General features: G+C 38.1%; 46 protein-coding genes, 4 tRNA genes, 2 rRNA genes, 3 pseudogenes and 1 other annotated feature (1 of these 56 running past the window's edge). Of the genes and pseudogenes, 25 read left to right on the top strand and 30 right to left on the bottom strand.

Annotation, left to right across the window (positions count from 1 at the left end; genetic code table 11):
• Both DV356_RS07445 and rrf read left to right on the top strand, forming a co-directional pair.
• Window positions 1-107, top strand: a 23S ribosomal RNA gene (locus DV356_RS07445); the annotation flags it as partial.
• Window positions 108-305: 198 nt separating this feature from the next.
• A 5S ribosomal RNA gene (gene rrf / locus DV356_RS07450) occupies window positions 306-421 on the top strand.
• Between the two features lie 957 nt (window positions 422-1,378).
• Here rrf and DV356_RS07455 read toward each other — a convergent pair.
• Window positions 1,379-3,616: a TonB-dependent hemoglobin/transferrin/lactoferrin family receptor gene (locus tag DV356_RS07455; RefSeq protein ID WP_118806753.1), complete on the bottom strand. Its 2,238-nt coding sequence runs from the start codon at window positions 3,614-3,616 to the stop codon at window positions 1,379-1,381.
• Between the two features lie 109 nt (window positions 3,617-3,725).
• Here DV356_RS07455 and DV356_RS07460 point away from each other — a divergent pair.
• A pseudogene (locus DV356_RS07460) lies at window positions 3,726-3,959 on the top strand (helix-turn-helix domain-containing protein); the annotation flags it as partial.
• Window positions 3,960-3,976: 17 nt separating this feature from the next.
• On the opposite strand, the gene DV356_RS07465 reads toward DV356_RS07460, so the two are convergent.
• On the bottom strand, window positions 3,977-4,606 hold the full coding sequence (locus DV356_RS07465; RefSeq protein WP_105887544.1) for a glutathione S-transferase family protein: 630 nt from the start codon (window positions 4,604-4,606) through the stop codon (window positions 3,977-3,979).
• A 334-nt stretch (window positions 4,607-4,940) separates the two neighbouring features.
• Complete coding sequence (serS, locus tag DV356_RS07470; RefSeq protein WP_118806754.1) at window positions 4,941-6,230, bottom strand: serine--tRNA ligase; 1,290 nt, start codon at window positions 6,228-6,230, stop codon at window positions 4,941-4,943.
• A 166-nt stretch (window positions 6,231-6,396) separates the two neighbouring features.
• On the opposite strand from serS, the gene DV356_RS07475 reads away from it, so the two are divergent.
• Window positions 6,397-6,654: a hypothetical protein gene (locus tag DV356_RS07475; protein ID WP_005690926.1), complete on the top strand. Its 258-nt coding sequence runs from the start codon at window positions 6,397-6,399 to the stop codon at window positions 6,652-6,654.
• A 172-nt stretch (window positions 6,655-6,826) separates the two neighbouring features.
• Here the strand turns inward: DV356_RS07475 and DV356_RS07480 are convergent, their stop codons facing one another.
• From DV356_RS07480 to DV356_RS07490, 3 genes are all read right to left on the bottom strand, one after another.
• Window positions 6,827-7,306: a threonine/serine exporter family protein gene (locus DV356_RS07480; protein ID WP_118806755.1), complete on the bottom strand. Its 480-nt coding sequence runs from the start codon at window positions 7,304-7,306 to the stop codon at window positions 6,827-6,829.
• A 1-nt stretch (window position 7,307) separates the two neighbouring features.
• Complete coding sequence (locus tag DV356_RS07485; RefSeq protein WP_005667922.1) at window positions 7,308-8,078, bottom strand: threonine/serine exporter family protein; 771 nt, start codon at window positions 8,076-8,078, stop codon at window positions 7,308-7,310.
• A 128-nt stretch (window positions 8,079-8,206) separates the two neighbouring features.
• Window positions 8,207-9,469: an HlyC/CorC family transporter gene (locus DV356_RS07490; RefSeq protein ID WP_005654254.1), complete on the bottom strand. Its 1,263-nt coding sequence runs from the start codon at window positions 9,467-9,469 to the stop codon at window positions 8,207-8,209.
• Between the two features lie 280 nt (window positions 9,470-9,749).
• Here DV356_RS07490 and ffh point away from each other — a divergent pair, with 280 nt between their 5' ends.
• Window positions 9,750-11,138 (top strand): signal recognition particle protein, encoded by a 1,389-nt coding sequence (gene ffh, locus DV356_RS07495; RefSeq protein WP_005667917.1) that lies wholly within the window; start codon window positions 9,750-9,752, stop codon window positions 11,136-11,138.
• Between the two features lie 224 nt (window positions 11,139-11,362).
• Here the strand turns inward: ffh and DV356_RS07500 are convergent, their stop codons facing one another.
• The 5 genes from DV356_RS07500 to DV356_RS07520 all read right to left on the bottom strand — a co-directional run bounded on the left by DV356_RS07500 (window position 11,363) and on the right by DV356_RS07520 (window position 20,856).
• Window positions 11,363-14,383: a type I restriction endonuclease subunit R gene (locus tag DV356_RS07500; protein WP_118806756.1), complete on the bottom strand. Its 3,021-nt coding sequence runs from the start codon at window positions 14,381-14,383 to the stop codon at window positions 11,363-11,365.
• Window positions 14,384-14,483: 100 nt separating this feature from the next.
• A complete protein-coding gene (locus tag DV356_RS07505; RefSeq protein ID WP_005649659.1) occupies window positions 14,484-15,785 on the bottom strand; it encodes a restriction endonuclease subunit S in 1,302 nt (433 codons plus the stop codon).
• A 171-nt stretch (window positions 15,786-15,956) separates the two neighbouring features.
• Entirely contained in the window at window positions 15,957-17,420 is a 1,464-nt protein-coding gene (locus tag DV356_RS07510) for an ATP-binding protein (protein WP_005649661.1), read from the bottom strand.
• A 128-nt stretch (window positions 17,421-17,548) separates the two neighbouring features.
• Entirely contained in the window at window positions 17,549-19,921 is a 2,373-nt protein-coding gene (locus tag DV356_RS07515) for a type I restriction-modification system subunit M (RefSeq protein ID WP_118806757.1), read from the bottom strand.
• Between the two features lie 179 nt (window positions 19,922-20,100).
• On the bottom strand, window positions 20,101-20,856 hold the full coding sequence (locus DV356_RS07520) for a Nif3-like dinuclear metal center hexameric protein (RefSeq protein WP_005649665.1): 756 nt from the start codon (window positions 20,854-20,856) through the stop codon (window positions 20,101-20,103).
• 311 nt (window positions 20,857-21,167) lie between these two features.
• On the opposite strand from DV356_RS07520, the gene htpG reads away from it, so the two are divergent.
• From htpG to DV356_RS07540, 4 genes are all read left to right on the top strand, one after another.
• Window positions 21,168-23,048 carry a molecular chaperone HtpG gene (gene htpG / locus DV356_RS07525; protein WP_192882169.1) on the top strand — a complete coding sequence of 627 codons (1,881 nt, stop codon included), beginning with the start codon at window positions 21,168-21,170 and terminating at the stop codon, window positions 23,046-23,048.
• A 78-nt stretch (window positions 23,049-23,126) separates the two neighbouring features.
• Window positions 23,127-23,471, top strand: a complete 345-nt coding sequence (locus tag DV356_RS07530) for an ArsC family reductase (protein ID WP_118806759.1) — start codon at window positions 23,127-23,129, stop codon at window positions 23,469-23,471.
• 27 nt (window positions 23,472-23,498) lie between these two features.
• A complete protein-coding gene (gene dapE / locus DV356_RS07535) occupies window positions 23,499-24,632 on the top strand; it encodes a succinyl-diaminopimelate desuccinylase (RefSeq protein WP_118806760.1) in 1,134 nt (377 codons plus the stop codon).
• 1 nt (window position 24,633) lies between these two features.
• A complete protein-coding gene (locus tag DV356_RS07540) occupies window positions 24,634-25,314 on the top strand; it encodes a M15 family metallopeptidase (RefSeq protein WP_118806761.1) in 681 nt (226 codons plus the stop codon).
• Between the two features lie 34 nt (window positions 25,315-25,348).
• Here the strand turns inward: DV356_RS07540 and fbpC are convergent, their stop codons facing one another.
• The 4 genes and pseudogenes from fbpC to DV356_RS07560 all read right to left on the bottom strand — a co-directional run.
• On the bottom strand, window positions 25,349-26,419 hold the full coding sequence (gene fbpC, locus DV356_RS07545; protein WP_192882170.1) for a heme ABC transporter ATP-binding protein FbpC: 1,071 nt from the start codon (window positions 26,417-26,419) through the stop codon (window positions 25,349-25,351).
• A complete protein-coding gene (locus DV356_RS07550; protein WP_192882171.1) occupies window positions 26,406-27,926 on the bottom strand; it encodes an ABC transporter permease in 1,521 nt (506 codons plus the stop codon). Before DV356_RS07550 ends, fbpC begins: the two co-directional genes overlap by 14 nt.
• A 117-nt stretch (window positions 27,927-28,043) precedes the next feature.
• Window positions 28,044-29,042, bottom strand: a complete 999-nt coding sequence (locus DV356_RS07555) for an iron ABC transporter substrate-binding protein (RefSeq protein ID WP_011961812.1) — start codon at window positions 29,040-29,042, stop codon at window positions 28,044-28,046.
• Window positions 29,043-29,193: 151 nt separating this feature from the next.
• A pseudogene (locus tag DV356_RS07560) lies at window positions 29,194-29,538 on the bottom strand (hypothetical protein); the annotation flags it as partial.
• Window positions 29,539-29,675: 137 nt separating this feature from the next.
• Here DV356_RS07560 and DV356_RS07565 point away from each other — a divergent pair.
• From DV356_RS07565 to DV356_RS07590, 5 genes are all read left to right on the top strand, one after another.
• Window positions 29,676-30,431 (top strand): class I SAM-dependent methyltransferase, encoded by a 756-nt coding sequence (locus DV356_RS07565; RefSeq protein WP_118806763.1) that lies wholly within the window; start codon window positions 29,676-29,678, stop codon window positions 30,429-30,431.
• Between the two features lie 295 nt (window positions 30,432-30,726).
• Window positions 30,727-31,101 carry a GntT/GntP/DsdX family permease gene (locus tag DV356_RS10020; protein ID WP_422567863.1) on the top strand — a complete coding sequence of 125 codons (375 nt, stop codon included), beginning with the start codon at window positions 30,727-30,729 and terminating at the stop codon, window positions 31,099-31,101.
• A gap of 201 nt (window positions 31,102-31,302) precedes the next feature.
• Entirely contained in the window at window positions 31,303-32,409 is a 1,107-nt protein-coding gene (locus DV356_RS07580; protein ID WP_005667897.1) for a PucR family transcriptional regulator, read from the top strand.
• A 121-nt stretch (window positions 32,410-32,530) separates the two neighbouring features.
• The gene (locus DV356_RS07585) at window positions 32,531-33,790 is read left to right on the top strand and encodes a GntP family permease (RefSeq protein ID WP_038439582.1); all 1,260 of its coding nucleotides are present in this window, start codon (window positions 32,531-32,533) and stop codon (window positions 33,788-33,790) included.
• 8 nt (window positions 33,791-33,798) lie between these two features.
• On the top strand, window positions 33,799-34,935 hold the full coding sequence (locus DV356_RS07590; RefSeq protein WP_112119570.1) for a glycerate kinase: 1,137 nt from the start codon (window positions 33,799-33,801) through the stop codon (window positions 34,933-34,935).
• 39 nt (window positions 34,936-34,974) lie between these two features.
• On the opposite strand, the gene DV356_RS07595 is transcribed toward DV356_RS07590, so the two are convergent.
• On the bottom strand, window positions 34,975-35,688 hold the full coding sequence (locus DV356_RS07595; protein WP_112119569.1) for a YggS family pyridoxal phosphate-dependent enzyme: 714 nt from the start codon (window positions 35,686-35,688) through the stop codon (window positions 34,975-34,977).
• A gap of 172 nt (window positions 35,689-35,860) precedes the next feature.
• Window positions 35,861-35,979, top strand: a sequence feature (Thr leader region).
• A gap of 33 nt (window positions 35,980-36,012) precedes the next feature.
• On the opposite strand from DV356_RS07595, the gene thrA reads away from it, so the two are divergent.
• From thrA to thrC, 3 genes are read left to right on the top strand one after another with little or no spacing between them, the layout of a single operon-like run.
• Window positions 36,013-38,460: a bifunctional aspartate kinase/homoserine dehydrogenase I gene (gene thrA / locus DV356_RS07600; protein WP_071162700.1), complete on the top strand. Its 2,448-nt coding sequence runs from the start codon at window positions 36,013-36,015 to the stop codon at window positions 38,458-38,460.
• 12 nt (window positions 38,461-38,472) lie between these two features.
• Complete coding sequence (gene thrB / locus DV356_RS07605; RefSeq protein ID WP_005654296.1) at window positions 38,473-39,417, top strand: homoserine kinase; 945 nt, start codon at window positions 38,473-38,475, stop codon at window positions 39,415-39,417.
• Window positions 39,418-39,459: 42 nt separating this feature from the next.
• A complete protein-coding gene (thrC, locus tag DV356_RS07610; RefSeq protein ID WP_118806764.1) occupies window positions 39,460-40,737 on the top strand; it encodes a threonine synthase in 1,278 nt (425 codons plus the stop codon).
• Between the two features lie 207 nt (window positions 40,738-40,944).
• Here the strand turns inward: thrC and DV356_RS07615 are convergent.
• The 4 genes from DV356_RS07615 to DV356_RS07630 all read right to left on the bottom strand — a co-directional run bounded on the left by DV356_RS07615 (window position 40,945) and on the right by DV356_RS07630 (window position 41,340).
• Window positions 40,945-41,020: transfer RNA gene (locus tag DV356_RS07615), tRNA-Lys, on the bottom strand.
• Window positions 41,021-41,070: 50 nt separating this feature from the next.
• Window positions 41,071-41,157 (bottom strand) — tRNA-Leu (locus DV356_RS07620).
• 27 nt (window positions 41,158-41,184) lie between these two features.
• Window positions 41,185-41,258, bottom strand: a tRNA-Cys gene (locus DV356_RS07625).
• A gap of 6 nt (window positions 41,259-41,264) precedes the next feature.
• Window positions 41,265-41,340 (bottom strand) — tRNA-Gly (locus tag DV356_RS07630).
• A 246-nt stretch (window positions 41,341-41,586) separates the two neighbouring features.
• On the opposite strand from DV356_RS07630, the gene DV356_RS07635 reads away from it, so the two are divergent.
• The 3 genes from DV356_RS07635 to trxA all read left to right on the top strand — a co-directional run bounded on the left by DV356_RS07635 (window position 41,587) and on the right by trxA (window position 44,147).
• A complete protein-coding gene (locus DV356_RS07635; protein WP_041174724.1) occupies window positions 41,587-42,696 on the top strand; it encodes a methionine biosynthesis PLP-dependent protein in 1,110 nt (369 codons plus the stop codon).
• Window positions 42,697-42,708: 12 nt separating this feature from the next.
• Window positions 42,709-43,704: a 2-hydroxyacid dehydrogenase gene (locus DV356_RS07640; protein ID WP_005663181.1), complete on the top strand. Its 996-nt coding sequence runs from the start codon at window positions 42,709-42,711 to the stop codon at window positions 43,702-43,704.
• A gap of 119 nt (window positions 43,705-43,823) precedes the next feature.
• Window positions 43,824-44,147, top strand: coding sequence for a thioredoxin (trxA, locus tag DV356_RS07645; RefSeq protein ID WP_005690977.1), 324 nt, complete (start codon window positions 43,824-43,826; stop codon window positions 44,145-44,147).
• 49 nt (window positions 44,148-44,196) lie between these two features.
• On the opposite strand, the gene DV356_RS07650 is transcribed toward trxA, so the two are convergent.
• The 4 genes and pseudogenes from DV356_RS07650 to DV356_RS07665 form a co-directional block, all read right to left on the bottom strand.
• Window positions 44,197-44,451: a hypothetical protein gene (locus DV356_RS07650; RefSeq protein ID WP_005693836.1), complete on the bottom strand. Its 255-nt coding sequence runs from the start codon at window positions 44,449-44,451 to the stop codon at window positions 44,197-44,199.
• Window positions 44,427-44,720, bottom strand: a pseudogene (locus tag DV356_RS07655) (acyl-CoA dehydrogenase family protein); the annotation flags it as partial. The pseudogene DV356_RS07655 and the gene DV356_RS07650, both read right to left, overlap by 25 nt.
• A 229-nt stretch (window positions 44,721-44,949) precedes the next feature.
• Entirely contained in the window at window positions 44,950-45,738 is a 789-nt protein-coding gene (locus DV356_RS07660; protein ID WP_038439590.1) for a TatD family hydrolase, read from the bottom strand.
• 54 nt (window positions 45,739-45,792) lie between these two features.
• Complete coding sequence (locus tag DV356_RS07665; RefSeq protein ID WP_005690982.1) at window positions 45,793-46,302, bottom strand: peptidylprolyl isomerase; 510 nt, start codon at window positions 46,300-46,302, stop codon at window positions 45,793-45,795.
• Between the two features lie 102 nt (window positions 46,303-46,404).
• On the opposite strand from DV356_RS07665, the gene cysS reads away from it, so the two are divergent.
• On the top strand, window positions 46,405-47,784 hold the full coding sequence (gene cysS, locus DV356_RS07670) for a cysteine--tRNA ligase (RefSeq protein ID WP_105894307.1): 1,380 nt from the start codon (window positions 46,405-46,407) through the stop codon (window positions 47,782-47,784).
• Window positions 47,785-47,944: 160 nt separating this feature from the next.
• Here the strand turns inward: cysS and tesB are convergent, their stop codons facing one another.
• From tesB to nrdD, 5 genes are all read right to left on the bottom strand, one after another.
• Entirely contained in the window at window positions 47,945-48,805 is an 861-nt protein-coding gene (gene tesB, locus DV356_RS07675) for an acyl-CoA thioesterase II (RefSeq protein ID WP_014326554.1), read from the bottom strand.
• A 129-nt stretch (window positions 48,806-48,934) separates the two neighbouring features.
• Window positions 48,935-50,059, bottom strand: a complete 1,125-nt coding sequence (locus DV356_RS07680) for a M20/M25/M40 family metallo-hydrolase (protein ID WP_005663200.1) — start codon at window positions 50,057-50,059, stop codon at window positions 48,935-48,937.
• Between the two features lie 13 nt (window positions 50,060-50,072).
• Window positions 50,073-50,543: a YjiG family protein gene (locus tag DV356_RS07685; protein ID WP_005663201.1), complete on the bottom strand. Its 471-nt coding sequence runs from the start codon at window positions 50,541-50,543 to the stop codon at window positions 50,073-50,075.
• A gap of 1 nt (window position 50,544) precedes the next feature.
• Window positions 50,545-51,177, bottom strand: coding sequence for a nucleoside recognition domain-containing protein (locus DV356_RS07690; RefSeq protein WP_005649745.1), 633 nt, complete (start codon window positions 51,175-51,177; stop codon window positions 50,545-50,547).
• Between the two features lie 150 nt (window positions 51,178-51,327).
• Window positions 51,328-53,451 carry an anaerobic ribonucleoside-triphosphate reductase gene (gene nrdD / locus DV356_RS07695; protein ID WP_005667966.1) on the bottom strand — a complete coding sequence of 708 codons (2,124 nt, stop codon included), beginning with the start codon at window positions 53,449-53,451 and terminating at the stop codon, window positions 51,328-51,330.
• A 280-nt stretch (window positions 53,452-53,731) separates the two neighbouring features.
• On the opposite strand from nrdD, the gene DV356_RS07700 reads away from it, so the two are divergent.
• On the top strand, window positions 53,732-54,172 hold the full coding sequence (locus DV356_RS07700) for an HI0074 family nucleotidyltransferase substrate-binding subunit (RefSeq protein ID WP_118806765.1): 441 nt from the start codon (window positions 53,732-53,734) through the stop codon (window positions 54,170-54,172).
• The gene (locus DV356_RS07705) at window positions 54,165-54,509 is read left to right on the top strand and encodes a nucleotidyltransferase family protein (protein WP_112102796.1); all 345 of its coding nucleotides are present in this window, start codon (window positions 54,165-54,167) and stop codon (window positions 54,507-54,509) included. The genes DV356_RS07700 and DV356_RS07705 overlap by 8 nt, the downstream gene beginning before the upstream one ends.
• Before the next feature lie 12 nt (window positions 54,510-54,521).
• On the opposite strand, the gene grpE is transcribed toward DV356_RS07705, so the two are convergent.
• Window positions 54,522-55,118 carry a nucleotide exchange factor GrpE gene (gene grpE / locus DV356_RS07710; RefSeq protein ID WP_153066463.1) on the bottom strand — a complete coding sequence of 199 codons (597 nt, stop codon included), beginning with the start codon at window positions 55,116-55,118 and terminating at the stop codon, window positions 54,522-54,524.
• Between the two features lie 100 nt (window positions 55,119-55,218).
• Here grpE and DV356_RS07715 point away from each other — a divergent pair, with 100 nt between their 5' ends.
• The gene (locus tag DV356_RS07715) at window positions 55,219-56,109 is read left to right on the top strand and encodes an NAD(+) kinase (protein ID WP_118806802.1); all 891 of its coding nucleotides are present in this window, start codon (window positions 55,219-55,221) and stop codon (window positions 56,107-56,109) included.
• A 112-nt stretch (window positions 56,110-56,221) separates the two neighbouring features.
• Window positions 56,222-57,671: the 5' portion of a DNA repair protein RecN gene (recN, locus tag DV356_RS07720; RefSeq protein ID WP_118806767.1), read on the top strand. Its footprint extends 227 nt past the window's final position; the window shows 1,450 of its 1,677 coding nt (coding positions 1-1,450); the start codon lies at window positions 56,222-56,224; its stop codon lies off the right edge, out of view.

A 57,671-nucleotide genomic window follows, 5' to 3' on the forward strand; every position in this document is an offset into this window, starting at 1 on the left:
TTTAAGTCAGTAAGGGTTGTTGTAGACTACGACGTAGATAGGTTGGGTGTGTAAGTGATGTGAGTCATTGAGCTAACCAATACTAATTGCCCGAGAGGCTTAACTATACAACGCTCAAGTGTTTTTGAGAAAAGAGCGAAAGAGAAGACTAGACAAACAACTTAAATATAGAAGACTTAATAGAAAAGAAAAATAGAAAGAAAATCGAGTTCAGCTTGTTGCCGATAAGAAGAAGAGAGACGAAAAGCGAAAAAAGTGAAGTCGTAAAAGAGAAGAAACAAAGAGAGAAGTTATCAAAGAATTATCCCGGCGGCGATAGTGCGGTGGACCCACCTGAGACCATACCGAACTCAGAAGTGAAACGCTGTAATGCCGATGGTAGTGTGGGGTTTCCCCATGTGAGAGTAGGGCACCGCCGGGTTATCAAATAAAAAATCTAAATTTAAATTTATCTAAGATAGATAAAATTAAATTAAGTAAAAACAGAATTAAAATTAAACAAATTAGATAAAGAATAAATATAGAACCCCAGTTGAAAAACTGGGTTTTTTGTTTTTTCCTAAAAATCAGAATATTTGAATTCTTTGTAAGGTTGTTGTATTGCTGTAAAAAATTTCTCTAGATTAACCATACTTTAATAGATAAATGTAATTATTCCTAAATCTATAAATATATTCTAATACTTTTAAAGTAATTAATAACCTATATGTATTTTGTTCGTACTCTTTACTATTTAGGACATTGCTATAAATTTATAACAGGATACATTGTAATTATGTTATAAAGGTACATTGCTTTTATATGAAAAGTTATATCGAATTATTGATAACTTGTTACATAATACTGTTACTTTAACTTTATTCTTAACAGTTTATTCTAATGATATTCTTATGGTAGAAAAATTAGTAAGGAGAGAGGGTATCGTTTTGAATAGTAATATTTGTGAAAACTAATGATATTAATCGGAAAGAAAGGAAAACAAGAAGAAATATGCGTTGACTTTGTTGTTAGACTAGACATTAAATTATATTTAAATTTTTAGGTGAGTTTAGTTTCTATTATGAATAGTAATAGGGTAAAGATAAAATATAATTTTAATACTTATCTATAATTTCAGATATTGTATTTATTTTGGATTTATTATTTAAATTTGCTCTTCAAAGAATACTAAAATTAGTATAGGGGATTATACCTATTATCTCTACATTCTTTAATGATGTATTTATCTTAATATATCTCCTATATTAAGATAAATTTTCTGTAAATTTTTTTCAAAAAAGTATATTTATGATTAATCTTGTATAATGGACATTATAGTTAGGTTTTGCCTAATTATAGTTATGATAAAGCCCGATTAGATTCAATCGGGCTATTTATTCTAAAATTTCTGAGATAGGCTAAATTTGATATTCCTACCTGTTCCAGAAGCCAATTCGCCTAGATAAGGGTTGTATGCTCGATTGAATAAATTATCCACTGTAATCTTAACATTCATACCTTTAATTTTTGCAGGGCTCCAAGAAAGGAACAGGTTATGTAGGCTGTATCCTCTTGAAGCTGGCAGTGACCAATATGATGCTTTGGGGTCACCAGATAATGGCGATCGATCTTGTCTTCTTACAAACTCAGCACGCCAACCCACTGTGAGATAATATTTTGGAACATTGAAACCTAAAGTAGCAGTTGCCTTTCTAGGGGGAATTTCAGCAATCCATGTTGAGGTTTTACCCCATGGGTTTCTTGGTGAGGTGTCACGTTTTCCTTTTACATAAGAATATGTTAGCTCACCAAATAAATAAGTGGATTGATAATAAGCTTCTAACTCTGCGCCTTGAATAACATAACCTGGCAAATTACGATAATTTCCAATGATTTTAGGACAAACATTATTCTTATTGGTATCTGCAGCATTGCCTACACAATTAACTCCTCTGGTTTTAAATATTTCATTCTTGCCGCGATTGTAAAAATAAGTAGTTCTAAATTGAAAAGCATCATTTTCCTGAAATAGATGATTGAGAGTAATAATTCCACCCACTCTCGTTTGATTAATCATTTCTTTTTCTAAATTTAAAGAGGTTGCAGGCACAGAAGATTGCTTAAATTGCGTCTCATACTGTTCATCAATAACAGGTGCTCGCCAAGTTTTACTAAAATTCGTAAATAAACTTAAATAATGGTTTACATCATAATTTAAACCTAAATAATAAGACCAACCATTATAATTTTTCTGACTATAATTATGCCCCACAGATATATCATTATATTGTGGTGCTAAATTTTTCTGCCCTATATTATTGATATGGTCATAACGCACTCCTGTGCTAAAAATTATATTCTTCCATTTTATTTGATCTTGTAAATAAAATGCTTGTGTATATTGACGTCCAGAAGGCATATAATAGGGTTGGAAATAGCCATAATTATAGGTTTTATCTTTCATCTTCCCTTTGTGATACATTAAAGTATTTCTTGTGTTTTTTAACCATTGCAAACCAAATAATAGTTCATGCCGAGTGCTTTTAATATTAAAAGTACTCGTGTTATTTATATCAAAAGTAAGATCTGAATAAGTTATCCAGCTTTGATTACCGAGTGTACCCAGAAATACAGGAGGGGCTTTTTCGGGGCGAGTATCATTTTGTGTGGTTTTACTGTAGCTGAACTGAGTAGATAAGTTAATCCATGGGTTATTTTCAGGTAGATAGTTGTATTTTAATGTGTAATTTTCATCTTTTTGATCTCGATAAACCAGCTTACGTTTCCAAGCAATATCAGCACCGAAACGCCTTATCTCATCCGAACTTGGTTTAGGTAGGATATCTCTTTTCGCTGCGAAAGGCTCCCAGCCTTTATGAATACCATAAACACTCGATAATGTGAGTAAATGCTCGGGTGAAATTTGCCAATTTAATTTTATTAATCCGGTTTTTTGATTATTTTTTGAAAAAAGAATTTTGCTATTATCGGGTCTTTTATAATCGCCAGCATTTCTTACAGAACCAAATAATAATAAATCAATATTTTTTTGTTCATTTTGTAAAACTAGTGCAGTACTATAAGTTTTTTGGTTATTATTGCTATTATTTCCATACTTTAAAAAAACACCTATTTTCTGGTTTTCTTGCAAGAAATCCCTAGCATCCTTAGTTTCAAATTTTACTGTTCCAGCAAAACCACCATTACCATATTGAGGAGAATAATTTCCTTTGTCTACTGTTACTCTTCTTAATAATTCAGGCTCAATAAAAATAGAACCCTGTTGGTATTTTTCAAAACTTTTTGTAGCCCCATCTAACTGCACTCTAACATCTTCAGCGTCACCCATTCCATTAATATTTAATGTTTGCCCACCAGGACGAAATCCGCCAGCCATATTCACACCTGGTAAGATATTAATTAAGTTTGCTGCATTATCAGCTTGTTGTTGTTCGATATTTTTCTGTTTTAATACTGAACGACCAGGTAGTTTATTACTATCATCATTAGTGTTCACAATAATAGGTAATAACTCCTCTCTATTAGAATTAGAAGAATTTTGTTTTGCGGTTACATTTAGTTGAATACCTACAAGGGTAACTAATAAAAAGATACGTTTATTAATTAAAATATTCATATATACCCTTAAATCTTAATGATAATTATTTATATTTATTCTAAGTTTAACGATGATAAAAGCAAGATATTTTTACTTATATAAACTAATTGTAAGATGCAGATTTTTTATAGCCAAATACAACACTCTTTTCAAACAACAAGTCATCGAATTTTATATTCAAAATGGTAAAAATTATTCACTCATCAGTAAACATTTTCAACTTGACAGTAGAACATTGCGACATTGGATTAACCAGTTTAATCATAGTAGAATCAATGGGTTAGCTGTGTTGGGTAAGACGCGAAATTACTCACTTAAATTTAAACTTAACGTGATACAAACGGTTAAAAACGGGCAATTTTTGTAGAAACTTCCTGTTTATACTTTTAGTTCTTCAATTTTTCTCACATTTTCGACAGCTTGATCAGTCTCAACACGTTGCATAAAAGCCGAAAGTTGTGTTAAGTGGCTGAAATCTATACCCACTGATCGACACCAATTGAGCATAATGTAAAGATAGGCATCTGCAACGGAAATATCTTCTCCAAAATAAATGTGACTTTCTAAATGCTCATTTGCGACTGCAAGTTGATCTAAAATTTGCTCTACTGCTTGTTGGCGAATAGTGTGTGCAAGTGTTTCGTTATCTTTTGCATAGTTTGGCAAACGGAACAGAGGCACAAATGATTTATGCACATCGGAATTAAAAAATGCTAACCAGCGAGCTGCTTTGGCTTTATCACGTACGGTTTTGCTACCAAATAATTTTGAATTAGGATAAAGTTCATCTAAATAGTGCAAAATCGCTTGGTTTTGCGAAAGAACTAAATCGCCATCAACTAATACAGGTACTGCCCCGCGTGGATTCAATGATAAAAATTCAGGTGATTTAATTAACTCACGAGTGACAGGTTCAAATTCATAATCAGCATTTTCACGTATTTTTACCCACTCTAATGCCACATGTGGAACAAATGAACACGCACCAATTAAACCATATAATTTCATAAAATACTCCTGTTGGTTTATGATCTATTGATAGAATTATACTGTTTTATACGTGGAATATCTAATTTATTAAAATTGCTTCTTACTATTGTTTAATCGCAAAGTGAACTAATATTATAACAATTTAGATACTTTGATATGTTTTTTAGAGTAATGCTCTGGATATTGATGTCAATTGAAAGATAAATTTTCTATGTTATAGATATAATTTTATAATAGGATAAAGTTCCTAATTGGCTTGAATACCAAAAAATTTAAAACAGTTATTGTAAGGATTTGATAATAAAAAAGCGTGGAAATTTTAAAATCCACGCTTTTTTATCTTCTAGAAGGATTATTTTCCGATAACGTCTAATCCGCCCATATATGGACGTAGCACTTCTGGCACGGTAATTGAACCATCGGCATTTTGATAGTTTTCAAGTACAGCCACTAAAGTACGACCAACCGCTAAGCCTGAACCATTTAATGTGTGCACTAAGCGAGTTTTCTTATCGCCTTTTGCTTTACAGCGAGTTTGCATACGGCGAGCTTGGAAATCCCACATATTTGAGCAAGAAGAAATTTCTCGATAAGTATTTTGTGCAGGCACCCACACTTCTAAGTCGTAAGTTTTGCAAGAACCAAAGCCCATATCGCCTGTGCAAAGTAAAACTTTACGGTATGGTAAATTTAATAATTGCAATACTTTTTCCGCATGACCTGTTAATTCTTCAAGTGCTTCCATTGATTTATCTGGATCAACGATTTGTACCATTTCTACTTTATCAAATTGGTGCATACGAATTAAACCACGAGTATCACGACCGTAAGAGCCTGCTTCAGAACGGAAACATGGCGTATGTGCGGTCATTTTTATTGGTAATTCTGCTTCATCAATAATCACGTCTCGCACTAAATTAGTAACAGGCACTTCTGCGGTTGGAATTAATGCGTAAGGTTGTTCGCCTTCTAAGGCTAAAGTATGGAATAAATCTTCCCCGAATTTTGGTAATTGCCCTGTTCCATAAAGTGTGGCGTGATTTACTAAATAAGGCACATAGGTTTCTAAATAGCCGTGTTGTTCAGTATGAAGATCTAACATGAATTGTGCCAATGCGCGGTGCATTTTAGCGATTTGACCTTTCATCACGGCAAAACGCGCACCAGCTAATTTAGCCCCAGCAGCAAAATCTAAGCCATTGGCATCTTCGCCTAAAGCCACATGATCTTTTACTTCAAAATCAAATGTACGTGGTGTGCCCCAACGTAAGATTTCTTTATTTTCGGTGTCATCTTTGCCTAATGGCACTTCGTCTGCAGGTAGATTTGGAATACTTAATGTAATTTGATTGATTTCCGCAAGTACCGCATCTAATTGTGCTTTTGCTTCAGTCAATTGGTTGCCCATATTATCCACTTCAGCCAATAACGGTTCGATATCTTCACCACGTGCTTTCGCAGCACCTATTGCTTTGGAACGAGCATTACGTTCCGCTTGTAAGTTTTCGGTAGTGATTTGTAAGTTTTTGCGCTGATCTTCTAACGCAGTGAGTTTTTCCGTATCAAGAATAAAGTTGCGTTTTACTTTTAATTTTTCTGCGACTTCGGATAAATTATTACGGAGCAAATTTGGATCGATCATAGAATTTCCTTACTTTTTTCGTTGAAATGAAAATAACCTTATTCTAGCGTGCTTTCTTTAAATAAACCAGTTTAAAAGCCAGCGGATAAAAATAAAGAAAAATTGACCGCACTTTGTATTAGAATCCACGCCCCATTTAGTTAGTGGTGATGCTGATGCCGTTGATATGGTAAAAATTGAGCGTAAGGCGACAGATTCTGCGTATCATGAATTTACAAAAATTCTTACTTCATCCGCTCAATTAATGGCTTTTTTAAATCAATCTGATTTTGTGAAAGCGAGAGCTAAAGTTGAAAATGAAACTGTTCAGCAAATTGCCTCACATTTTAAGTTTTCTCAAGAAAATAATCTTAATCAATTAATTCTATCCTCTTTTGATCGTGAAGAAGTGGATCAACTTTTGTGGAATACATTCGTTATGTGAATAATCAAGTGCGCCAAACATTAAATAATGAATTGATTACAAAATGGAAATCTTTATTTGAAAAAAGAAAAATTACGGATTAAAGATGAGCTTTATGAATACCTCAAGAAAAAATCACAAGAATAGTAGAAAGCCGACAAATGTCGGCTTTTTTGTTGCACTGTTTTTAGTGTTACACCACAGGTTTTTGTCGATAAAACAATAAGCCTGGTAAAGCTAATCCAAATACTATTGCGCCTAGGATAAAACTGGTATTAATAAAGGAGCTAATCATTTGTTCAAATAAAGCATCAGAAAAGCCAAAATGATGAATTTGTACCATTGAAATCATTGCTTTATAAGCATGAACACCGGGAATCATGGGGATAATTGCGGCAACGGTGAAGGCTTTGGGATGGGCTAAATAACGATGGGAAAGATGCACGCCCAAAAATCCAATCACGCAAGTGGCAAAGAATGTCGCAAATACAATAGGCATATTAATATGCAGTAATAATGTGCGTGTCATATGCCCAAGTGCGGCTAAAATTGCACAATACTTTAAGGCTTTGGGCGGCACATTAAATACTAAAGCAAAGCCCACAGCTGGAATTGCGGAAAATAACATATCATCGAGTAATTTCAAGATAAATATTGTGATGTCTAATAACATTTTAATGCCCCCAAGTTGTAATATGTAATAGGCTTAAAGCGAATACAATACCAAGACATGCACCAAAAGTGAGAATAGTTGCAATCGTCCAACGGCCTAATCCCATATTCACATAACCTTTTAATATATCCGCCAAAGAATTAATCAGCGGAAACCCTGGCACAAGTAATAACACACTAGATGCTAAGGCAATTTGAGGATCGTTACCTAAGTTATATTTTAAGCTCACGCCAGAAATCAGAGAGGCGACGAAAGAGGTGATGGAAAAGACGATAAGAGGATTATAGTGCCGTTTAGAAAATTCTTGTCGCACAAACATGGCAATGGCGGCTGCCACAAAGGTAATGCCGCAAATTATCCAATCGCCACCAGATAAATGGGCGAATGCTGCACAAGATAAGCCTATCATGAATACCACTAACCATCGGTTATATTTAAGCGGTTTTAATTGATCCAGTTTTCTTTGTGCGATCTCTAACTCATACAAATGATGCTCAACGGCAATCACAATGCGTTGAACATCAGTAACCATTTGCATATTAATGCCTTTATCTGTATTTTTTCGTGCGGTAGTAATGCAATGATTATCTGATAAGGTCGTCAGCACAACTGCATTTGCCGTAAGTGCACATTCTACGCTTTCTACGCCAAGTGCTACGCCTAAACGCTGTGCCATTTGTACCACCACGGTACTTTCTGCCCCATGTTGTAACAAGAGCAGTGCCGTTTGTACGCACACGCGAGTCACCGCCCGTTGATATTCGTGTTCCATATCTTTGTTCTCTATCAAAACATACCTAGAAAGAATTATAAAAATCTTTTCTAAAAAATGCGCAAAAAAAGAACCGCACTTATGATCCAAGTCAAAAGTGCGGTTCAATTTGGCGGAGTTTTTTATGATTAAAGTTTGACGACTTTCGCCTGTTTTATCATATTATCGCCCACTTCAAGAATAGTGATTAGCAAACCATCAATTTCGCAAATAGTGCCTTCATCGGGTATTTCCTCTAAGTGTTCTAAGATTAAACCATTAAAAGTACGAGCATCTTCTGTATCTAATTCCCAGTTAAACATTTTGTTGAGATCGCGTAGATTAGCGGAGCCATCGATAATCATTGAACCATCAGACTGTTGAATTACTTCTTTGTCAATACTTGGGGCGGTGGAAGTGGTAAAATCCCCAACGATTTCCTCCAAAATATCCTCCAACGTCACAAGCCCTTTAATATCGCCGTATTCATCTACAACTAAGCCAATGCGCTCTTTATTTGTACGGAAATTTGCAAGTTGCGTTTTTAATGGCGTGCTTTCAGGAATGAAATACACTTCATCAGCGGCACGAATTAAGGTTTCTTTGGTAAATTCATTTTTTTCAAGGAGCAAGCGGAATGCTTCACGCACGCGCAAAATGCCAAGTACTTGTTCATCAAGGCTACTTTTATAAAGTACAACACGATTGTGTGCGGCGTGATTGAGCTGGCGCATAATAGCTCGCCAATCATCATCAATATTTATACCGCCGATTTCGTTGCGGGGAACCATAATGTCATCAACGGTGACGGTTTCCATATCCAAAATAGACAGCAACATTTGTGGATGTTGTTCATTTGGTGTTGCTTCGCCCGCTTCTGATACAATACTACGCAGTTCTTCACTACTAATTACTTGTTTTTGCATATCAAGTTTTAACCCTACTATTTGCATCAAGGATTTAGTAAAAATATTCATTAACCAAACGAGCGGATAAAAGATTTTAAGCAATGAAGTTAAAATATGACTTGAAAAAAAACTCACTTTTTCTGCGTGCATTGCAGCCACAGTTTTGGGGAATATTTCAGAAAATACGAGCATTACGAAAGTGAGCAAACCCGTTGCAATCGCCACGCCGGCATCGCCATATAAACGCATACCAATTACTGTTGCAATTGCAGATGCGCTGATATTCACAAGGTTATTAAAAATAAGAATAAAACTTAACAAGGTATCTGGCTTTTCTAGCAGTTTTTCCGCTTTTTTCGCGCCTTTATTGCCTTGTTCAGATAGAAAACGAAGACGATATTTATTGAGGGAGAGTAATCCAGTTTCAGAACCAGAAAAATAGGCTGATAACACTAAACAGATAATAAGAATAATAAATAAAGTACTAAGGGGAATGCTATCCAAGGGAAAATCCTTTTGTTCGTTAATCAACAAAAAGTGCGGTCATTTTTCACCGCACTTTTTACCTGTTATTTGATTTTGCTAAATCAAATAGCTGCTCAAATAGCCAAGAGTGGGCAGAATAATACCTGAAATTGGCTAAATAATCATTCTTTTTCCTTATGTCCTATACTTTCTTTATGAAATCGCCTACTCAAAAAGTCATTTTCATTTGAAATGATGAAAAACGCCTAAATTTCGGTATAATCAGCACAATTTTTTAAGAAAAACAGGATTGTTAGCCATGTTTGAGAATTTATCGGATCGCCTTTCCAAAACCTTACGTAATATCACAGGAAAAGGCCGTTTAACGGAAGATAATATTAAAGAAACCTTACGCGAAGTGCGTATGGCATTACTTGAAGCCGATGTTGCCTTGCCTGTGGTGCGTGAATTTATCGCAAAAGTAAAAGAAAGCGCGCTTGGGGAAGAAGTCAATAAAAGTTTAACGCCAGGGCAAGAATTCTTAAAAATCGTTCAGCGTGAGCTTGAAAAAGCCATGGGCGAAGCGAATGAGAGTTTAAATCTCGCAACCCAACCACCAGCAGTTATCTTAATGGCGGGTTTACAAGGGGCGGGTAAAACCACCAGTGTGGGTAAATTGGCAAAATTCTTGCGTGAACGCCATAAAAAGAAAGTGTTAGTGGTGTCTGCTGACGTATATCGCCCTGCTGCGATTAAGCAACTTGAAACCTTGGCTCAATCCGTTGGCGTGGATTTTTTTCCATCGGATGTTAAACAAAACCCCGTTGATATTGCTAAATCGGCGCTTGCTGATGCAAAACTGAAATTCTACGATGTGTTGATTGTGGATACGGCAGGTCGCCTACACGTTGATACAGAAATGATGGACGAAATCAAGCAAGTCCATGCTGCATTAAATCCAATCGAAACTCTTTTCACTGTTGATGCGATGACTGGTCAAGATGCGGCAAATACAGCAAAAGCCTTTAATGAAGCATTGCCTCTTACAGGGGTTATTTTGACGAAAGTGGACGGTGATGCGCGCGGTGGTGCGGCGTTATCGATTCGTCAAATCACAGGTAAACCAATCAAATTCTTGGGTGTGGGCGAGAAAACAGAGGCGCTTGAGCCATTCCATCCTGATCGTGTCGCTTCCCGTATTTTGGGCATGGGCGATGTGCTTTCCCTTATCGAAGATCTTGAACGTTCTGTTGATCGTGAAAAAGCGGAAAAAATGGCGCAAAAATTCAAGAAAGGCGATGATTTTACTTTAGATGATTTCCGCGAACAGCTGATCGAAATGAAAAAAATGGGCGGCATGATGTCTATGCTTGAGAAATTACCGGGTGCAAAAAATTTGCCTGAGCACGTTAAAAATCAAGTAGATGACAAAATGTTTGTCAAAATGGAAGCGATCATTAACTCCATGACCCTAAAAGAACGTGCAAACCCAGATATTATCAAAGGATCTCGCCGTCGTCGTATTGCATTAGGTTCTGGCACTCAAGTGCAAGATGTCAATAAATTACTTAAACAATTCGATGAAATGCAACGTATGATGAAGAAAATGCGTAAAGGTGGCATGGCTAAAATGATGCGTGGAATGCAAGGCTTAATGGGCGGAGGCTTAGGCGGTCTTGGCGGTTTAGGCGGAATGTTTAAACGATAATTTCAGAAGATAAAAGTGCGGTTAAAAAAGAAATATTTTTACCGCACTTTTGTGTTTTATGAATTATAGCTAATTTATAAATTATTCTAATTAACGACGTTGCTGTTATGGAAACTATATTTAATTTTCTCTTTTAAGTATGTGAAAAAATTAATTAATGTTTACGATGATATTAATTTAGATAGAAAAGGAGAGCCGAACGTTAATTTTTCAGGCAATCTTTTCTATCCAGCCAAGGCCCGTTGCAAACTTTGCGTCCAAGCGGTTCTAAATGCGGCATCTTTGGCAAAAAGTTTGTATAGTTCCAATTCATCCCGATGGCGTTCGCTCATCACATCGCGCAAAATGGCTTGGAAAGCCAATTCACGGGTATGAATATCCGGGTTATTTTGATATTTTTGCTCAAAGTCTTTATGGCTACGGATGCGCTCGGTAATATTGATAAATTTTACCCGTTGCTCATCCGGCGTTGCGCTCCAGCCTTGAAACCATCTTTCGTTAAATACACGAATAATTTCATCAATCGGATCTTTTTCTTTATCTTCGCCATGCGTACCGCGCGGATTGGGGTTTTGCGGGTCAAGCCCTGTTTCTTCATCATCTAATTTAATGCTGTAATTCAGTTTGGTACGCGCCAAGCCGTAAGAGCTTAAATCCACAGCATCTAAAATTTCATCAAATTCATCCATCGGGTCTTGTACTTTTAATTTCGGTACTAAGAATTTGAGGAACCAATAGAGTTTCTCCCAAGCGATATTTTCAAAATTGATGATGGAGGCCATTTGCCCGTAGATTTTTAAAAACTGTTTTGCCTTGATTTTAAAATCAACTTTTTCATTTCGATCCAAATCCAATTCATCATCAAAACGTCGGACAGCCACATCAATCATACTGCTTAATTGCTGTGCGTCTTTATTGGCAAAATAGCCTTCGGTAAAATCGTCGACCTCCGCTTGTTCGTACACGCCGGTTTCATCCAACCGGTCTTTCAAATCATGCAAGACATTGACATCGGTTGCCTGCGACAACGAAGTAGAAGTATAAAACGGCTCAAATGCCTGCTGAATATCTTCAACACTGTTAAAAAAGTCCAATACAAACAAATCTTCCGTGCGTTTACCCAACTTATTCGCACTGCGATTCAAACGAGATAAAGCCTGCACGCAAAGTACCCCGGAGAGTTTCTTATCCACATACATGGCACACAATTTCGGCTGATCGAAACCGGTCAGATATTTATTGGCGACCACCAGCAAACGATATTCATCTTGATCGAAATACTCTTTGGTTTCGCTTTCTGCAAAGCCGTTCATTTCCGCTTCGGTGTATTCAACGCCATCAACCACTTTACTGCCTGAAAACGCAATCGCAATTTTAAACGGATTGCCCCGTCCGGCCAGCAAGCGTTTTAACGCCTGAAAATAGCGGATGGCGGTTTCAATATTTTGCGTTACCACCATTCCCTTGGCTTTGCCTTTGAGTTTTTTACGGTTAAAGATTTGCCGGATAAAATGATCCAGCATAATTTCCGCCTTGGTATCAATCGTTTGTTGCGAACGCTCTACATAAGCTTTCAGACGGCTTTGTGCCTTTTTACTATCAAACTCCGGATTATCTTCAATCGATTTAGTGATCTCATAAAAACTTTTATAAGTGGTGTAATTTGCAATCACATCCAAAATAAAGCCTTCTTCAATCGCCTGCTTCATAGAATAAAGGTGGAACGGCTTAAATTTACCATCCGCCTGTTTCTCGCCGAATTTTTCCAAAGTGCTGTTTTTAGGGGTGGCGGTAAAAGCAAAATACGACGCATTACCGCGCATTTTGCGGGATTGCATGGCTTGTAAAATCAAATCTTGCACATCTTCGGCATCAAGGTCTTCCGTTTTACCGATGGCTCGGTTCATATTGTCGTGTGCCGAACCGGATTGCGAGCTGTGTGCCTCGTCAATAATCACCGCAAATTGTTTGTCGCCTAAATCAGCAATGCCATCGACAATAAACGGGAATTTTTGAATCGTGGTAATAATGATTTTTTTGCCCTGCTCAAGCGATTGGCGCAATTCTGCCGAACTCAACGCCGGCGCAACAATATTTTTGACTTCAGAAAAATCTTTAATGTTGTCACGCAACTGTTTATCAAGCAAACGGCGGTCGGTAACGACAATCACCGAATCAAAAATCGGGCGGTCTGCCTCCCTGCCGTTTGCCGCCTTTTCATTGCACGGATAAGCCTCAATCAACTGATACGCCAGCCAAGTAATAGAATTAGATTTGCCCGAGCCGGCAGAGTGTTGAATCAAATAGCGTTTGCCCACGCCTTGTTCACTGACATCAGCAATCAAACGGCGTACCACCTCTAATTGATGATAGCGTGGGAAAAAGAGCGAGCGTTTCTCCAGCGGATCTTTGGTTGAACCGTCTAAACGCATAAAATGCTGAATAATGTTGGCAAGGCTGGCTTTGCCGAACACCTCTTGCCATAAATATGCTGTGCGGTGCCCATTTGGATTGGGCGGATTGCCCTTACCGCAGTTGTTGCCCAAGTTAAACGGCAAGAAAAACGTAGCAGGCCCCGCCAATTTGGTGGTCATATAAGCTTCTTCCGTATCTAAGGCAAAATACGCCAAACAACGCCCGAAGTGAAACAGTGTTTGGCTTAAATCTCGGTTGCGGTATTGTTTTTGGGCATCAATGGCCGTCTGACCTGTCCAATGGTTTTTCAGCTCAAGGGTAATGATTGGCAAGCCATTGACAAACAGCACCATATCCACCGTTTCATTGCTTGAGGCAGAATAAGGCACTTGGCGCATACAGCTAAACAGATTTTGCTCAAAACGCTGTTTGATCTTTTCGCCGCTGCTGGCAAGCGGAACGGGGTAGAGCAAATCAAAATGAGCGCTATCAATATCCACGCCTTTTTTGAGCAAATGTAGTACGCTGTTTTTCTTTATTTGGCGGTTTAACCGCTCTAGAATTTTACGTTGCCAGTCGTTTGGGTTTAGCTGTTGAAAACGGGCAAGTTCTGCCTTTTGGCTGGTTTGCAGGAATTGCCAAAACAGGCGCGTGTCAATAGCAAACAGCGCATCAAAATCCTGTGAAAATGCCAGCTCAAAACCATGATGGCGCGGCAGGTATTCAGCCTTAGGCTCGCCCAGATTATTTTCCATGTTTTCACGCCAAGTGCCAGTTAAGGCTTTTTCGATGGCAATTTCCAAATCTTTTTCCTTAGTTCCTGAAACCATTTTTCACCCTTTTGCGAATTTTTTAAAATTTATTCATTACGCCCAAGTTGCGCTGCCAATATTCAAAATCCATCGGATTTTTGACCGCACTTTTCACACCCTATACCCGCACCTTGCCGGTCACCACATCGTTAATCAACACGCTTTTATACTCTTTCAGCTTTTCAATATGGGCTGTTTTTAATGCGATTGCTTGATCAATTTTAGAGGTTTGTTTATCTAGGTAGTCGGCAATTTGTTGTTGTTCAGCCAACGAAATGTCAATAATTGGCAAGCGTTTAAAATCTAAAAAACTCAAATTTTGTCTTAGTCCAGAGCCAAATTTATAAAGCACTTTGGTAATGTCTAAAGCATGAAGATAATAATGCAAAAACTTAGCAGAATAATTATTTATAACTTTTAAATTTAGATAAGCGCTGGTAATAATTCCTTTATCTTGTGCTAATCCAGTTCTTAAACTAGTTTGGTCATTTTGCAAATCAGTACAACGAATAATAATATCGTTTGGTTCTACAATCTGATAGGTTTCAAACGATTCGGGAACTAGACCAAACAATTTTTCTTCTGGTTTTATGATTATTTTCCCATAACTCAATGAAAGCACTGTGTTTTCTTTCATTCCTTTATTATCACGTTTATTTTCCCTAAATACATTCATTCCGATAGTCAATTCCCAATGCTCCGGCACTTGCCCTATCCATTCCACACCGGAATCTTTTAAAGGCACATCAGGGTTTAAGCCACGGGTTACGGCATTTTGAATCAGAATCTGCTTATGCTCTTTCAACAGGGCAATCTGCTTTTCCGCCAACTCCACCGCCCGATCGATTTTGGCGGTTTTATCGTCTAGGAATTGTGCAATTTTTTGTTGTTCGTCAAGAGGAGAAATTGGAAAATACAATTTTTTTAAATCATCTTGTGATATTTTCATTCTTATTGTATTCATTTTTCCATTTTCACCGAATTTTATAAGAATTCCTTTACCAAATCGCAATAATCCTCTTTGAAAATTTTCATTTTTAAAAATACTTTCATAATAAGATAAATTTGCTCTTTGATTATGTAAAGATAAAGCATAATACACAGGGCTAATAGCACCAAAATATTTTGATACCCCAACAGCACCAACGATAACATTCATACTATTAAGAACAATATCATTTGGATATGCTAATTTATAGGAAGATAAGTCATCTTTTCTTTTATTTCCTCCTCTATTTTCATCTGAATATTCAGTGACTCCATTTGCAATGGATAAAGATAATATGTTATCCGTTTTAATTGGATTATTTTTTTCATTTCTAAATTTAAAAATAGATCTAAGTGGCACACATTCCCAATGTGTTGGAATCTCCCCCAGCCATTCCACGCCTGAATCTTTGTAACGCTCGTATCGTCTCATTTGCAAAAAATCCTTAAAATCTGACCGCTCTTATTGATGCAATTTGTTGTCCGTTTAACTATAAAAAAACTTGCTTATTTCATGCCAAATCTTGCTTAAAAGATAAAAATCATTATTTTTCAGCAAGTTAAGCATTGTCAATTTCCTTGCTTAGCAAGCGATAAACCTTGCTTAATCTTTTCTAAAAGCATATTTGGCATTGGGGTCACGCTGTTTTACACTTTGTCTTTCAATAATACCTTGCTGAATAAAGGCATTTAAATACGCTCGGATCGAATTCTGATTGATTTTTGTATAGTCAACTAATTCTGACAATATCGCCGTACCATTTGTAAATAGATAAAGCAAAATGGCTTTTTGGGTGTCGTTGTAGTTTGTCCATTCTTTTTCAATCTGCAGCATAGTGGCTGTAGATACCGTTTTTTCATGTGCGGTAACACGGTTGCGCAATGTTAGATAAACATTGTTGTGTTGTTCTCTATATTCAGGCTTTGCCAATAATGATTTTTCCATTGACTCATAAATACGGGAAACGCCTTCATTAAGCTGACGGACATACCCAAGATCCTCTAAAACTCGTGCTATACGTGGATTCCGAGCAAATCGTTCTGTTTTAATATTTTCAATGGTGACTTGAGCAGGAAGAGGGCCACTATTACTAATTTCAAGACGATCGTCGAAATGTTTAATATAAATTACATTACCTTGAACATTGTAAGAACGATGACAAAGCGCATTTACAACACCTTCTAACCAAGCTTCTTCAGGATATTCCGGTACTTTGATAAATTTTCCCTGATTGATATCAAGAAAGTAATAATCCCTTAAAGAGGCTCTTAAAAAATAGGTCAGCTCCTTAATTAGCTTTGGAATATTATTTTCAAAACGTTGGTCTTTTATCACATTATGCTCAGTACCGACTTTCGCTACTGTACCTTCATAACGAACATAGCGGACTGATGCTGAAGGAATGTAACGTTCCGGCATGGTAGAAAAGAGTAAAATGGCTGATTTTTTAAACTGATAACAACCTTCCTTTTTGGTTAATAAATTTCGCTTGTATAACAAATCTAAAATATCACCAGAGGTAAAATTAACTTTCGTTTTATATAGCTCTAATAACGCTTGATCTAAATCTTCTTCGTTAAAATCAGGAACTATTTCATCTTCAAATAGACGGATATTTTTATCATATTCAAGATTTTTGATTTGTTCTCTGGTGAGAGGGCCTCGATTACTATCTGCTACACGTAAGAACACATTTTCATTGTCTTTGCGACAATAAATACGCTCTAAATCTTGCTCTACGTGGAATAAGAAAACTAATTTTCCATCAACCAGAATTTCTTCCAGTTCAATCCGACAAGGCGGGGCAATAAAATCGAAAACCAATTTCCGATAATCATCTAATTTATCGCCAAGGCTATTCAAGTCTTGGATTTCGCCATTATCTGCCACACCAAAAGCTAAAACGCCACCATCAGCATTGAGCATTCCAACTAATTCTTCAGCTATTTTAGTTGGCTTGATGTCTTTTTCTCCTAGTCCTTTGCGCTCAAAATATTGGTTTTCCGGCTGCATCTCTAAATAATTTTTTGTGATAATGCCGTTAATTTTAGAAAGCGGTTCTGTCATTATTATTCCTTGCTTATTTCATGCCAAATCTTGCTTAAAAGGTAAAATTCATTATTTTTCAATGTGTTATATATTTTGAATTTCCTTACTTAAGACCTATTAAAACTTGCTTAATAGTTTGTTTTTTATTAAGCCTCTAGAATTTCACTAATCAAGCCGTCAGCCTGTTTTTCTAACGCCAAAATATCTTGGGCAACTTCTGCAAGGCTGCGTAATGGTTTGTGGCGGTAGAAGTATTTGTTGAAGCTGATTTCATAGCCGATTTTTACGCTTTCCATATTCAGCCATGCTTCGCTGATGTGCGCTTGCACTTCGGCTTTGAAATAGTCGTGGATATTTTGTTTGAGCGGTATGGATTCGCTGTCGCGCAAGTCGCTGCTCGTTTCATATAGGATATATTCGCCTGCTTTGCCGGTGGCGTAATAGCCAAAGTCTGCCAGCTCGTCGGCTTGGCATTGGTAGCGTTGGCAAAGAGCATCCAATTCGTTTGGTTTGAGCTTGAGCGTTTTGGCAATCACTTTGGCGGCATTTTCGTTGTACCAGCTTACGGCATTGAAAACGGCCTTTTTCTCTGTGGCAGAAAGGGGGATTTTTTCGGCTTTCAGACGGCATTCCACGGCTTGTTTGAATTGGTTGAAATCGTGAAATTGTTGTTCGCCGAAATGTTTGAGCAGTTTTGATGCCGTCTGAAAAAGTGCGGCGGCTTTTTCCCAGGTTTTGACATCCAGCAGCTTTGCCTTGTTTTTGTTGTTTAAGGCTATGCCCTGCGCTTCGCACCAAGCGGTAATTTCTTGCTCGGTTTGGGCTAAAAATCCGGCGTTGTAAACTTGTCCGCCATATTGCCGATAAAGATATTGCATGGGCTCAAACAAGGCTTTGTCAAACCGTAAAGGCTCGATATTTTCTGCGGTAAATTGGGCAGAACGGCGATCCGGGCGTTCGATGGTGACTTTGTAATAGCCGAAATCTTGATTGTCAAACATCTGCGAAGCCAAACCGACCGCTTCATTTTGACTGTCGATTTCCCGTGCTTTGGCGGTGAAATCAAGATAGTTTTGGGTAATTTCGGCGATATGTTCAGGTGCAAATTCGCAGTTTTTATCGCCAAGGTTTTTACGCAATTTGCGGAATAAGAGGCTGGCATCAATCAGCTGTACTTTGCCTTTGCGTGCTTCGGATTTATTGTTGGACAGCAACCAAATATAGGTGGTAATGCCTGTGTTGTAGAACAGGTTGTTAGGTAGCTTTACGATGGCTTCCAGCAAATCATTCTCAATGATATGGCGACGGATGTTGCTTTCTCCTGAACCTGCATCGCCGGTAAACAGGCTTGAGCCGTTATGCACAGAGGCAACACGGCTGCCGATTTTGTTGTTTTTCGGCGATTTCATTTTGTTGACCATTTCCATCAGGAAAAGCAGCTGACCATCGCTGGAGCGCGGGGTGGCATCAAGGGTTTCTACATTGCCCCAGTAATCTGGTAAGGTAACTTTAAAGCGACTGTCGATAACCTCATTGCCGTCTTTGATATAGGCTTGATCTTTGCTCCAGCTTTTGCCATATGGCGGGTTGGAAAGCATAAAGTCAAAGTGATTACCTTGGAAGCTATCTGTAGCAAGGGTTGAGCCGACTTTGATGTTTTCAGGGTTGTCGCCTTTAATCATCATGTCAGATTTACAAATGGCATAGGTTTCATCATTGGTTTCTTTACCAAACAAAAAGATGGAACGCTCGCCTTGTGATTCAGATAGCGGATATTTTTGCTCAATAAAGTTTTGCGACTCGGTCAGCATGCCACCGCTGCCGCAAGCTGGGTCGTAAATCGTAATAATGGCCGGAATTTGGTCTTTGAGCGGATCAAAGACTAAATGCGTCATCAGCTCGATCACTTCGCGTGGGGTAAAGTGTTCGCCAGCTTCTTCGTTATTTTCTTCGTTAAATTTACGAATCAGTTCTTCAAATACATAGCCCATGCCCAGATTGGTCAGCGCTGGTAATTTGTTGCCCTCAGGGTCTTGTTGTTCTTTAGGGGTAAGATTGATATAGGGCGATACAAATTTTTCCAACACACTCAGCAAAACATTTTTATGGGACATGTGGCGGATTTGTTCACGCAGCTTGAAGCAGTTGATGATTTCATGAACGTTGGTGCTGAAACCATCAAGATATTCTTCAAAATTGGCCAGCATATACTGCGGCGTATTGCTGGCGGTTTGATAGAGGGATTTTAATGTCCATTTTGAGGTGTTATAAAAAACATGACCGGTAATTTTTTTAAGGGGAAGGTCATCCAATTCGGTGAATGCCAATGCTTCTTTTTGAAAACGCATTTCTTCCAATACGGCATCTTTGCTTGGCTCAAGTAAAGTATCCAAACGACGAAGCACAAACATCGGTAAAATCACATCACGATATTTACCGCGCACATACACATCGCGCAAACAATCGTCTGCAATACTCCAAATAAAAGAAACCAGTTTGTTATGAACAGAATGCTCCATATTTGTTCCCACTTAATATTATGAAATTTTTTGGGTATTGTTGCTTATTTTTAATGGGCATTCAATTTTTTCTTTTATTAAAGGTAAAGGAAGCTAATTGTTATTAGTTATGATTGTAGGATCTTATAGAGAAGAAAGCGTGCGGTAAAAAAGAAATATTTTTACCGCACTTTTGTGTTTTATGCTGGATTATCTATATCTTTAAATTCTACGTCAAAGCCATATTCTTTCGCCAACCATTCGCCTAATGCCTTGATGCCATAGCGTTCTGTTGCGTGATGACCTGCAGAGAAGAAATACAATCCTTGCTCACGGGCAGAATGAATCGTTTGTTCTGACACTTCCCCTGTAATAAATGCGTCGCAGCCTTGTTCTGCAGCAAGATCAATATAACCTTGTCCGCCACCGGTACAGATGCCAATTTTTCGGATTAAGTGCGGTCCGTTTTCAATGCAAATTAACGGTTTTCGATTTAACACTTTTTCTATTTTTTCTGCAAAGTCTTTACCTGTCATCGGTTCTTTTAATTCGCCCCAAACAGGAATACTCACAGAGCCTTTTTCTAATGGTTGTAAATTTTCAATATCGAGCAGTTTGGCTAATTGTGCATTGTTACCTAATTCTGGGTGCACATCTAATGGCAAATGATAGCCATATAAATTAATGTCGTTCACTAAAAGGGCTTTAATTCGCTTGCCTTTCATTCCTCGGATACAAGGGGTTTCACTTTTCCAAAAATAGCCATGATGAACTAAAATAGCATCGGCATTTTGGCTGATTGCGTAATTGATTAAAGCCTGACTCGCCGTTACGCCAGTAATGATTTTTTTGATTTCTGTTTTACCTTCGACTTGTAAGCCGTTGGGCGCATAGTCATTGATTTTATCAGAAGAAAGTTTTTGATTAATGAGTTGTTCAAGTTCAAGATTATTCATAATGGATCGTTGATTGGAAAAAGTTGGGATATGGTACAAAATTCCCAAAAAAATGGCTAGTGCGAAAGGAGTGGGGGAATGCACTAGCCAAGTTTCATTACTATTAAATTACTATCTCGTATCTAAAACAGAATTCATTATATACATAAATTTATAGCGATCAAGGGGGAATAAGAAATTTTTTATTTAAAGTGCGGTTTAAATTCCTTGTGTTTTTTTACCGCACTTTTCCTCTTAAATTTCCCTTGAAATCTTTCTTTTTATTCTTATATCTGTGACATTCAATTTTTATCTTTATGAAGGAAAAAATTATGTCACAAAATCAAGAAACTCGCGGCTTTCAATCTGAAGTCAAACAACTTCTCCAATTAATGATTCATTCTTTGTATTCCAACAAAGAAATTTTCTTACGTGAATTAATTTCTAATGCCTCTGATGCAGCAGATAAATTACGCTTTAAAGCACTTTCCAACCCTGCTTTATATGAAGGTGATGGCGACTTGCGTGTGCGCGTTAGCTTTGATGCGGATAAAGGCACTATCACAATTAGCGATAACGGCATTGGCATGACCCGTGAGCAAGTCATCGATCATTTGGGTACGATTGCAAAATCAGGAACAAAAGAATTTTTAACCGCACTTGGTCAAGATCAAGCAAAAAATAGCCAGCTTATTGGGCAGTTTGGCGTGGGTTTTTATTCAGCTTTTATTGTGGCAGATAAAGTGACTGTAAAAACTAGAGCAGCTGGTGAAGAGGTGGATAAAGCCGTACTTTGGGAATCTGCGGGTGAAGGCGAATATTCTGTGGCGGATATTGAGAAAAAATCCCGTGGTACAGATGTGATTTTACATTTACGTGAAGATGAAAAAGAATTTTTAAATGAATGGCGTTTGCGTGAAATTATTGGTAAATATTCTGACCATATTGGCTTGCCAGTGGAAATGCTGACGAAAGAATACGATGATGAGGGCAAAGAGTGCGGCGAAAAATGGGAAAAAATCAATAAATCTGATGCCCTTTGGACGCGTTCTAAAAATGATGTTTCCGATGAGGAATACAAAGCGTTTTACAAACACTTAAGCCATGATTTTGTTGATCCTGTGACTTGGGCGCATAACAAAGTGGAAGGAAATCAAGCATATACTAGTTTGCTTTATGTACCAGCTAAAGCACCTTGGGATTTATTTAATCGCGAACATAAACACGGCTTAAAACTTTATGTTCAACGTGTATTTATTATGGATGATGCTGAGCAATTTATGCCGAATTATCTACGTTTTATGCGTGGTTTAATCGATAGTAATGACTTGCCATTAAATGTATCTCGTGAAATTTTACAGGATAACAAAATTACGGCTGCACTACGCAAAGCATTAACTAAGCGTTCATTACAAATGCTAGAAAAATTAGCAAAAGATGATGCAGAAAAATATCTTCAATTCTGGAAAGAGTTTGGTTTAGTCTTAAAAGAAGGCCCTGCAGAAGATTTTGCTAACAAAGAAACTGTTGCGAAGTTATTGCGTTTTGCTTCGACACATAATGATGGTTGCGAGCAAACTGCCTCTTTAGAAGATTACATCTTGCGTATGAAAGAGGGGCAAAAAGCTATCTATTACATTACAGCGGATAGTTATGTTGCAGCGAAAAATAGCCCGCACTTGGAATTATTCAATAAAAAAGGCATTGAGGTTTTGTTGCTTTCCGATCGCATTGATGAATGGATGTTAAGCTATTTAACTGAATTCGATGGTAAACAATTACAAAGTATCACGAAAGCAGATTTGGATTTAGGCGATTTAGCCGATAAAGAATCTGAAACACAAAAACAACAAGATGAAGCCTTTGGTAGTTTTATTGAGCGTGTGAAAAACTTGCTTGGCGAACGTGTGAAAACGGTGCGTTTAACTCACAATTTAACGGATACACCAGCGGTGGTTTCTACGGATAATGATCAAATGACGACCCAAATGGCGAAATTGTTTGCCGCTGCAGGGCAATCTGTACCAGAAGTAAAATACACATTTGAACTGAATCCAGAACACCATTTAGTGAAAAAAGTGTCTGATATTGCAGATGAAACTGAATTTGCTGATTGGCTGGAACTGTTGCTTGAACAAGCTATGTTAGCAGAGCGCGGATCTTTGGAAAATCCAGCTGCGTTTATTAAACGTATCAATAAGTTGTTAGGTTAATTCATTTGAGATGAAGTAGCATAAGGGTTAAAATCCTCAATCTGATTAGATTGAGGATTTTTCTTTTTTAGGTGAAATATGATTACAGTTTACGGTATTAAAAATTGCGATACAGTGAAGAAAGCGTTGAAATGGTTGGTGGATCACAATATTGAACATAAACTCCATGATTACCGTATTGATGGGTTAGATTTGAATTTTTTAACCCAAGCGGAAGCTCAATTTGGCTGGGATATGTTGGTGAATAAACGCAGTACAACTTGGCGTAATTTGGATGAGCAAGTTAAAAATTCCCTTGATAAAACCACCGCACTTTCCGTGTTGGCTGAGAATCCAACCTTAATTAAACGCCCAATTATTTTACAAGATGGAAAGGCATTAATTGGTTTTAATGAAAAGGAATATCAGGCTGTTTTTGCTTAAAGTGCGGTTATTTTCTTAGGTGTTTTTATGAGAGAAAAAGTGATTTCGTTGGCGCAAGATTTAATTCGTCGCCCATCTATTAGCCCGAATGACGAAGGCTGTCAGCAAATTATTGCCGAACGTTTAGAAAAGTTAGGTTTTCAAATTGAATGGATGCCTTTTAATGACACGTTGAATTTGTGGGCAAAACACGGAACGAGCGAGCCAGTTATTGCGTTTGCAGGACATACGGATGTTGTGCCTACTGGCGATGGAAATCAGTGGTCGTCTCCGCCGTTTTCTGCGGAGATTATTGATGGCATGCTTTATGGGCGTGGTGCGGCGGATATGAAAGGCTCCCTTGCAGCAATGATTGTGGCGGCAGAAGAATACGTAAAAGCAAATCCTAACCATAAAGGCACCATTGCATTATTGATTACCTCTGATGAAGAGGCTGCCGCAAAAGATGGAACTATACGCATGGTTGAGACGTTAATGGCGCGTGATGAAAAAATTACTTATTGTATGGTTGGCGAGCCATCGAGTGCTAAAAACTTAGGCGATGTTGTCAAAAATGGTCGCCGCGGCTCAATTACAGGAAATCTTTATATTCAAGGTATTCAAGGACACGTAGCCTATCCGCATTTAGCTGAAAACCCAATCCATAAAGCCGCCCCGTTTTTGCAAGAATTAACGACTTACCAATGGGATGAAGGTAATGGATTTTTCCCGCCAACAAGCCTACAAATTGCTAACATTCACGCGGGTACGGGAAGTAATAATGTAATTCCTGCTGAGTTATATATTCAGTTCAATTTGCGTTATTGCACAGAAGTCACGGATGAAATCATTAAGCAAAAAGTGGCTGAAATGCTAGAAAAACACAATTTGAAATATCGTATTGAATGGAATTTATCAGGCAAACCCTTTTTAACAAAACCAGGTAAATTATTAGATTCGATAACCTCCGCTATTGAGGAAATCACAGGTATAACGCCAAAGGCTGAAACAGGTGGTGGCACGTCAGACGGTCGTTTTATTGCATTGATGGGCGCAGAAGTAGTGGAATTTGGCCCGTTAAATTCAAGCATTCATAAAGTCAATGAATGTGTCAGTGTAGAAGACCTTGGCAAGTGCGGTGAAATTTACCACAAAATGTTAGTGAATTTATTGGATAGCTAAAATGAAATTAACCCCAGAAATGCTTACAGGAAAGTCCCGTGAGCATTTAGTCAATTTACCCGCAATTCATTCATCAAATCATTTTTTGCAAACGCAAGCTGTGCAAGCATTTCAAGCTTTGCAACAAAGTGCGGCAAAAAATGGCTTTAATTTACAGCCTGCGAGCAGTTTTCGTGATTTTGAACGCCAACAACTTATTTGGAACAGTAAATTTAAGGGCGAGAGAAAAGTCCATGATGACGCAGGAAAGGCATTAGATTTAAGCCAATTAGATGACTGGCAAAAATGTCAGGCGATTTTACGTTGGTCTGCATTACCAGCGGCTAGCCGTCATCATTGGGGAACGGAAGTGGATATTTTTGATCCTGATCTTTTGCCACAAGGGCAATCTTTACAACTAGAGCCTTGGGAATATGAAAAAGGCGGCTACTTCTTTGAATTGAGTGAATTTCTTGCCGAAAATTTACCGCACTTTGATTTTGCTTTGCCTTTTATGAATATGCAGCCAAATAAAAAAATAGGGCGGGAGCCTTGGCATATCAGTTATTTGCCGTTAGCTGAATTAGCAAGCCAGCAATTTTCTCCAGAGATTTTGCAACAGGCGTGGAAAGGGGAAAATATTTTAGGGGCAGACTGTTTAATATCACATCTTGAACAAATTTTTTCCGAATATATTGTTTAAAAATAAGCCTTATTGTGAAGATAAGGCTTTATTGTTAAGCGTAAAAAAGCCCTTTTTTATGTAAATAAACAGGCAAATTATCGCCAATAGATAAATCGGGAGAAATAACGTTCTCAATCCATATTGCGTAGCCATTAATTTCAATTTGAATGGAGGTAATTTTTCCTTTAAATTCAATTTGTTTTATTTGTCCATTAAAAAGTGCGGTTGGATTTTCTGATGTTTTAAACAGGCTAAATTGTTCTGGACGAAGCAAAATCCTACCTTGATTTTGTGAGATTGATTTATTTTTTATAGGAATATTGCCTAATTGGCATTGAGCGGTATTTTCATCGAGTAGATTTGCAGGCAAAACAATACTTTCCCCCATAAATTTTGCTGTTTCAAGATGATTAGGCGACCAATAAAGGGTGCGAGGCGTATCGATTTGTAAAATTTTACCTTGCTGAATAATGGCGATTTTATCAGCGTAGCGTAAGGATTCATCACGGTCGTGAGTAACGAAAATTGCGGAAGCACCGCTTTGGCGAAGTGCTTGGAGCATCTCTTGGCGAATTTGTTGGCGAAGATGCTCGTCTAAGGCACTGAAAGGCTCGTCTAATAAAATCAGTTCTGGATTAGGGGCTAAAGCACGCGCCAATGCTACGCGTTGTTGTTGTCCGCCTGAAAGTTGATGTGGAAAGCGATCCGCCAGTTCAAAAATACCCGTTAGTTGCATTATTTGTTCAATCCGCGTTTTTTCTTCGCTATTTTTTCCTTTGCCGTTGCCTAATCCGTAAGCAATGTTGCGATAGACATTTAAGTGAGGAAAAAGTACGCCCTCTTGCACCACATAACCGAGATGACGTTGTTGCGTTGGAAGATTAAAATTCTCGCCAAAAATTAACCGCTCTTTTAGCCAAATTTCGCCAGTATTGGGGTGTTCAAATCCTGCAATGGCACGTAATAATGTAGTTTTGCCACAGCCTGAAGCACCAAGTAAAAAGAGGATTTCTCCGCGTTGTAAGCTGAATGAAATATCGTGCAGAACTTGTTGTTCATTAAAAAATTTATTGAGATTTTTAACGGTTAATAACGGATTATTTATCATTTTATTTAAACGCATATTTTTTCAATAAGAATACAGGAATACCCGAAAAAAGAACGAGCATTAACGCATAAGGGGTGGCGGCAGCATATTGCGCATCGCTGGTATGTTCCCACACAGCAATGGATAAGGTTTTAATATCATTTGATGTGAGCAAAAGCGTCGCGGTAAGCTCTTTCATTAAATTCAAAAAAACCAAAGCAAATGCGGCTGCCACACCTGGTAATATGGCTGGTAGCGTCAAGGTGCGAAAAATATAGAAAGGGTTTCGCCCAAGACTTTGTCCGACTTTTTCAATTTGATCGGAAAGTTGCTCTAAAGACGCTCTTAATGTAGTTTGTGCCATTGGCAAATAGAGCATAAAGTAGGCAATGATAATCACAAAAAAGGTTTGATATAGGTCGTTAGCGTAATGGATGGAAAAATAGACTAATGATAAGGCAATGACTAAGCCTGGCACAGCGTGTAATAGATATGGCAAGCGGTCGATCCAAATCGTTAAATAACTACGGTAACGAACAGCTGCCCAAACTAATGGCAAGGCGCACATTACGGTAAGCAATGCGCCTAAGCCTGAAATGATAAATGAATTGCTGAATGCCGATAAAAATTCTGAAAAATCACCCGCACTTTCGAGTGAAGTTCCCACAATAAGCCAGTAAATTAACATAATCACAGGCACGCCAATGCTTAAAATGAATATGCTAGAGAAAAATCCGAAGGTTAAACATTGTTTTCCAAAGGAAAGTGTTTTTACGAGATAAGGACGCGTAACACCTTTTCCACTGTGGTAAAGGGTTTGTTTTCCACGAAAGAAAATTTCCCCAAAAACAATAAGTATACAAATCGCCATTAAAACGGCGGATAATAATGCAGCAGTGCTGTTGTTAAAAGACATTTCATATTCTTGGAAAATGGCAGTGGTAAAGGTTTGATAATTTAAAATTGACACTGCACCAAATTCGATCAACATATGTAAAGCAATCAGTAAGATACTACTACCAATGGCGGGTTTAAGTTGCGGGAAAATAACATACCAAAAGGTATACACAGGGCTTTTACCCAGCGAAAGGCTTACTTCTTCAAGAGAACGATCAAGTCTTTTTAGTATGGCGGAAACGGGTAAATAAGCCAAAGGAAATGAACTTAATGTCATAATACCAATTGTTCCCCAAAAACCCTCAACGCGGAATGTGAGGCTGATCCAAGTAAAACAACTTACAAAGGCGGGAATACAAAGGGGTAACGTCATCGCCACTTCAAAAAAAGCTTTACCGAAAAAGCGATAACGTTCAAGTAAAAAAGCACAAAGCGTGCCAAGTGAAATAGCACCGATAGTTACACAAACCATTAAAAGCATTGTATTGCTTAATAATTCAGCCATTCGAGGGCGAAACAATAGCTCAACACTTCGCGTTAATCCCACTTCTGTCGCACGCAAAATGACATACAGAAACGGCAAACATAACGGAAGCCCGATTAAGATGATAAGTAAAGTGAGCCAGAATGGCGGTCTGCGAGGCAAAGTTAAATCCTTTTAGGAATGTGAACCTTTCAGTTCACGCACGCAAGCGGTTAATTTTGTTAGAGAATTGTAAACGCGTGCGTGAATTTTTTCAAATACACGCACGCAATATTTGGATTATTTCAATCCAGCTTCTTCAATTAATTTGATCGCATGTTCTTTATCTTGAGCTGTTGTTGCGGACACCACTGGTGCTTCTAATTTTTCATAAGGTTCAAGATTAAATGGCGAAACCACATCAGCACGTAACGGATATTCTGCACGCGCTGCCACTAATGCCTCTTGACCTTTTTTACTCGCTAAGAAATCAACAAATTTTTGTGCTTCAGCTTGATTTTTAGAAGCTTTCAATACTGCTGCACCTGAATAGCTAACTAACGCACCTGGATCTTGGTGGCGAACAAAATAAAGACGGCTTTTTAGGTTTTCCACGCCTTTTTCTTTTGCTAGGTTATACCAATAATAGTTATTGATTAACGCAGCAGGTACTTCGCCATTTTCAACCGCTTGTAATGCCACACTATTTTTAGCGTAAAGTTTTCCGTTCTCTTTTAAACCTTTTAACCAATTAAGCGCAACTTTGTCCCCTTTCATTTTGCTTAACGCAACAACTTGCTCTAAGAACGCGCCAGAAGTTGATACATAACCGATTTTGCCTTTCCATTTTGGTGTTGCATAATCAAGCACTGATTTTTCCATATCTTTTTCAGATAATTTAGTGTGATCGTAAACCACTACGCGAGAACGGCCACTTAATGCAATCCAGTCTTTTTTCGGTGCAAGTGGTACGCCTTTTTGTGCGGTTTGTTTAATGGTTTGTTCTGAAATTGGTGCTAAAAGCCCTGCTTCAGAAAGATCGGCAAAAGTCGCTGTTTGTTCAGTATAGAAAACATCGGCTGGTGTTTTATCGCCTTCTTCTTTTAATTGACCTGCAAGTTGCTCACTTTTCCCGCTATTTAGCGTAACTTTAATGCCTGTTTCCTGTTCAAAGGCTTTTGCCACAGCCGTAGCTGCTTCTTTGTGCTGACCATTATAAACGGTAATATCAGCAAAACTATTAGCAGAAAAAGCAAGTGCTGCCGCAAGGGTAGCAAGTTTGAAATGTTTAAATTGCATTGAAAAGCTCCTTATGTTGAGTGCAAATTATTCAGTTAAGCCTGAATTGTGGCTATTCTATGCCTAATTTTATTTAAATGCAAATAGTTCTCAATTTAAATTGATATTTAGATGAAAAACAAAACGGTACATTAAACGAACCATACATAGATTATAGGTTTACAGGCGGGATATAGCCTAATCTTGTTAATGCATCACAAAGTGCATTAAACAACTCAGTGCAATCATAAGTTTCATCAATCAATTTATCATTGTTATTCATATCTTGATATTCATTTTGAATTAAATAGCCTTGTAATGCTGATTTCAACTCAGCTTTAGTTGCCGGTTTTTCCATTTGAGACATTATATAAAGATGCAGTTTATTCAAATCTTCTACGTCGCCGTTATACATATTTCCAGCAACAATATACTGATTTGCACCTTCTACCAATGTTTTTACATATTGAGTAAAGCGTTTCGGTATGTAAGTTTTGTTATCTTCAAAGGAATAAATTGAATTGAAAAAAGCATTGAAGAAATAATAGGAAAAGGCGGAACAATTATTCCGCCTTAATTTATTTAATCTATCATTTTAATAGTTATCATTTTTATCTATAATATAAAAACCAAGTTAATTACTAGGAGATAAAAATGGCAAAAGATGAAGTAGGGCATAATTTTCTTGCACGTTTGGGTAAAACGCGTTTGCGTCCAGGCGGTAAAAAAGCGACAGATTGGTTAATTGCCAATGGCGATTTTAGCCAAGATAAAAAAGTGTTAGAGGTTGCCTGTAATATGGGGACGACTGCAATTGGATTGGCGAAACAATTTGGTTGTCATATTGAAGGTGTTGATTTAGATGAAAATGCGTTAGCAAAAGCACAAGCAAATATTGAAGCAAATGGCTTGCAAGAAAAAATTCATGTACAGCATGCGAATGCGATGAAGTTGCCTTTCGAGGATGAAAGTTTTGATATTGTCATCAATGAAGCGATGCTCACAATGTTACCCGTGGAAGCGAAGAAAAAAGCCATTGCAGAATATTTTCGAGTGTTAAAACCCAATGGTTTATTGCTTACTCACGATGTTATGCTGGTGGGGAATGATCATCAAACTATTCTAGAAAATATGCGCAAAGCGATTAACGTGACTGTCACGCCATTAACGAAAGATGGATGGAAAGGCATATTCCAAGAAAGTGGTTTTAGAAATGTTGATACTTTCTCTGGTGAGATGACATTACTTTCCCCAAAAGGAATGATTTATGATGAAGGAATTTTCGGTACGTTAAAAATCATCCGTAATGCGATGAAAGCGGAAAATCGTGAGCAATTTAAAAGAATGTTCAAAACCTTTAATGATCCTGAACATAAATTACATTTTATTGCTGTATGTAGCCAAAAATAATATAAAAATGAACCGCACTTTGATTTGCACCTTAATGAGTAAGCTTATTTGTTTAGTTTTGGGGTGCAGATCATTTATATTAATTTATTTATACGATAGTTAAATTAATATTTAATTCTCTAATGCCATTCTGTGCAGATTCAACAAGATTTTTGTCGCAAATTATGTGATCAAAATTTGTTAGTGGACAAATATGGAATGTCGCCACTTTCCCATATTTTGATGAATCTGATACTAAAATTCGTTTTATTTTTCTAGTTCACTTGCTGTATTTGGTGGTGATTTACCAGAAATTATTCAGGATTCTACTGCTGTAACGCCACAATCGACTTATGGTGCACAAAAAGCAATGAGTGAATTACTTATTAATGACTATACAAGAAAAGGTTTTGTTGATGGTCTCTGTCTTCGCCTGCTCACAATTTGTATCCGTCCAGGAAAACCAAATAAAGCGACTTCTTCCTTTGTAAGTAGCATTATTCGAGAACCTTTACATGGTGAAACTTCAATCTGCCCAGTTGCTGAAAAAATGGCGTTCAGCTTTATCAAATTTCTAGGTAAGAAAAAGGAAGAATGGGCATTAGCCATTACGGGCTATGTCGTGAGTATTCCTATTGTCTTACCGATTTTACTTATTTTCATCAAAGCTATTCTTGATTTGGGGAAATGATGGTTCTGTAATAGATCTCATTTTTCCACTAGGTATTTTGGCATTAATTATGGGATATGTTCAAGTTCAGAATAAAACATTATAGCGATAAAAACGCAGTGCGGGAGAATAGTCTCCCGTCTTTTCTTGCAGATAAAACAATATTTGACTAACTTTCTTTTTCTCAATATTTTATCTTCATTTATCTTCTTTATTACAAATATGCAACTTGACAAATACACTGCCAAAAAAATTGTTAAACGTGCAATGAAGATCATTCATCACTCTGTAAATGTAATGGATCACGACGGTGTGATCATTGCGTCGGGAAATTCAACGCGTTTGAATCAACGGCACACAGGAGCGGTGTTGGCGTTGCGGGAAAATCGTGTGGTAGAGATTGATCAAGCGTTGGCACAAAAATGGAATTTTGAAGCGCAACCAGGGATTAATTTACCGATTCATTATTTAGGCAAAAATATTGGAGTGGTGGGGATTTCTGGTGAGCCAACTCAGGTGAAACAATATGCCGAACTAGTGAAAATGACGGCAGAACTTATTGTGGAACAACAGGCTTTACTCGAACAAGAAAGCTGGCATCGTCGTTACAAAGAAGAATTTATTTTACAATTATTACATTGCAATTTGAATTGGAAAGAGATGGAACAGCAGGCGAAATTTTTTTCTTTTGATTTAAATAAATCTCGTGTGGTTGTATTGATTAAGTTACTTAATCCAGCCCTGGATAATTTACAGCATTTGATCAATTATTTGGAACAGTCTGAATTTGCACAGGATGTGGCAATTTTGTCCCTTGATCAGGTTGTAGTCTTAAAGACTTGGCAAAACTCCACCGTACTTTCTGCTCAAATGAAAACGCTTTTACCTGCAGATTATTCAAAACAAGATTATAAAATTGCTGTAGGCGCTTGTCTAAATCTACCGCTTTTTGAGCAGCTTCCCTTGTCTTTTCAAAGTGCGCAAAGCACGCTTTCTTATGGATTAAAACATCATCCACGCAAAGGTATTTATGTGTTTGATGAGCATCGATTGCCTGTGTTACTTGCTGGATTATCCCATTCTTGGCAAGGGAACGAATTGATAAAACCCCTTTCTCCCCTTTTCTCAGAAGAAAATGCGATACTTTATAAAACCCTTCAACAATATTTTTTATCAAATTGTGATCTTTATCTCACTGCGGAAAAATTATTTGTTCACCCGAATACTTTGCGTTATCGATTGAACAAAATAGAGCAAATAACTGGCTTATTTTTCAATAAGATAGATGATAAATTAACGCTCTATCTCGGAACGTTGTTAGAACATTGAGGTTGTATAACTTTACAAAGTTTGATGATTTTTAACCGCACTTTTTGTTTGCTCTAATAAAGCATTTTCCCTATAAAACAGAAATAATCTCCTTGGTTTTAATTTTTATAGGAGAGAAAAAATGACAACAGTCTCAGCAATAGGTGCGTTGGTGGCGTTAATCGTTGCTATCTTCCTCATTTTGAAAAAAGTCTCACCAGCTTATGGTATGTTGGTGGGAGCTTTGGTTGGAGGCTTAATTGGTGGTGCGGATTTATCGCAAACAGTGAGCCTAATGATCGGTGGCGCACAGGGTATTACTACTGCGGTTATGCGTATCTTAGCTGCTGGTGTGTTGGCAGGCGTGCTGATTGAATCGGGTGCAGCAAATTCTATCGCGGAAACCATTACTAATAAATTGGGTGAAACTCGAGCTTTACTCGCCTTGGCACTAGCGACGATGATTTTAACTGCGGTGGGTGTGTTCGTGGATGTGGCAGTGATTACTGTTTCACCAATTGCTTTAGCGTTATCGCGTCGCAGCGATTTATCGAAAGCTGCAATTTTGCTCGCCATGATTGGCGGTGGTAAAGCTGGTAATATTATGTCGCCAAACCCAAATGCCATTGCGGCAGCAGATACTTTTCATTTGCCACTCACTTCCGTGATGATGGCTGGTATAATTCCCGCGCTATTTGGTTTGATTCTCACCTACTTCTTAGCAAAACGCTTAATCAACAAAGGTTCTAAAGTGACTGACAAAGAGGTAATCGTGCTTGAAACGCAAAATTTACCTTCATTTCTGACCGCTCTTGTCGCACCTTTAGTGGCAATTTTGCTATTGGCACTTCGTCCATTGTTTGATATTAAAGTTGATCCATTAATTGCATTGCCGTTAGGTGGTTTGATTGGTGCGCTTTGTATGGGCAAACTTCGCAATATAAATAGTTATGCTATCAATGGATTGAGTAAAATGACACCCGTGGCAATTATGTTACTTGGTACAGGCGCGCTTGCTGGCATCATTGCCAATTCTGGTTTAAAAGAAGTATTGATTCAAGGTTTGGAACATTCAGGTTTGCCATCATTCATTCTTGCACCAATTTCAGGGGTGTTGATGTCTTTAGCGACAGCTTCTACCACGGCAGGTACTGCGGTGGCATCCAATGTGTTCAGTAGTACCTTGTTAGAACTTGGAGTTAGCAGTCTTGCTGGTGCAGCAATGATTCATGCAGGGGCGACCGTATTTGATCATATGCCACATGGTTCTTTCTTCCATGCTACAGGCGGTAGTGTGAATATGGATATCAAAGAACGTTTAAAACTTATTCCTTATGAAAGTGCGGTCGGTTTGATGATGACCATCGTTTCTACCTTAATTTTTGGCGTATTTAAATTCTAGGAGTTGTTATGAAATTTGTGATTGCACCTGATTCTTTTAAAGAAAGTTTGACCGCACTTGAAGTAGCTACCGCCATTGAAACAGGCTTCAAACGTGTATTCCCCGATGCGGACTATGTAAAATTGCCAATGGCAGATGGGGGCGAAGGTACAGTTCAATCCCTTGTGGATGCCACGCAAGGCAAGCTCATTGAATGTGAAGTCACCGCACCTTTGGGTGACAAAGTGAAAAGTTTCTTCGGTTTATCGGGAGATGGAAAAACCGCGATTATCGAAATGGCAGCAGCTTCTGGTTTACATCTTGTTCCGCCTGAAAAACGCAATCCCTTGCTTACCACCAGTTACGGCACAGGGGAGTTGATTAAACTGGCATTAGATTTAGGCGTAGAGAGTTTCATTCTTGGCATTGGCGGTAGCGCAACCAACGATGGTGGTGTAGGAATGTTGCAAGCACTAGGGATGCAATGTTTAGATTCGCAAGATAAGCCTATCGGTTTTGGTGGAGCAGGGCTAGCAAATATTGTGAAGATTGACGTTCAACAATTAGATCCACGTTTGCAACAAGTTCACATTGAAGTAGCGTGCGATGTGAATAATCCGCTCTGTGGTGAATGTGGTGCATCTGCCATTTTTGGACCACAAAAAGGCGCAACGCCTGAAATGGTGAAACAACTTGATGCTGCACTTTCGCATTTTGCTGAAATTGCCGAACGCGATTGCGGTAAACAAATTCGTGATCAGGCTGGCGCAGGTGCTGCTGGTGGTATGGGTGGTGGCTTGCTATTATTACCAAGCGTACAACTGAAAGCAGGCATACAAATTGTGTTAGACCGGTTACATTTAATTGACTATGTAAAAGATGCTGATGTAGTGATTACGGGTGAAGGGCGAATAGATGCACAAAGTATTATGGGTAAAACGCCAATTGGTGTGGCGCGTACGGCAAAACAGTTCAATAAGCCAGTGATCGCCATCGCAGGGTGTTTGCGTGAAGATTATGATGTGGTGTTTGATCACGGTATTGATGCGGTGTTCCCTATTATTCACCAACTTGGCGATTTATCGGATATTCTCAAACAAGGCGAACAAAATTTAATTTCTACCGCTCAAAATGTGGCGAGAGTACTGGCATTTAAATTTCATTAAGAAATAAGGCTTGTTTTAAATTCGAGCCTTATTCCATGATTATTTATTTTGTGATGTTGAATAATTTCTTGCACCAAAAATCGCAGTGCCAATGCGTACCATTGTAGAACCGCATTTTATTGCGCTCGGCATATCATCCGTCATTCCCATAGAAAGTGTATCAATTTGTTGATTGGGTAAGGCTTGTTTCAGTTGTTCAAATAGGTCTGACATTTTTCTGAACACGGCTTCTTGTTCTGCGATATTGTCGGTTGGTGCGGGTATTGCCATTAAGCCACGTAGGCATAAGTGCGGTAAATTTTCGATGTGTTTTGCTAGTGTTAGAATTTCCTCAGGTTGAATACCTGATTTACTTTCTTCATCGCTGATATTAATCTGAATTAATACATTCAATGGAGCCTTGTTGGTCGGTCGTTGTTCATTTAAACGATCTGCAATTTTTGCTCGATCAAGCGTTTGCATCCAATCAAAATGTTCTGCAACGAGACGGGTTTTATTCGATTGTAATGGGCCGATAAAATGCCATTCAAGGTTTATATTTTGAGACTCAAAATATTGGATCTTTTCTACACCTTCTTGCACGTAATTTTCCCCAAAAGCCGTTTGTCCCGCTTGATAAGCCGAAAGAATCTCGGAAATAGGTTTGGTCTTAGATACGGCAAGTAATTTTACGGTATTTTGATTGCGATTTTCTTCTTTACAAGCCGTTTCAATTTTTTGCTGAATTAGGTTGAGATTATGCTGGATATTCATAGGTTTTCCTTTATAAAAAAGTGCGGTTAGTTTACACGAAATTTATTGACTAAGAAAATTTCTGAAAAATTTGTCACTTTCTGTTTGACAAGCTAGGGAAATTTCGGTATTTCTTTACGCATTCATTTTTCAAGATAAAACACAATGAAAAATAACCGCACTTTATCCGTAATCATTAGCACGATTACCGCCATTATGATGACCATTATTATGATTAATGGTGCGGGTTAGTGCAGCAAAAAACAGGATACAGAAAACCCGCGATTCAACTGAATAGCGGGTTTTTTTATAAATTTAAAAACACAATATCTAGGAGAACCAATTATGCGCGTACTTAAATTTGGCGGCACTTCGCTTGCAAATCCGGAACGTTTTTCCCAAGCGGCGAAATTGATCGAGCAAGCTCATTTAGAAGAGCAGGCTGCAGGTGTTTTATCAGCACCAGCCAAAATAACCAACCATCTCGTCGCCCTTTCTGAAAAAGCTGCATTAAATCAATCAACCGATACGCATTTCAACGAAGCAATCGAAATTTTCTATAACATCATCAACGGCTTACATACGGAAAATAATCAATTCGACTTAAATGGTACCAAAGCACTTATTGATGCTGAATTTGCTCAAATCAAAGGATTATTAGAAGAAATTCGTCAAGCGGGAAAAGTAGAAGATGCAGTTAAAGCGACCATTGATTGCCGTGGGGAAAAACTTTCTATTGCAATGATGAAAGCTTGGTTTGAAGCGCGTGGCTATAGCGTACATATTGTGGATCCTGTCAAACAATTATTGGCAAAAGGCGGTTATCTTGAATCTTCTGTTGAAATTGAAGAATCAACAAAACGTGTTGATGCAGCAAATATCGCAAAAGATAAAGTGGTGCTGATGGCAGGTTTTACTGCAGGTAATGAAAAAGGCGAGTTGGTATTGCTCGGTCGTAATGGCTCAGACTATTCTGCAGCCTGTTTAGCGGCTTGTTTAGGCGCAAGTGTATGCGAAATTTGGACCGATGTGGACGGCGTTTATACTTGCGATCCGCGTTTAGTGCCTGATGCACGTTTATTACCAACGCTTTCTTATCGTGAAGCGATGGAACTTTCTTATTTCGGTGCGAAAGTGATTCATCCTCGTACGATTGGGCCATTGTTGCCACAAAATATTCCTTGTGTCATTAAAAATACAGGAAATCCTTCTGCGCCAGGTTCGATTATTGATGGCAATGTGAAATCAGAAAGTTTGCAAGTTAAAGGTATCACTAACTTAGACAATTTGGCGATGTTTAATGTGTCAGGCCCTGGTATGCAAGGTATGGTAGGCATGGCATCTCGCGTATTTTCAGCCATGTCAGGCGCAGGCATTTCAGTTATTTTAATTACTCAGTCTTCGTCTGAATATAGTATTAGTTTCTGTGTGCCTGTGAAATCTGCAGAAGTAGCGAAAACCGTACTAGAAACGGAGTTTGCTAATGAATTAAATGAACATCAATTAGAATCAATTGAAGTGATTAAAGATTTATCCATTATTTCTGTTGTGGGCGATGGAATGAAGCAAGCGAAAGGCATTGCTGCTCGTTTCTTCTCGGCATTAGCGCAGGCAAACATTAGCATTGTGGCGATTGCACAAGGATCTAGCGAACGTTCAATTTCTGCGGTTGTGCCGCAAAATAAAGCCATTGAAGCGGTGAAGGCTACCCATCAGGCGCTTTTCAATAATAAAAAAGTCGTGGATATGTTTTTAGTGGGCGTTGGTGGAGTAGGCGGAGAATTAATTGAGCAGGTAAAGCGTCAAAAGGAGTATCTAGCAAAGAAGAATGTTGAAATTCGAGTTTGTGCTATTGCGAATTCCAACCGTATGTTGCTTGATGAAAATGGATTAAATTTAGAGGATTGGAAAAACGATTTAGAAAATGCGACTCAGCCATCAGATTTTGATGTATTGCTTTCTTTCATTAAATTACATCATGTGGTGAATCCAGTATTTGTAGATTGTACTTCAGCCGAATCTGTAGCAGGGCTTTATGCTCGTGCGTTAAAAGAAGGTTTCCATGTGGTTACGCCAAACAAAAAAGCGAATACACGAGAATTAGTTTATTACAATGAGTTACGCCAAAATGCCCAAGCAAGCCAGCATAAATTTTTATATGAAACCAATGTAGGTGCGGGCTTGCCAGTTATTGAAAATCTCCAAAACTTACTTGCAGCAGGTGATGAGCTTGAATATTTTGAAGGGATTTTATCTGGCTCGCTTTCCTTTATTTTTGGTAAGTTGGAAGAAGGACTTTCTCTTTCAGAAGTAACCGCACTTGCGCGTGAAAAAGGCTTTACTGAGCCAGATCCTCGAGATGATCTTTCTGGACAAGATGTAGCACGCAAATTATTAATTCTTGCTCGTGAAGCGGGAATTGAACTTGAACTTTCAGATGTTGAAGTTGAAGGTGTATTGCCAAAAGGCTTCTCCGATGGAAAATCTGCAGATGAGTTTATGGCAATGTTGCCTCAGCTTGATGAAGAATTTAAAACTCGCGTTGCCACAGCTAAAGCAGAAGGCAAAGTATTGCGTTATGTTGGAAAAATTAGTGAAGGAAAATGCAAAGTATCCATCGTTGCGGTAGATCTGAATAATCCACTTTATAAAGTGAAAGATGGTGAAAATGCCTTAGCATTTTACACTCGTTATTATCAACCGATTCCACTTTTATTACGTGGCTATGGTGCAGGTAATGCGGTCACTGCTGCGGGTATCTTTGCAGATATTTTAAGAACATTACAACATTAATAAGGATTTCCAATGTTAAGAATTTACGCCCCTGCATCTAGCGCGAATATTAGCGTAGGTTTCGATACTTTAGGTGCTGCGATCTCTCCTATTGATGGTTCTTTGTTAGGCGATGTGGTTCAAATAGAATCTATTTCAACTGGTTTTGAGTTAGAAAGTGCGGGCTATTTTGTTCGTAAATTACCGAAAGAACCACAAAAAAATATTGTTTACCAAGCTTATGTGCTATTTAGCGAGCAATTAAAATTACGCGGAGCAAATGTTAAACCTTTGCGTTTAACGCTCGAAAAAAATATGCCTATTGGCTCTGGTTTAGGCTCTAGTGCTTGTTCTATTGTTGCTGCATTAGTGGCATTAAATCAGTTTCATAATGAACCTTTTTCGAAAATGGAATTGCTTGAAATGATGGGAGAATTGGAAGGTCGTATTTCTGGTTCAATCCATTATGATAACGTCGCACCTTGCTATCTTGGCGGTGTGCAATTTATGGTGCAATCGCTCGGCAATATTTGTCAAAAATTGCCATTTTTTGATAATTGGTATTGGGTGTTAGCCTATCCGGGAATTGAAGTTTCTACTGCTGAAGCTCGAGCAATTTTACCGAAAAGCTATACTCGACAAAACGTGATTGCCCATGGTCGTCATTTAGGTGGCTTTGTGCATGCTTGCCATACCCATCAGGAAAATCTTGCCGCGATTATGATGAAAGATGTCATTGCCGAGCCTTATCGTGAATCTCTGTTACCTAATTTTGCTGAAGTAAAACAAGCTACTCGAGACTTAGGCGCACTTGCCACAGGTATTTCAGGCTCAGGGCCAACTATTTTCTCTATTGCCCCTGATTTACAAACTGCAATTAAACTTTCAAGTTATTTAGAAAGCCATTATTTACAAAATAATGAAGGTTTTGTGCATGTATGTAAAGTTGATAACGAAGGCACAAGAGAAATTAAATAAGTTAATTTAAATAGATGAAATCAGATTAAAAACGGATTAAATATGAATTTATACAATATCAAACACCCAGAAGAACAAGTCACTTTTTCTGAGGCTGTTCGTCAAGGTCTTGGGCGGGATCAAGGTCTATTCTTTCCAGAAGTTATTCCTCAACTTAATAACATTAATGAATTACTTGAATTGCCTCTTGTTGAGCGTAGTCAAAAAATTCTAGGTGCATTAATTGATGGCGAGTTACCACAAGCAACGTTAGATGCAATGGTAAAAAATGCGTTTACTTTCACTGCACCGTTAGAAAAAGTGGAAGATAATATTTATGCACTTGAATTATTTCACGGTCCAACGCTAGCATTTAAAGATTTTGGTGGGCGTTTTATGGCACAGGCGCTTGCAGCAGTTCGTGGTGATGGCAAAATTACTATTTTAACGGCAACCTCAGGCGATACTGGAGCCGCTGTAGCACATGCGTTTTATGGATTAGAAAATATTAATGTAGTTATCCTTTATCCAAAAGGCAAAATCAGCCCATTGCAAGAAAAGCTGTTCTGTACTTTAGGTGGGAATATTCGTACTGTTGCGATTAACGCTGATTTCGATGCGTGTCAGGCTTTGGTTAAGCAAGCCTTTGATGATGTTGAATTGCGCCAAGCTATCGGGCTTAACTCTGCAAATTCTATTAATATCAGCCGTTTATTAGCTCAAGTTTGTTATTATTTTGAGGCTGTCGCACAATTGCCAAAAGAAAAACGTGATAATGTCGTGGTTTCTGTGCCAAGTGGTAATTTTGGTAACTTAACGGCGGGATTAATTGCAAAAACCTTAGGCTTGCCGATAAAACGCTTTGTCGCCTCAACAAACGCAAATGATACTGTGCCACGTTATTTGAAATCGGGTAATTGGGATCCTAAAACGACAGTTGCAACCCTTTCTAATGCAATGGATGTAAGTCGCCCAAATAATTGGCCGAGAGTGGAGGAATTGTTTAAACGAAATGGTTGGGATTTAACTGATTTAGGTTCGGAGATGCTAAGTGATAGCGAAACAGAAGATACCTTAAAAACGATGCAGTCGAAAGGTTATTTATGTGAGCCTCACGGTGCGATAGCTTATCAGGTGTTGAAGGATCAACTTAAAGCAGATGAAGTAGGTATTTTCTTGTGCACTGCACATCCTGCGAAATTTAAAGAATCCGTAGAACGTATTCTTGGTATTCAGCTTCCATTACCTGAAACACTGGATAAACATAATCAGCTACCATTGCTTTCTGATGAAATGGATAATGATTTTGCACAACTACGGGCTTACTTATTGAAGTCATAAAGTGCGGTAAATTTTTATTGTGTTTTGGATAGCATCTGATTTTCAGGTGCTATTTTATTTTAGAAAATATAACGTAGCGATAAAATATATTAATTATTTTAGATTGGATGGAGAGAATAGCTATTTTTCAATAAGCAAGTAATTTAAAAAGTAGTATCAGATTTAGGCAATAAAAAAACACCTTTCGGTGCTTACTTTATTTTTAAGTGGTGGGTCGTGAAGGATTCGAACCTTCGACCAACGGATTAAAAGTCCGCTGCTCTACCGACTGAGCTAACGACCCAATTAGATGATTTTAAAGTAAATTTTAAAATCTTTGGATTGGTGTTTAAATGGTGCCCGAAGCCAGACTTGAACTGGCACGCCTCGAAAGGCGAGGGATTTTAAATCCCTTGTGTCTACCGATTCCACCACTCGGGCATATAGACAACTAACATTTGCGTATTATGGAGGCGTGTCCCGGAGTCGAACCGAGCTACATGGATTTGCAATCCAGTGCATAACCGCTTTGCTAACACGCCACGAATTGGAGCGGGAAACGAGGCTCGAACTCGCGACCCCGACCTTGGCAAGGTCGTGCTCTACCAACTGAGCTATTCCCGCATTCGCTGTTAGTGGTGCGCATTTTACGGAAATTCAGATAACTGTCAATTACAGATTTAAAAAAATTGTCTAACCGTTTAAAAAAAGTTCATTTTGTTCAAATAAATCACAGAAAATGATGGAAAAATGAAATTTTATGTAATTTTCTAATTTCTACTTTTATCACTTTTTCCTTTGTGCCAAAATGCTAAACGTTTTTTAACACGTAAAGTGCGGTCAATTTTTTCATTATTTTTAGAGGATGTTATGACACAACAATATGCTATCGATACTTTATTAGCTCAAGCAGGCAATCGCAGTGATGAGCGTACGGGCGCGGTTTCTGCACCAATTTTTCTTTCTACGGCTTATGGTCATTGTGGTATCGGTGAAAGTACGGGATTTGATTACACACGTACCAAAAATCCAACTCGCACAGTATTAGAAGAAACGATAGCTAAATTAGAGAATGGAGATCGTGGTTTTGCGTTTTCTTCTGGTATGGCTGCAATTCAAGTTTTGATGACGCTTTTTACCGCCCCAGATGAATGGATTGTTTCTAGCGATGTGTATGGTGGTACTTATCGATTATTAGATTTTTCTTATAAAAATAACAATAGTGTAAAACCTGTTTATGTTAATACAGCATCTGCTTCAGCAATTGAGGCTGCCATTAACCCAAATACGAAAGCGATTTTTATTGAAACCCCATCAAATCCTTTAATGGAAGAATGTGATGTGGTTGAAATTGCAAAACTTGCGAAAAAACATAACTTAATGTTGATCGTGGATAATACGTTTTTAACGCCAGTGCTTTCTCGTCCGTTAGATTTAGGTGCGGATGTGGTAATTCACAGCGGAACTAAATATATTGCTGGTCATAATGATGCACTTGTTGGTTTAATCGTTGCAAAAGGGCAAGAACTTTGTGATCGCATTGCTTATATTCAAAATGGTGCGGGTGCAGTACTTTCTCCGTTTGATTCTTGGCTGACTATTCGTGGTATGAAGACCCTTTCTTTGCGTATGAAACGCCATCAAGAAAATGCACAAGCCATTGCGGAATTTTTAAAAGCTCAACCACAAGTGGAATCGGTGCTTTATCCAAATAAAGGTGGGATGTTGTCTTTCCGTTTGCAAGATGAAGCTTGGGTTAATACATTCTTAAAATCCATCAAATTGATTACTTTTGCAGAAAGTCTAGGCGGCACAGAAAGTTTTATTACTTATCCTGCCACTCAAACTCATATGGATATTCCAGAACCCGAGCGTGTAGCTCGTGGGATTACTAATACCTTGTTGCGTTTTTCAGTCGGTATTGAAGATGTAGAAGATATTAAAGCGGACTTATTACAGGCTTTTGCAAACTTAAAATAATTGGAGCAAACCATGAAAATTGCAATCTATAGCACTAAAAGTTATGACAGAAAATATATTGAGCTCATTAATGCGAAATATAATTTCGATTTAGAATTTTTTGATTTTATGCTGAATGAGAGCACTGTGCGTTTGGCAGAACATTGCGAAGTAGTATGCATTTTCGTGAATGATAATGGTAGCCGAAAAGTATTAGAAAAATTAGCCGCACTTGGTGTGAAAATTGTGGCTTTGCGTTGTGCCGGCTTCAATAATGTTGATTTAAAAGCAGCTCAAGAATTAGGCATCCAAGTTGTCCGCGTTCCAGCTTATTCGCCTGAAGCGGTGGCGGAACATACCATCGGTTTGATGATGACACTGAATCGTCGAATTCATCGTGCTTATCAGCGTACCCGAGAAGCGAATTTCTCTCTTGAGGGGTTAATTGGTTTCAATATGTACGGACGCACAGTCGGCGTAATCGGAACAGGAAAAATCGGGATCGCAGTGATGCGAATTTTGAAAGGTTTTGGCATGAATATCTTGGCGTACGATCCTTTTAAAAATCCAGTGGTGGAAGAACTGGGGGGACAATATGTTGAATTAGATGAGCTTTATGCTAAATCTCATGTGATTACGCTTCATTGCCCAGCAACGCCAGAAAACTATCATTTATTAAATCGCGAGGCTTTTGCAAAAATGAAAGATGGCGTGATGATCGTTAATACGAGCCGTGGTTCTTTGATTGATACTCAAGCTGCAATTGATGCGTTAAAACAGCGCAAAATCGGTGCGTTAGGTATGGACGTTTATGAGAATGAGCGTGATTTATTCTTTGAAGATAAGTCCAACGAAGTGATTCAAGATGATATTTTCCGCCGTTTATCTTCTTGCCATAATGTATTGCTAACAGGTCACCAAGCGTTTTTAACCGAAGAAGCACTAACCAATATTGCAGACGTGACTTTATCAAACATTTATAAATTGAAATTGGGTAAAGTGTGTGAAAATATTGTTTTGCCGTCTTAGTTTTTGGCAATTAAAACGATTAGTTTACATTTTTTAAAACGGTGTTATTCTGCACCGCACTTGTAAGTTTAAAAAAAGCCCTTATATAGGGATTCCATTCACAAAATAAGGAAAACAAAATGAGCGAAGTATTACACATTAATGACGCAGATTTTGAAAGCGTTGTAGTTAATTCAGATATCCCCGTTTTATTAGACTTTTGGGCACCTTGGTGTGGTCCTTGCAAAATGATTGCTCCAGTGTTAGATGAACTTGCGCCTGAATTTTCTGGTAAAGTTAAAATCGTGAAAATGAATGTGGACGACAACCAAGCAACGCCAGCACAATTTGGTGTTCGTAGTATCCCAACATTATTATTGATTAAAAATGGTCAAGTTGTTGCAACTCAAGTTGGTGCATTACCAAAAACTCAATTGGCTAACTTCATTAACCAACATATTTAATCGTTGTTTAAAGCTATAAGTAACTTTAGCGCATTGATAAGATTGCCCCTTAATGGGGCAATTTTTTGTCTGAAATTTTGATATTTGCTCTGGTGGAAGGTAATTTAAGGCTTTTTCTGCGCGCAATCCAACGTTTTAATCCTTCCAAATCCATCATTTCTTTATGTTCTGGATTGTTGTAATCCATTTTGAACAAGGTTTCGGTGAATGCATTGGCTGAATTTAATTCACCGCCTACATGATCACCGTGCAAACCAACACCCACATCAAAGCGTTTTTCTACATAATCTTGACCAAATTCCAAGCCATGTTGATGTAAAAACTCGAATAGAAGTGAGTACCCGTGCCTAATTCACTATAGGCGAGTGCGGCAAAGGTTTTATTTTGAACAATGTCAGAAAAGATTTTTTGTTTGAGTTGATAGCTGCCGAATAGATTTAAACAATTCACTGCAACGTTACTCATCATATAACAGAGACCAGCAGAGGCTGAACTTTCAGCTAATGCCATACAGACTTCAGCGTGTTCTTTTAGGGTTAATCCCATTCTGCCGTATTCTTTTGGAATTAAAAGTGAAAACCAACCAGCTTTACCTAATTCCTTAAATGCCTCTTTTTTTGATCGAGTTCGTCGGCGTAAGGCTCAATAAACTGTTCCGCTAACTTTCTCACCTGAGTATAGATTTGCGACATAATATATCCTTATTGTGTGTTGAGAAAAACTTTCTACGAGGCGGATATTATTATGCCAGTTTCTTTTTTCTAGTATTTAATTCAAAATAATTTCAGTAATGTGACGTGGATCAAGAAAAAATCTGGCAAGCATTTTCCCATGTAAGTTTTTTAATCAATTCAGCAGGTTCATTTCTTAAGGTGCAAAGGGCTTTAAAACTTTCCACAATACATTCTGGTCGATTAGGTTGGCCTTGAAAACCAAATACAGGCATATCAGGACTGTCAGTTTCTAATACCAATGAATCAAGTGGTAGCTTTGCAATCGCTTGACGAGTTTTATTGGCTCGTTCATAAGTGATAGTGCCGCCAACTCCGATTTTATAGCCTAAATCAACAAAGCGTTTTGCTTGATCGTAACTTCCTGAAAAACCGTGTACCACGCCAAGTTTAGATAATGGAATACGTTTTAAAAAAGTAAAAATTTGATCATGGGTTTTTCGACTGTGAATATTGACGGGTAAATTAAATTGCTTTGCCAAATAAAGTTGGCTTTCAAAAAAATGACATTGCTTTGCCCAAAATTCATCGGTGAGCAAATCAGGAATCGCGCGTTCTAAACCAATTTCTGCCACTGCCGTGCAATTTGCATCACGATTTTTTAAGGCTTGTTCTAACAGAATCAAATCATTTTCGGCGTGTTCTTGAATATAAAGAGGATGGAGCCCAAGCCCATAGCACAAATTATCAGGAAAAAGTGCGGTCATATTTTGGATTGTTTTAAAATCAGCTTCTTTCACCGCCACAACCAGTATTTTTTGCACATCGGCTTGCTTAGCATTATCAATAAGCTGTGACAACGGTTCCCCAGTAAATTGTTGGAGATAATTAAGATGCGTGTGAGTGTCGAAGAAAGGCATGAGCATTTTCCTTTAGGTCGATAAAAAATGGCGGAATTCATCCGCCATTCACCATTATTCTACTGAAACCGATGTAATCACTACATCTTCAGTTGGAACATCTTGATGAAAGCCTTTGTTGCCTGTTTTCACTTTTTTGATTTTATCAACAACATCCATCCCTTCAACCACTTCACCAAATACTGCATAGCCCCATTCTTGAACGACTTCTCGACCAAACATTTCTTTTGAACGATAATTTAAGAAATCATTGTCTGCCACGTTAATGAAAAATTGTGCGGTCGCTGAATGTGGATCTGATGTGCGTGCCATTGCAATGGTTCCACGTTTGTTGCTTAAACGATTGTTCGCTTCATTTTGGATTGGTGCTTTGGTTGCTTTTTCACGCATACCGCTTTCCATACCACCCCCTTGAATCATAAAGCCATCAATAACACGGTGAAAAATTGTGTTATTATAAAAACCTTCTTTGCAGTAATTTAAGAAATTTTCTGCTGTAACTGGAGCTTTATCAAAATCCAATTTAATTTTAATGTCGCCAAAATTTGTGTGTAATGTAACCATTTTGTTTTCCCTCTAAAAAATTAAGGGTCGTATTATTCCACAATCGAGGTAAAAGTGCTATAAAAGTGCGGTTTGTTTTTATTTCATTTTACGAGCTTAAAAATGCTAAAAATTTTCAATACCTTAACGAGAGAAAAAGAAATCTTTAAACCTATCCACGAAAATAAAGTGGGAATGTATGTTTGTGGCGTTACTGTTTATGATTTGTGCCATATCGGTCATGGACGCACTTTTGTGTGTTTTGATGTGATTGCCCGTTATTTACGTTCTTTGGGTTACGATTTAACTTATGTGCGCAATATTACGGACGTAGATGACAAAATCATCAAACGTGCATTAGAAAACAAAGAAACCTGCGATCAGCTAGTGGATCGTATGGTGCAGGAAATGTATAAAGATTTTGATGCACTTAATGTATTACGCCCTGATTTTGAGCCTCGCGCAACCCATCATATTCCTGAAATTATTGAAATTGTGGAAAAATTGATTAAACGTGGACATGCTTATGTCGCGGATAATGGCGATGTGATGTTTGATGTAGAAAGCTTCAAAGAATATGGCAAATTATCTCGTCAAGATCTTGAGCAATTACAAGCTGGCGCACGTATTGAAATCAATGAAATCAAGAAAAATCCAATGGATTTCGTGCTTTGGAAAATGTCGAAAGAAAACGAACCAAGTTGGTCTTCCCCTTGGGGCGCAGGTCGTCCAGGTTGGCATATTGAATGTTCGGCTATGAACTGTAAACAGCTTGGCGAGCATTTTGATATTCACGGTGGTGGCTCTGATTTAATGTTCCCACACCACGAAAATGAAATTGCGCAATCTTGCTGTGCGCATGGTGGTCAATATGTGAATTATTGGATCCATTCTGGCATGATTATGGTGGATAAAGAAAAAATGTCGAAATCCCTCGGCAATTTCTTCACTATTCGTGATGTATTAAACCACTACAATGCAGAAGCAGTGCGTTATTTCTTATTAACGGCACATTATCGTAGCCAGCTCAATTATAGCGAAGAAAACTTGAATTTAGCACAAGGAGCGTTGGAACGTTTATACACGGCTTTACGCGGAACGGATCAAAGTGCGGTTGCTTTTGGCGGAGAAAATTTTGTGGCAACTTTCCGTGAAGCAATGGATGATGATTTTAATACGCCAAATGCACTTTCTGTTTTATTCGAAATGGCGCGTGAAATTAACAAATTAAAGACAGAAGATGTTGAGAAAGCCAATGGACTTGCCGCACGTTTGCGTGAATTGGGTGCGATTTTAGGATTACTTCAACAAGAACCAGAAAAATTCTTACAAGCGGGTTCTAACGATGATGAAGTGGCAAAAATTGAAGCACTGATTAAACAACGCAACAAAGCTCGTGCAGCTAAAGATTGGGCAGCTGCAGATGCTGCGCGTAATGAGCTTACCGCTATGGGGATCGTATTAGAAGATGGGCCGAATGGAACAACTTGGCGTAAGCAATAAATTCAAACGTTAAATCATTTCCATTAAAAAGACTAAGTTCAGAATGTAATAGAACTTAGTCTTTTTATTTTTTCATCATTTCTTAATGTGGGATTTCAAGGTTTGCGCGGTTTCAACCTGTTGCCAAAATTGTGTAATAAGTGCGGTCATTTTTTCTCTCTTATTCGTTAAAACGGATCAAACCTTCTTGTTGTGTTGTCGCGATTAATTGACCATCTTGCGAGAAAATTTGCCCGCGAGCTAAGCCTCGCCCTCCAAAGGCATTATTGCTTTCAATTGCGTGCAAATGCCAGTGATTTAAATCAAACGGACGATGGAACCAAATACTATGATCAATGGTTGCCACTTTCATTCCTTTTTGTAAAAAGCCTTTTTCGTGTGGATGAAGTGCGGTCAAAATACAGTGAAAATCGGAAAAATAAGCCAATAAACATTGCTGGATTTTTATATCAAGCGGCGTTTCACCATTGGTTTTAAACCAAGAATATTGCTCGGCTGGCAATTTTGTCCCGTTAAATGGGTTATTCAAATATTTGGTACGTACCTCAAATGGACGCTCTGCCGCAAATTTTTCATTGAGTGGTTCTGGCAAGGTTTGAGCCACTTTTTGTAGCATCACATTTTCATCTGTAAAGTCTTCAGGCGTGCCAACATTTGGCATTGAATTTTGATGTTCAAAACCTTTTTCTGGCACTTGGAAAGACGCGGTTACATGACAAATGGTATTTTTATGTTGAATGGCTTTTACGCGTAATGCAGAAAAGTTACGCCCTTCACGCAAGGTTTCCACATCGTAAATAATTGGATATTGGCTGTCTCCTGGAGCAAGAAAATAGGCATGACAAGAATGCAAAATACGATCTTCTAGCGCTACCTGCATTGCTGCAGATAACGCCTGTGCCACTACTTGCCCGCCAAATACTTGACGAAAACCTAAATCTTGGCTTTCACCACGAAAGATTAAATCATCAATTTTTTCAAGTTTAAGAAGATGAATGAGGTTATTGAGAATATCTGACATATTACTTTCCTTGAAGATACGATAAAAGTGCGGTTATTTTAGCGGAGATTTTGGGGAATGCCAAAGTTGGAATAAAAAATGCCTGCATGAATTAGCGTGCAGGCAATTGGCTTTATCGGGATATATGTGCTATTTCTTGAGTAGCGTATTAATCACGCTTACTACAAGATTGCATTTTGGCACAACGGAATCAACTTTTAAATATTCTGATTTGGCGTGCATATTGCCACCAGTTGGACCTAATCCATCAATGGTAGGGCAGCCTGACGAAGCTGCAATATTGCCATCGCTTAATCCTCCAGCATCAACCCATTTGATCGGAATATTTAATTGTTCACCAACTTGAGCAAATACTTTTTTGATCACAGGTAAGTATTTTTCATCAATCATCGGTGATTCTTCATTAATTAATGTTTTGGTTGATTTCACCCCTTCAACAAAAGGATGATTAAGTATGCGGTGTAAGTGTTCTTCAAAAAACGCTACAGATGATGTTTTTTTATAGCGCATTTCAATTTCTAGAGCCGCATAATCTGCAATCACATTATGCCCACTTCCACCATGTGTCATAGCGCAATTGAAAGTGTGTTCAAGTTCAAAATCATTGAGCTTGTAGAATTCCGTGATGAAATTAGCCGCTTCAACTAAGGCGGAGCGTCCTCGCTCTGGACAATTACCCGCGTGAGCAGCGACACCATGGAATTCAATTTTATAAGTAACCATGCCTTTCCGTGTAGAGACCATCGATCCATCTTCACGAGCTGGTTCCATAACAAAACAATAACGTGCTTTACGGGCATAATCACGAATACTGTCCTTGGCATAGAGCGATCCATTTTCTTCATGGGAATTAAGGTAAATCCCAATGTTATATCGAGATAAATCTAATTCTTGCGCAACATAAAAAGAAAGTAACGCACCAGATTTATCATCAATGACACCAAGCGCATTAATTCTATTGCCGTTTTGGGTAAAAGGCACCTCCTTACCCGTTCCGACAGGAAAAACCGTATCCATGTGTGCAATAAAAAGAATATCAAATTGTTCGGCATTTAAATTATTGCTAACAAATAATCCTTCAGCTACTTTTGGTGAAGTCATAGGGATGCGTTGATAACTTAATCCTTGTTTCTCCGCTTTTTTAATAAACCATTCAGCCACACGATTAACGCCTTCAATTGAATCAGTTGGGCTTTCAATTGACGTAATTTCTTTTAACTCACTTAAAAAGATTTCGAGTTCTTTATTATTCATGGTCTAACCCTCGTCAAACTAATACACGCATTAATAACATGGCTAAATAAGCATTCACAATACAGATGCCAAAAAGTACTAAGTAATGTTTACCTGGCACACCGAGTACACCAAGAACACGCCCCATATATTGTACGGTAGAACCTACTAATGCCATTCCTGGAATAAGAATAGCAATATGTTGGGCATTTAATATGCCCTCTTGCACAAGCGCAACAAGCACGCCTGCCGCACCGCCCCAGCTTAGGAAGGAGGCAAGGAATACAGCGATAGATTCTCCCGGCAAACCAAGGGGTAACATCACAAAGCCCACATATTCCCCTAATAATTTTAATAGTCCGGATACATTCAGAACATAGATAATTACAAATGCCATTAATACATTTGGAATGGTGCTATGGATTGCAATATTCCAGCCTTTACGCGCACCTTCAACAAAGATATCAGTGATTAATTTTGATTCAGATTTAACTTGCTCGCTCATACTACACCTCATTTTCTTTTACAAATTTTTTAACATAAAGTCGCATTAAATTTGCTCCAAATATTTTGAATATGAAAATAACGCCCAATGCCATAGCAATAGAGACCGGAGCAACAGCACCAGCTTTATCTGTAATTAATAAAAGCGGAGCAAAAGAAGCAAGGAAATTTGTTAAAAATGCACCAGCACTAAATTGAAAGGCGGAGAAAATAAGAAGTTCACGATGGGTGATTTGACCTTCATCATATAAAAATTTAGCCGTAGAACTACCTGCATCGGTACTTTGTGTACTCGCAATTAAGGAAATAGAGCAATTGCCAGGAATTCCCATTAAAGGTTTTAGTACTGGACTGAGCCATTTTGAGGCCGCAACGAGCGCACTATAATGCTCAAAAATAGCAACAAAACCTAACGCTAACATTACGCTTGGCACTAAGGTGAGTGCAAAAAGAAAACCGCCCTTTGCACTTGTACCACCAGATGTTTTTAACCATTCGGGAAATTGCCCAGTTAATTTACTAAAGTCGAAAATTCCCCCAAGGAAATCTTTAGCGAATCCACCAAAAAAGATGATGGCGCATATCAGTGATAATGTGCCAATGACAAGGGGTTTAGTATCGATGTCTTTCTTCATATAACACTCCGTTATTGATTGAATAATAAAGCCTGACTGGAGTGTACGATAAAATAAATCATAAAACAGTGATGAATATCACAATATGAAAAGTGCGGTCGAAAATTTTTATATTTTGGATCGCACTTGGGAATTTAGTTTTGATGAGAATTAAAGATGTTTCACTCTCCGCTTCACTTCTTCCTGTTTTCCCGCATTAAATGGGCGGGCATCAGGGCTGCCTAGATAGCCACATACGCGGCGAGTGACAGACACTTTTGTGCTATCGTGATTGCCACATTTCGGGCAAACAAAGCCTTTACTGGTACATTCAAATTCACCAGTGAAACCACATTCATAACATTCGTCAATCGGTGTGTTTGTGCCGTAGTAAGGCACGCGATCGTAGCTATAATCCCACACATCTTCCAATGCTTTTAAGTTGTGTTGAATATTTGGATATTCGCCGTAGCAAATAAAACCGCCGCTAGCGAGTGGGGGATATGCCATTTCGAAATCCAGTTTATCGTAAGGATTCACTTTCTTTTCTACATCTAAGTGGTAACTATTTGTGTAGTAGCCTTTATCCGTTACTCCTTCAATCACGCCAAATTTTTTGGTGTCTAGACGGCAGAAGCGGTCGCATAAGTTTTCGCTTGGCGTGGAGTAAAGGCTGAAGGCATAGCCAGTTTCTTTTTGCCAGCGTTTTACAGCCTCGCTAAGGTGGCGAACAATAGCAATGCCTTTTTCGCGTAATTGCTCATCATCAAAAATATGCCCTTTGTTATATAGCGCATTAATTGTTTCGTGAATACCGATATAGCCGAGCGAAATAGAGGCACGTCCATTTTTGAAAATTTGTGCCACATTTTCATCCGCTTTTAACCGAACTCCGCATGCGCCTTCCATATAAAGAATGGGGGCAACGCGAGCTTTGGTATTCTCAAGGCGGGCAACTCGCGTCATTAATGCTTTTTTCGCAATAGCTAAACGTTCATCTAAAGTGCGGTAGAAATCTTCTTCGTTTTTAGACTCCAACGCGATACGCGGTAAATTCAAACTCACCACACCAAGATTATTACGCCCATCATGAATTTCATGTCCGTCTTCTTCGTATGCACCTAAAAAGCTACGGCATCCCATCGGGGCTTTAAAAGAGCCCGTGACTTTGACAACTTGATCATAATTGAGAATATCTGGATACATACGTTTTGATGCACATTCCAATGCGAGTTGTTTGATATCGTAATTTGGATCGCCTTTAGTTTGATTCAAGCCTTTTTTAATAGTGAAAACAAGTTTTGGAAATACTGGCGTTTTATGATTTTTTCCGAGTCCACGAATACGATTTTTTAAAATAGCTTGCTGAATTAAGCGGGATTGCCAGCTTGTACCTAAACCAAAACCAAAGGTCACAAATGGTGTTTGCCCATTTGAAGTATGTAGTGTATTAACTTCATATTCTAAGGATTGGAAGGCATCGAAACATTCTTTTTCAATCAATGCTTTGGCATAACCTTCAACATCAGGCACGTTCCATTCTTGGGCATGTTTGAGATGTTTTTCGTAACTGATTTGCACATAAGGGGAAAGCACTTCATCAATACGATTAATGGTTGTGCCACCGTAAATATGGCTGGCAACTTGGGCGATAATTTGTGCTGTCACTGCCGTTGCGGTGCCGATAGATTTAGGGGGTTCGATTTCCGCATTGCCCATTTTGAAACCACGAGAAAGCATCCCTTCTAAATCAACTAACATACAGTTAAACATTGGAAAGAACGGCGCGTAATCTAAATCGTGATAATGAATTTCACCTTTTTCGTGAGCCTCTACCACATCGCGTGGAAGAATATGGTGCTTGGCATAATGTTTTGCCACAATTCCAGCAAGCAAATCTCGTTGCGTTGGAATCACTTTCGCGTCTTTATTGGCGTTTTCATTAAGTAATTCTACGTTGCTTTGTTCAATCAAGCCTTCAATTTCTTTTGTCAGCTGACTACGTTTTTCTCGCGCTAAATCACGATCATGACGATATTCGATATACGCACGAGCAACCTCAGGATAACGACTTGCCATCAATTTATCTTCAACGATTTTTTGAATCTGATTAATATCAATCTCGCCTTGATGACGGGTGAAAATTTCATTCCCTACTTCTTGCCCAATTTGGTGGCAATAAAATTCATCGGAAATATTGACCGCACTTGCGGCTTTTTTAATGGCATTAATGATACGTTGAATCTCAAACTCCGCACGAGAACCATCGCGCTTGATGACCCCAAAGTTACTCATGATATAGCTCCAATATATAGTGTTTTTGAAATGCGGATTGCACTATATATAGATCTAAAAAGATAATCAACACACAATATGTAGTGTTTTAGACCTTTTTGTCGTAAGATAATTTTGTTAAAGATTGATTTTATTAGAAAAATATCACATTAAGTTGTTGAGAGCTTTTCTCAAATATTTTTGATTTTGTGATCAATATCACAATGTTTACTTTTGGGGTTATAGGTTTTGAGAAAAAATAGTCTATGGTAAAATAGATGAGTATTTAACAGAGGTAAAAATGATGACTGATAAGCTAAATTTAAATGTATTAGATGCTGCATTTTATTCGTTAGAGCAAACCGTAGTACAAATTTCAGACAGAAATTGGTTTGATATGCAACCCTCTATTGTACAAGATACCTTAATTGCAGGTGCAATTCAGAAATTTGAATTTGTTTATGAGTTAAGTTTAAAAATGATGAAACGCCAACTTCAACAAGATGCAATTAATACCAATGATATTGGGGCTTATGGATTTAAGGATATTTTGCGAGAAGCATTGAGATTTGGTTTGATTGAAGATATGTCAAAATGGGTTGTTTATCGTGATATGCGTAATATTACATCACATACTTATGATCAGGAAAAAGCCATGGCTGTTTATGCACAAATTGATGATTTTTTAATAGAAAGTAGTTTCCTATTGGAACAATTACGTCAGAGAAATCAATATGACTAGTTTTGCACAGCTTGATATAAAATCTGAAGAATTGGCGATTGTGAAAACTATTTTACAACAATTAGTACCTGATTATACCGTGTGGGCTTTTGGTTCTCGTGTAAAGGGAAAAGCAAAAAAATATTCCGATCTTGATCTTGCGATTATTTCTGAGGAACCTTTAGATTTTTTAGCGCGTGATAGATTAAAGGAAGCTTTTTCTGAATCAGATTTACCGTGGCGCGTTGATCTTCTAGATTGGGCTACAACGAGCGAGGATTTTAGGGAAATTATCCGAAAAGTTTATGTTGTTATTCAGGAAAAAGAAAAAACGGCCGAAAAACCGACCGCTCTTTAGACCAAATGTAAATTAAGCGGCCACCATAACCATCGCTGGGCGAATGACTCGACCATTTAAGGTGTAGCCTTTTTGCAATACGACGCTAATTTGATTGGTTTCAAATCCTTCAGCAGGTTGCATTGAAATGGCTTGATGTAAATCAGGATTAAATGCTTCACCGACAACTCCGACAGCTTCTACACCAAAACGACTAACGGTTGAAACTAATTCTTTTAAGGTCAGTTCTACGCCGTCAAATAAGGCTTTTACGCTTTCATTTTCTTTATTTGCTGGAGTGGCAAGTGCACGCTCTAGGTTATCGATAGTATTCAAAATGTCTTTTGAGAATTTTTCCACTGCGAATTTATGTGCTTTTTCTACGTCTTGTTCAGTACGACGACGAAGATTTTCAATTTCAGCACGAGAGCGAAGTAAAATATCCTGTTCTTTGTTTGCCGCTTCTTCTATTTGAGTTTTTAGCAGCTCTTCAAGTTCTTGCACTCGGGCAATTGCTTCTTCTAAAGGATCAAGTTCTTGAGAAGACTCTGTTTGTTGTGTTTCTTCCACAACAGAGTCTTCTTGCTTTTCTACTTCTGGGGTTTCAATTTTTTGTTCTTGTTCTGACATTTTTTTCTCCGTAAATACAAAATTCGCCATAGTCGTTAGCTATAGTCTAACAAAAAACTATATAATGACGAAAATGTTAAATTCAAGTGCGGTTTATTTTATGAATAATTTATATCGTTCCTTTAAAACCATTGGGCTTGTAGGAAAACCTAGAAATGATATTAACCTACAAATGCACAAAAATTTGTTTCACTGGTTAACGGAACGTGGTTATCAAGTAATGATGGAAAAAGATGTTGCTGAAAAACTGGGGCTTCCTGCAGAAAATCTTGCAACACTTGATGAAATTGGTTGCCAAGCACAGTTGGTTATTGTGATTGGTGGTGATGGCAATATGTTGGGCCGTGCTCGCGTATTAGCAAAATATGATATTCCATTGATTGGTATCAACCGTGGTAATTTGGGATTTTTAACGGATATTGACCCGAAAAATGCCTATTCCCAGCTTGAAGCTTGTTTAGAACGTGGCGAATTTTTTTTGGAAGAACGTTTTTTATTGGAAGCAAAAATTGAGCGTGCAGGTGAAATTGTATCGACAGGTAATGCAGTGAATGAGGTGGTTATTCACCCTGCAAAAATTGCACATATGATCGATTTTCATGTGTATATCAATGATAAGTTTGCATTTTCACAACGTTCTGATGGATTAATTGTTTCTACTCCAACAGGCTCTACGGCTTATTCTCTTTCCGCTGGTGGCCCGATTTTGACACCTAATCTTAATGCGATTGCGCTAGTGCCTATGTTTCCACATACATTAACTTCTCGTCCTCTTGTTATTGATGGCGATAGCAAAATATCGATTCGTTTTGCTGAACATAATACCTCTCAATTGGAAGTGGGGTGTGATAGTCAAATTACCTTGTCTTTTACTCCAGATGATGTGGTGCATATTCAAAAAAGCGAGCATAAACTTCGTTTGCTTCATCTGAAAAATTATAATTATTACAATGTGTTAAGTAGTAAATTAGGTTGGTTAAAATCATTTTGATTATGGTAAAAATTTTCGATTGAAATAGATTTGACAAAATACTGTAAAAAAATCCTTTACTGTAAATTAAATCAGTTATATCATATTAAATATACAGTTAAAGGGTTTTATTATGCTTACTCAACTTACTATCAATAATTTTGCGATTGTTCGCCAGCTTGATATCGAATTGGCGAAAGGAATGTCTGTTATTACTGGGGAAACTGGGGCTGGTAAATCTATCGCCATTGATGCTTTAGGTTTATGTTTCGGACAAAGAGTAGAAACCTCAATGGTACGCGAAGGACAAGAACGTGCAGAAATTTGTGCAACTTTCCAACTAGAATCGAAAAATCCTGCTTATCACTGGCTGAGTGAGCAAGAATTACAAGATCCAGATAATCCAACAGAATGTATTTTACGTCGTGTGATTAATGCCGACGGACGTTCTAAAGCTTTTATTAATAGTACACCAGTATCCGCTTCCCAATTAAAAGAAATTGCTCAATATCTTGTTCATATTAATGGGCAGCATGCTTCTCAATTATTGCTAAAAAATGACTACCAGCTTCAGTTAGTTGATAATTTTGCCGCGCATTCAGAACTGCTTACAAAAATGCGTGAAGACTATCAGGCATGGAAAAATCTGCAAAATCAAGTAAAAACCTTTCAACAGAAAGTGGCAGAAAATGAAGCTCGTAGACAACTTTTACAGTATCAAGTGGATGAACTGGATGAATTTAATCTTCGACCAAATGAATATTTGGAATTAGAAGATGAACAACGTCGTTTATCTAGCAGTGAACAGCTAACTCAACTTTCCCAATCGGTGCTGCAAATTTTAAGTGAAAATGACACGGTAAATATCGATAGTTTGCTTTATCGTGCGACACAATATATTGATGAATTAGCTGAACTTGATCCGCAATATGCTGAAGTGCAAAATATGTTGAATGATGCGTTGATTCAAGTGCAAGAAGCAACCAGTGAAGTGCGAAATTTATCGAGTAATATCGAACAAGATCCTCAACTTTTACAGGAAATCGAACAGAGAATTAGTCAGGCTTTACAACTTGCTCGTAAACATCAAGTTAAACCTGAAGATCTTGTGGAACATCACAAAAAATTAAAAGCAGAATTAACCGCACTTTTAGATTTTTCTGACAGTGAAGAGATGTTGATTGAGCAAGAAAAACTGGCATTTGAACAAATGAAATCAACGGTTACAGCATTAACAGCAAGTCGTCAGCAATCTGCAGCTCGCTTAGCACAAAATGTCACGCAGTCGATAAAACAACTTGCAATGGAAAACGCTGAATTTTATGTAGAGTTGAATACGGATTTAGATAAAGTGAGTGCAAATGGTGCGGATAATGTGATTTTCACTTTGCGTAGTAATTTAGGACAACAACCGCAGCCATTAGCTAAAATTGCCTCTGGTGGTGAGCTTTCTCGTATTTCTTTAGCCATTCAAGTTTTAACTTCTGATCAATCGGCTATTCCAACGTTAATTTTCGATGAAGTGGACGTGGGCATTAGCGGAAAAACAGCAAGCGTTGTCGGAAAACTTTTACGTCAATTAA

The sequence above is a fragment of the Haemophilus influenzae genome, assembly GCF_003494325.1.
Lineage (GTDB): Bacteria > Pseudomonadota > Gammaproteobacteria > Enterobacterales > Pasteurellaceae > Haemophilus > Haemophilus influenzae_I.

What these genes read in the sequence shown, in the direction of transcription:
- DV356_RS07455 (WP_118806753.1), bottom strand. Translation starts at nt 3,616, where the DNA reads ATGAATATTTTAATTAATAAACGTATCTTTTTATTAGTTACCCTTGTA.
- DV356_RS07465 (WP_105887544.1), bottom strand. Translation starts at nt 4,606, where the DNA reads ATGAAATTATATGGTTTAATTGGTGCGTGTTCATTTGTTCCACATGTG.
- serS (WP_118806754.1), bottom strand. Translation starts at nt 6,230, where the DNA reads ATGATCGATCCAAATTTGCTCCGTAATAATTTATCCGAAGTCGCAGAA.
- DV356_RS07475 (WP_005690926.1), top strand. Translation starts at nt 6,397, where the DNA reads ATGGTAAAAATTGAGCGTAAGGCGACAGATTCTGCGTATCATGAATTT.
- DV356_RS07480 (WP_118806755.1), bottom strand. Translation starts at nt 7,306, where the DNA reads ATGTTATTAGACATCACAATATTTATCTTGAAATTACTCGATGATATG.
- DV356_RS07485 (WP_005667922.1), bottom strand. Translation starts at nt 8,078, where the DNA reads ATGGAACACGAATATCAACGGGCGGTGACTCGCGTGTGCGTACAAACG.
- ffh (WP_005667917.1), top strand. Translation starts at nt 9,750, where the DNA reads ATGTTTGAGAATTTATCGGATCGCCTTTCCAAAACCTTACGTAATATC.
- DV356_RS07500 (WP_118806756.1), bottom strand. Translation starts at nt 14,383, where the DNA reads ATGGTTTCAGGAACTAAGGAAAAAGATTTGGAAATTGCCATCGAAAAA.
- DV356_RS07505 (WP_005649659.1), bottom strand. Translation starts at nt 15,785, where the DNA reads ATGAGACGATACGAGCGTTACAAAGATTCAGGCGTGGAATGGCTGGGG.
- DV356_RS07510 (WP_005649661.1), bottom strand. Translation starts at nt 17,420, where the DNA reads ATGACAGAACCGCTTTCTAAAATTAACGGCATTATCACAAAAAATTAT.
- DV356_RS07515 (WP_118806757.1), bottom strand. Translation starts at nt 19,921, where the DNA reads ATGGAGCATTCTGTTCATAACAAACTGGTTTCTTTTATTTGGAGTATT.
- DV356_RS07520 (WP_005649665.1), bottom strand. Translation starts at nt 20,856, where the DNA reads ATGAATAATCTTGAACTTGAACAACTCATTAATCAAAAACTTTCTTCT.
- htpG (WP_192882169.1), top strand. Translation starts at nt 21,168, where the DNA reads ATGTCACAAAATCAAGAAACTCGCGGCTTTCAATCTGAAGTCAAACAA.
- DV356_RS07530 (WP_118806759.1), top strand. Translation starts at nt 23,127, where the DNA reads ATGATTACAGTTTACGGTATTAAAAATTGCGATACAGTGAAGAAAGCG.
- dapE (WP_118806760.1), top strand. Translation starts at nt 23,499, where the DNA reads ATGAGAGAAAAAGTGATTTCGTTGGCGCAAGATTTAATTCGTCGCCCA.
- DV356_RS07540 (WP_118806761.1), top strand. Translation starts at nt 24,634, where the DNA reads ATGAAATTAACCCCAGAAATGCTTACAGGAAAGTCCCGTGAGCATTTA.
- fbpC (WP_192882170.1), bottom strand. Translation starts at nt 26,419, where the DNA reads ATGCGTTTAAATAAAATGATAAATAATCCGTTATTAACCGTTAAAAAT.
- DV356_RS07555 (WP_011961812.1), bottom strand. Translation starts at nt 29,042, where the DNA reads ATGCAATTTAAACATTTCAAACTTGCTACCCTTGCGGCAGCACTTGCT.
- DV356_RS07565 (WP_118806763.1), top strand. Translation starts at nt 29,676, where the DNA reads ATGGCAAAAGATGAAGTAGGGCATAATTTTCTTGCACGTTTGGGTAAA.
- DV356_RS07580 (WP_005667897.1), top strand. Translation starts at nt 31,303, where the DNA reads ATGCAACTTGACAAATACACTGCCAAAAAAATTGTTAAACGTGCAATG.
- DV356_RS07585 (WP_038439582.1), top strand. Translation starts at nt 32,531, where the DNA reads ATGACAACAGTCTCAGCAATAGGTGCGTTGGTGGCGTTAATCGTTGCT.
- DV356_RS07590 (WP_112119570.1), top strand. Translation starts at nt 33,799, where the DNA reads ATGAAATTTGTGATTGCACCTGATTCTTTTAAAGAAAGTTTGACCGCA.
- DV356_RS07595 (WP_112119569.1), bottom strand. Translation starts at nt 35,688, where the DNA reads ATGAATATCCAGCATAATCTCAACCTAATTCAGCAAAAAATTGAAACG.
- thrA (WP_071162700.1), top strand. Translation starts at nt 36,013, where the DNA reads ATGCGCGTACTTAAATTTGGCGGCACTTCGCTTGCAAATCCGGAACGT.
- thrB (WP_005654296.1), top strand. Translation starts at nt 38,473, where the DNA reads ATGTTAAGAATTTACGCCCCTGCATCTAGCGCGAATATTAGCGTAGGT.
- thrC (WP_118806764.1), top strand. Translation starts at nt 39,460, where the DNA reads ATGAATTTATACAATATCAAACACCCAGAAGAACAAGTCACTTTTTCT.
- DV356_RS07635 (WP_041174724.1), top strand. Translation starts at nt 41,587, where the DNA reads ATGACACAACAATATGCTATCGATACTTTATTAGCTCAAGCAGGCAAT.
- DV356_RS07640 (WP_005663181.1), top strand. Translation starts at nt 42,709, where the DNA reads ATGAAAATTGCAATCTATAGCACTAAAAGTTATGACAGAAAATATATT.
- trxA (WP_005690977.1), top strand. Translation starts at nt 43,824, where the DNA reads ATGAGCGAAGTATTACACATTAATGACGCAGATTTTGAAAGCGTTGTA.
- DV356_RS07660 (WP_038439590.1), bottom strand. Translation starts at nt 45,738, where the DNA reads ATGCCTTTCTTCGACACTCACACGCATCTTAATTATCTCCAACAATTT.
- DV356_RS07665 (WP_005690982.1), bottom strand. Translation starts at nt 46,302, where the DNA reads ATGGTTACATTACACACAAATTTTGGCGACATTAAAATTAAATTGGAT.
- cysS (WP_105894307.1), top strand. Translation starts at nt 46,405, where the DNA reads ATGCTAAAAATTTTCAATACCTTAACGAGAGAAAAAGAAATCTTTAAA.
- tesB (WP_014326554.1), bottom strand. Translation starts at nt 48,805, where the DNA reads ATGTCAGATATTCTCAATAACCTCATTCATCTTCTTAAACTTGAAAAA.
- DV356_RS07680 (WP_005663200.1), bottom strand. Translation starts at nt 50,059, where the DNA reads ATGAATAATAAAGAACTCGAAATCTTTTTAAGTGAGTTAAAAGAAATT.
- DV356_RS07685 (WP_005663201.1), bottom strand. Translation starts at nt 50,543, where the DNA reads ATGAGCGAGCAAGTTAAATCTGAATCAAAATTAATCACTGATATCTTT.
- DV356_RS07690 (WP_005649745.1), bottom strand. Translation starts at nt 51,177, where the DNA reads ATGAAGAAAGACATCGATACTAAACCCCTTGTCATTGGCACATTATCA.
- nrdD (WP_005667966.1), bottom strand. Translation starts at nt 53,451, where the DNA reads ATGAGTAACTTTGGGGTCATCAAGCGCGATGGTTCTCGTGCGGAGTTT.
- DV356_RS07700 (WP_118806765.1), top strand. Translation starts at nt 53,732, where the DNA reads ATGATGACTGATAAGCTAAATTTAAATGTATTAGATGCTGCATTTTAT.
- DV356_RS07705 (WP_112102796.1), top strand. Translation starts at nt 54,165, where the DNA reads ATGACTAGTTTTGCACAGCTTGATATAAAATCTGAAGAATTGGCGATT.
- grpE (WP_153066463.1), bottom strand. Translation starts at nt 55,118, where the DNA reads ATGTCAGAACAAGAACAAAAAATTGAAACCCCAGAAGTAGAAAAGCAA.
- DV356_RS07715 (WP_118806802.1), top strand. Translation starts at nt 55,219, where the DNA reads ATGAATAATTTATATCGTTCCTTTAAAACCATTGGGCTTGTAGGAAAA.